This window comes from Paraburkholderia sp. 22099 (assembly GCF_052045835.1).
GTDB classification, from domain to species: domain Bacteria; phylum Pseudomonadota; class Gammaproteobacteria; order Burkholderiales; family Burkholderiaceae; genus Paraburkholderia; species Paraburkholderia terricola.
On record NZ_JBQEPU010000038.1, the window covers coordinates 1 to 57,671 of the forward strand.

General features: G+C 65.0%; 45 protein-coding genes, 2 pseudogenes and 2 riboswitches (1 of these 49 running past the window's edge). Of the genes and pseudogenes, 22 read left to right on the forward strand and 25 right to left on the reverse strand.

The window, feature by feature from the left end:
- Nucleotides 1-117 precede the first annotated feature (117 nt).
- From ACTJLC_RS27400 to ACTJLC_RS27430, 7 genes and pseudogenes are all read left to right on the forward strand, one after another.
- Nucleotides 118-1,350 (forward strand): annotated as a pseudogene (locus tag ACTJLC_RS27400) (DUF2345 domain-containing protein); the annotation flags it as partial.
- Nucleotides 1,351-1,352: 2 nt separating this feature from the next.
- A complete protein-coding gene (locus ACTJLC_RS27405; protein WP_310132726.1) occupies nt 1,353-2,234 on the forward strand; it encodes a hypothetical protein in 882 nt (293 codons plus the stop codon).
- Between the two features lie 79 nt (nt 2,235-2,313).
- A complete protein-coding gene (locus tag ACTJLC_RS27410) occupies nt 2,314-3,483 on the forward strand; it encodes a WD40/YVTN/BNR-like repeat-containing protein (protein WP_310132723.1) in 1,170 nt (389 codons plus the stop codon).
- Between the two features lie 103 nt (nt 3,484-3,586).
- Nucleotides 3,587-3,754: a hypothetical protein gene (locus ACTJLC_RS27415; protein ID WP_310132722.1), complete on the forward strand. Its 168-nt coding sequence runs from the start codon at nt 3,587-3,589 to the stop codon at nt 3,752-3,754.
- A 222-nt stretch (nt 3,755-3,976) separates the two neighbouring features.
- Nucleotides 3,977-5,086 (forward strand): hypothetical protein, encoded by a 1,110-nt coding sequence (locus ACTJLC_RS27420; RefSeq protein WP_310132719.1) that lies wholly within the window; start codon nt 3,977-3,979, stop codon nt 5,084-5,086.
- The gene (locus ACTJLC_RS27425; protein WP_440845807.1) at nt 5,076-6,281 is read left to right on the forward strand and encodes a hypothetical protein; all 1,206 of its coding nucleotides are present in this window, start codon (nt 5,076-5,078) and stop codon (nt 6,279-6,281) included. The genes ACTJLC_RS27420 and ACTJLC_RS27425 overlap by 11 nt, the downstream gene beginning before the upstream one ends.
- Before the next feature lie 267 nt (nt 6,282-6,548).
- On the forward strand, nt 6,549-7,136 hold the full coding sequence (locus tag ACTJLC_RS27430; RefSeq protein ID WP_310132713.1) for a hypothetical protein: 588 nt from the start codon (nt 6,549-6,551) through the stop codon (nt 7,134-7,136).
- 172 nt (nt 7,137-7,308) lie between these two features.
- On the opposite strand, the gene ACTJLC_RS27435 is transcribed toward ACTJLC_RS27430, so the two are convergent.
- Nucleotides 7,309-8,220 carry an NmrA family NAD(P)-binding protein gene (locus ACTJLC_RS27435; protein WP_310132710.1) on the reverse strand — a complete coding sequence of 304 codons (912 nt, stop codon included), beginning with the start codon at nt 8,218-8,220 and terminating at the stop codon, nt 7,309-7,311.
- Nucleotides 8,221-8,427: 207 nt separating this feature from the next.
- On the opposite strand from ACTJLC_RS27435, the gene ACTJLC_RS27440 reads away from it, so the two are divergent.
- Nucleotides 8,428-9,354, forward strand: a complete 927-nt coding sequence (locus tag ACTJLC_RS27440) for an AraC family transcriptional regulator (RefSeq protein ID WP_310132708.1) — start codon at nt 8,428-8,430, stop codon at nt 9,352-9,354.
- Between the two features lie 3 nt (nt 9,355-9,357).
- On the opposite strand, the gene ACTJLC_RS27445 is transcribed toward ACTJLC_RS27440, so the two are convergent.
- From ACTJLC_RS27445 to ACTJLC_RS27455, 3 genes are all read right to left on the reverse strand, one after another.
- Complete coding sequence (locus tag ACTJLC_RS27445) at nt 9,358-10,179, reverse strand: anti-sigma factor family protein (RefSeq protein ID WP_073432591.1); 822 nt, start codon at nt 10,177-10,179, stop codon at nt 9,358-9,360.
- A complete protein-coding gene (locus tag ACTJLC_RS27450) occupies nt 10,176-10,694 on the reverse strand; it encodes a sigma-70 family RNA polymerase sigma factor (protein WP_073432592.1) in 519 nt (172 codons plus the stop codon). The genes ACTJLC_RS27445 and ACTJLC_RS27450 overlap by 4 nt, the downstream gene beginning before the upstream one ends.
- Nucleotides 10,695-10,848: 154 nt before the next feature.
- A complete protein-coding gene (locus ACTJLC_RS27455) occupies nt 10,849-11,574 on the reverse strand; it encodes an anti-sigma factor family protein (protein WP_310132705.1) in 726 nt (241 codons plus the stop codon).
- Between the two features lie 308 nt (nt 11,575-11,882).
- On the opposite strand from ACTJLC_RS27455, the gene ACTJLC_RS27460 reads away from it, so the two are divergent.
- The 6 genes from ACTJLC_RS27460 (at nt 11,883) to ACTJLC_RS27485 (ending at nt 22,213) form a co-directional block, all read left to right on the forward strand.
- Nucleotides 11,883-12,149, forward strand: a complete 267-nt coding sequence (locus ACTJLC_RS27460; RefSeq protein ID WP_154873570.1) for a DUF4148 domain-containing protein — start codon at nt 11,883-11,885, stop codon at nt 12,147-12,149.
- Nucleotides 12,150-12,321: 172 nt separating this feature from the next.
- Nucleotides 12,322-15,798, forward strand: coding sequence for a DEAD/DEAH box helicase (locus ACTJLC_RS27465; protein WP_310132703.1), 3,477 nt, complete (start codon nt 12,322-12,324; stop codon nt 15,796-15,798).
- A 961-nt stretch (nt 15,799-16,759) separates the two neighbouring features.
- Nucleotides 16,760-17,497 (forward strand): response regulator transcription factor, encoded by a 738-nt coding sequence (locus tag ACTJLC_RS27470; RefSeq protein WP_073432596.1) that lies wholly within the window; start codon nt 16,760-16,762, stop codon nt 17,495-17,497.
- Entirely contained in the window at nt 17,494-18,945 is a 1,452-nt protein-coding gene (locus tag ACTJLC_RS27475) for a FecR domain-containing protein (RefSeq protein WP_310132701.1), read from the forward strand. Before ACTJLC_RS27470 ends, ACTJLC_RS27475 begins: the two co-directional genes overlap by 4 nt.
- 60 nt (nt 18,946-19,005) lie before the next feature.
- Nucleotides 19,006-21,531 carry a CHASE2 domain-containing protein gene (locus tag ACTJLC_RS27480; protein WP_310132699.1) on the forward strand — a complete coding sequence of 842 codons (2,526 nt, stop codon included), beginning with the start codon at nt 19,006-19,008 and terminating at the stop codon, nt 21,529-21,531.
- A 61-nt stretch (nt 21,532-21,592) separates the two neighbouring features.
- Nucleotides 21,593-22,213 (forward strand): DUF4136 domain-containing protein, encoded by a 621-nt coding sequence (locus ACTJLC_RS27485; RefSeq protein WP_154873573.1) that lies wholly within the window; start codon nt 21,593-21,595, stop codon nt 22,211-22,213.
- Between the two features lie 61 nt (nt 22,214-22,274).
- On the opposite strand, the gene ACTJLC_RS27490 is transcribed toward ACTJLC_RS27485, so the two are convergent.
- The 6 genes and pseudogenes from ACTJLC_RS27490 to cobA form a co-directional block, all read right to left on the reverse strand.
- Nucleotides 22,275-23,447, reverse strand: a complete 1,173-nt coding sequence (locus ACTJLC_RS27490; RefSeq protein WP_073432599.1) for a Fic family protein — start codon at nt 23,445-23,447, stop codon at nt 22,275-22,277.
- A 155-nt stretch (nt 23,448-23,602) separates the two neighbouring features.
- Nucleotides 23,603-24,274, reverse strand: a complete 672-nt coding sequence (gene bluB / locus ACTJLC_RS27495) for a 5,6-dimethylbenzimidazole synthase (protein WP_073432600.1) — start codon at nt 24,272-24,274, stop codon at nt 23,603-23,605.
- The gene (locus tag ACTJLC_RS27500; protein WP_114164638.1) at nt 24,258-25,664 is read right to left on the reverse strand and encodes a cobyrinate a,c-diamide synthase; all 1,407 of its coding nucleotides are present in this window, start codon (nt 25,662-25,664) and stop codon (nt 24,258-24,260) included. Before ACTJLC_RS27500 ends, bluB begins: the two co-directional genes overlap by 17 nt.
- Nucleotides 25,665-25,667: 3 nt before the next feature.
- Nucleotides 25,668-26,270, reverse strand: coding sequence for a cob(I)yrinic acid a,c-diamide adenosyltransferase (cobO, locus tag ACTJLC_RS27505; protein ID WP_073432601.1), 603 nt, complete (start codon nt 26,268-26,270; stop codon nt 25,668-25,670).
- Nucleotides 26,267-26,842, reverse strand: a complete 576-nt coding sequence (locus tag ACTJLC_RS27510; RefSeq protein WP_440845824.1) for a cobalamin biosynthesis protein — start codon at nt 26,840-26,842, stop codon at nt 26,267-26,269. The genes cobO and ACTJLC_RS27510 overlap by 4 nt, the downstream gene beginning before the upstream one ends.
- Before the next feature lie 18 nt (nt 26,843-26,860).
- Nucleotides 26,861-27,568, reverse strand: a pseudogene (cobA, locus tag ACTJLC_RS27515) (uroporphyrinogen-III C-methyltransferase); the annotation flags it as partial.
- A gap of 221 nt (nt 27,569-27,789) precedes the next feature.
- Nucleotides 27,790-28,028: riboswitch (cobalamin riboswitch) on the reverse strand.
- Between the two features lie 68 nt (nt 28,029-28,096).
- Nucleotides 28,097-28,365, forward strand: a riboswitch (cobalamin riboswitch).
- 90 nt (nt 28,366-28,455) lie between these two features.
- Between cobA and cobW the strand changes: the two are divergent.
- From cobW to ACTJLC_RS27535, 4 genes are all read left to right on the forward strand, one after another.
- Nucleotides 28,456-29,556, forward strand: coding sequence for a cobalamin biosynthesis protein CobW (gene cobW, locus ACTJLC_RS27520; protein WP_310134211.1), 1,101 nt, complete (start codon nt 28,456-28,458; stop codon nt 29,554-29,556).
- 6 nt (nt 29,557-29,562) lie between these two features.
- Nucleotides 29,563-33,363 carry a cobaltochelatase subunit CobN gene (gene cobN / locus ACTJLC_RS27525; protein ID WP_310134208.1) on the forward strand — a complete coding sequence of 1,267 codons (3,801 nt, stop codon included), beginning with the start codon at nt 29,563-29,565 and terminating at the stop codon, nt 33,361-33,363.
- A 10-nt stretch (nt 33,364-33,373) separates the two neighbouring features.
- The gene (locus tag ACTJLC_RS27530; RefSeq protein WP_310134205.1) at nt 33,374-34,405 is read left to right on the forward strand and encodes an ATP-binding protein; all 1,032 of its coding nucleotides are present in this window, start codon (nt 33,374-33,376) and stop codon (nt 34,403-34,405) included.
- Nucleotides 34,406-34,536: 131 nt separating this feature from the next.
- On the forward strand, nt 34,537-35,076 hold the full coding sequence (locus ACTJLC_RS27535) for a vWA domain-containing protein (protein WP_374709876.1): 540 nt from the start codon (nt 34,537-34,539) through the stop codon (nt 35,074-35,076).
- Nucleotides 35,077-35,117: 41 nt separating this feature from the next.
- On the opposite strand, the gene ACTJLC_RS27540 is transcribed toward ACTJLC_RS27535, so the two are convergent.
- From ACTJLC_RS27540 to ACTJLC_RS27550, 3 genes are read right to left on the reverse strand one after another with little or no spacing between them, the layout of a single operon-like run.
- On the reverse strand, nt 35,118-36,212 hold the full coding sequence (locus tag ACTJLC_RS27540) for a lipocalin-like domain-containing protein (RefSeq protein ID WP_310134202.1): 1,095 nt from the start codon (nt 36,210-36,212) through the stop codon (nt 35,118-35,120).
- Complete coding sequence (locus ACTJLC_RS27545; protein WP_310134201.1) at nt 36,212-38,785, reverse strand: ABC transporter permease; 2,574 nt, start codon at nt 38,783-38,785, stop codon at nt 36,212-36,214. Before ACTJLC_RS27545 ends, ACTJLC_RS27540 begins: the two co-directional genes overlap by 1 nt.
- On the reverse strand, nt 38,772-39,482 hold the full coding sequence (locus ACTJLC_RS27550) for an ABC transporter ATP-binding protein (RefSeq protein ID WP_310134199.1): 711 nt from the start codon (nt 39,480-39,482) through the stop codon (nt 38,772-38,774). Before ACTJLC_RS27550 ends, ACTJLC_RS27545 begins: the two co-directional genes overlap by 14 nt.
- Before the next feature lie 262 nt (nt 39,483-39,744).
- On the opposite strand from ACTJLC_RS27550, the gene phaP reads away from it, so the two are divergent.
- Together phaP and ACTJLC_RS27560 are read left to right on the forward strand one after the other, a co-directional pair.
- On the forward strand, nt 39,745-40,263 hold the full coding sequence (gene phaP / locus ACTJLC_RS27555) for a TIGR01841 family phasin (protein WP_310134196.1): 519 nt from the start codon (nt 39,745-39,747) through the stop codon (nt 40,261-40,263).
- A 426-nt stretch (nt 40,264-40,689) separates the two neighbouring features.
- On the forward strand, nt 40,690-42,240 hold the full coding sequence (locus ACTJLC_RS27560; protein ID WP_310134193.1) for a complex I subunit 4 family protein: 1,551 nt from the start codon (nt 40,690-40,692) through the stop codon (nt 42,238-42,240).
- Nucleotides 42,241-42,353: 113 nt separating this feature from the next.
- Here the strand turns inward: ACTJLC_RS27560 and ACTJLC_RS27565 are convergent, their stop codons facing one another.
- Complete coding sequence (locus ACTJLC_RS27565) at nt 42,354-42,563, reverse strand: hypothetical protein (protein WP_310134190.1); 210 nt, start codon at nt 42,561-42,563, stop codon at nt 42,354-42,356.
- A 171-nt stretch (nt 42,564-42,734) separates the two neighbouring features.
- Here ACTJLC_RS27565 and cysS point away from each other — a divergent pair, with 171 nt between their 5' ends.
- Both cysS and ACTJLC_RS27575 read left to right on the forward strand, forming a co-directional pair.
- Nucleotides 42,735-44,120 carry a cysteine--tRNA ligase gene (gene cysS, locus ACTJLC_RS27570; protein ID WP_073431150.1) on the forward strand — a complete coding sequence of 462 codons (1,386 nt, stop codon included), beginning with the start codon at nt 42,735-42,737 and terminating at the stop codon, nt 44,118-44,120.
- A 129-nt stretch (nt 44,121-44,249) separates the two neighbouring features.
- A complete protein-coding gene (locus tag ACTJLC_RS27575) occupies nt 44,250-44,642 on the forward strand; it encodes a carboxymuconolactone decarboxylase family protein (RefSeq protein ID WP_073431149.1) in 393 nt (130 codons plus the stop codon).
- Nucleotides 44,643-44,677: 35 nt separating this feature from the next.
- Here ACTJLC_RS27575 and ACTJLC_RS27580 read toward each other — a convergent pair whose 3' ends face one another.
- The 11 genes from ACTJLC_RS27580 to ACTJLC_RS27630 all read right to left on the reverse strand — a co-directional run.
- Nucleotides 44,678-45,364, reverse strand: a complete 687-nt coding sequence (locus ACTJLC_RS27580; RefSeq protein WP_310134187.1) for an HAD family hydrolase — start codon at nt 45,362-45,364, stop codon at nt 44,678-44,680.
- 107 nt (nt 45,365-45,471) lie between these two features.
- Complete coding sequence (locus ACTJLC_RS27585; RefSeq protein ID WP_310134184.1) at nt 45,472-46,923, reverse strand: cytochrome-c peroxidase; 1,452 nt, start codon at nt 46,921-46,923, stop codon at nt 45,472-45,474.
- A 186-nt stretch (nt 46,924-47,109) separates the two neighbouring features.
- Nucleotides 47,110-48,888 (reverse strand): phospholipase C, encoded by a 1,779-nt coding sequence (locus ACTJLC_RS27590; protein ID WP_310134181.1) that lies wholly within the window; start codon nt 48,886-48,888, stop codon nt 47,110-47,112.
- A 192-nt stretch (nt 48,889-49,080) separates the two neighbouring features.
- Nucleotides 49,081-50,079, reverse strand: coding sequence for a UDP-glucuronic acid decarboxylase family protein (locus tag ACTJLC_RS27595; RefSeq protein ID WP_310134178.1), 999 nt, complete (start codon nt 50,077-50,079; stop codon nt 49,081-49,083).
- A 47-nt stretch (nt 50,080-50,126) separates the two neighbouring features.
- A complete protein-coding gene (locus ACTJLC_RS27600) occupies nt 50,127-51,083 on the reverse strand; it encodes a glycosyltransferase family 4 protein (protein ID WP_083085624.1) in 957 nt (318 codons plus the stop codon).
- Complete coding sequence (locus ACTJLC_RS27605; protein ID WP_310134174.1) at nt 51,073-52,212, reverse strand: glycosyltransferase family 9 protein; 1,140 nt, start codon at nt 52,210-52,212, stop codon at nt 51,073-51,075. Before ACTJLC_RS27605 ends, ACTJLC_RS27600 begins: the two co-directional genes overlap by 11 nt.
- On the reverse strand, nt 52,209-53,285 hold the full coding sequence (locus tag ACTJLC_RS27610; protein ID WP_310134171.1) for a glycosyltransferase family 2 protein: 1,077 nt from the start codon (nt 53,283-53,285) through the stop codon (nt 52,209-52,211). Before ACTJLC_RS27610 ends, ACTJLC_RS27605 begins: the two co-directional genes overlap by 4 nt.
- Nucleotides 53,282-55,027 (reverse strand): carbamoyltransferase family protein, encoded by a 1,746-nt coding sequence (locus ACTJLC_RS27615; RefSeq protein WP_073431143.1) that lies wholly within the window; start codon nt 55,025-55,027, stop codon nt 53,282-53,284. Before ACTJLC_RS27615 ends, ACTJLC_RS27610 begins: the two co-directional genes overlap by 4 nt.
- A gap of 24 nt (nt 55,028-55,051) precedes the next feature.
- Nucleotides 55,052-56,293, reverse strand: a complete 1,242-nt coding sequence (locus ACTJLC_RS27620) for a glycosyltransferase family 9 protein (RefSeq protein ID WP_310134221.1) — start codon at nt 56,291-56,293, stop codon at nt 55,052-55,054.
- Nucleotides 56,294-56,331: 38 nt separating this feature from the next.
- The gene (locus tag ACTJLC_RS27625) at nt 56,332-56,934 is read right to left on the reverse strand and encodes a D-glycero-alpha-D-manno-heptose-1,7-bisphosphate 7-phosphatase (RefSeq protein ID WP_310134168.1); all 603 of its coding nucleotides are present in this window, start codon (nt 56,932-56,934) and stop codon (nt 56,332-56,334) included.
- Between the two features lie 86 nt (nt 56,935-57,020).
- A protein-coding gene (locus ACTJLC_RS27630; RefSeq protein ID WP_083085640.1) for a glycosyltransferase family 4 protein crosses the window boundary here: on the reverse strand, nt 57,021-57,671 show its 3' portion. It continues 645 nt past the right edge of the window; the window shows 651 of its 1,296 coding nt (coding positions 646-1,296); its start codon lies off the right edge, out of view; it ends in the stop codon at nt 57,021-57,023.

A 57,671-nucleotide genomic window follows, 5' to 3' on the forward strand; every position in this document is an offset into this window, starting at 1 on the left:
CCCACGATCGCCGATCGTGGACACGATCTCACTTGATCTACACTGACTCCGACACAACCATCACCACCATGCCTCACGCGCGCGCGAACGGGGAAACGGTCGGGCCGAGTCGCTTACGGCGAAAGCGTGCCGCTGCGCCTCGCGAAGCCCTTCGCGGGCAAGCTGCAGACGGGCATGCACTTCGTCGCGCTGGATAACGACGAAGCCGTGATCTCCTTCCGCGACGGCGATCCCGACAAGCCCGAGATCACCGCGTTCCATCATCACAGCGAAGCGCGCGATCTGGTGACGAACGACCGGCGCTGGCTCTCGCGCAACATGATCCGCACGCAGAAAAACAACAAGCTGCGCATGGAGGACTGGGCGGGCCAGGAAGGGATCAAGCTGAGTACGGAACACTCGGGCAAGTCGCAGCTGAATCTCGGCTATCTGGTGAACCAGAAGATCGAGTACCGGGGTGAAGGCTATGAGCTCAGGACCTCGGGATGGGGCGTGATCCGCGCCGGCAGGGGCGTGATGATCACGACGTACGACCGCCCCGGCGCGGGCGGCAGTCAGCTTGACATGCAGGAGACTGTCGCGCAACTGGAAAGCGCGCTGGAGCTCGCCAAAGCGCTTGAACGCTGCGCAACCAGCGCGAAGGCCGGGCCCGCTGATACCGATGCGCAGCAGCAGATGAAGGACGGTTTCGACCAGTTGAAAAAGCCAGGACTGCTCATGAGCACCCCGGCATCGGCGGGACTCGTGGCCGGCGGCGGCATCCAGCTTTCGGCACAGGACAGCGTCAGCGCTGTCGCCGGGAGGAACGTGGACTTCAGTGTGCTCAAACGGTTCACGGCATCGGTGGGCGAAACGATTTCGCTGTTTGCGCAAAAGTCCGGAATCAGTCTTTTCGCGGCGAAAGGCCCGGTTCAGTTCCAGGCACAGCGTGGCCCGATGTCACTCGCCGCGGACCGGGACGTCGACATGGCCAGCGTCAACCGCAGGTTGAACCTCTCCGCAGCCAGGGAAGTCATCTTCGAGTGCGGTGGCGCGTTTGCCCAGTTCAAGGACGGCAACATCACGCTTGGCGGTCCGGGTGACCTGTTCTTCAAGGTCATCACGATCCAGAAGAAAGGCGCGGCAGCGCTTTCCGACGCGATCCCGGCGTTACCCGATTCCCAGGGGGACTATAACGAAGCGTTCGTAGTGCACTGGGCGGGAACCGATATTCCTGTGGCAAATGCGAAATACCGGATGCTCTCTGACGGCAAGGTCATTGCTGAAGGCGTCACCAGTGAAAAAGGTGAGACGTCGCTCGCGCAAAGCCATGTTCCGCAGGGCGTCACGATCGAACTGAAAGGGAGCTGAATATGGCAGGCGATGAAAAGACCGTTGGTTATGGCAAGTCATACCTGACGCCAAAGTCGTACACGCAACGGGCAAGGGTTGAGCGCACCGCATGCGAACTTGATGTGCCGCCCGCTGCGGATTCGCTCCTTGGAAACTGCGAGTATTACTACAGGCCGCTGCACTGCGAATACACCGATACGGTGACCAAGGTCACGGCGGCCAGTGCATGGACCACCATCAAGGCATTTGCCACCTCCTGGGATCCCTGGACCGACAAGGAGGTGACGGCACGTCTGCTGCACGAACGGCAGACCCTGCTCCAGCCGGAATGCACCTCCTCTGACTGGTCCCGGCACAGCAATTTCATGATGCGTCACATCGGCTGCGGGCATAAGCCCCCCAGCTACTACCTCAGCTATGGCTACTACTACTGTTCGAACTACGGCGCGAAACTGTATCCAACGCTGAGTCCCGCTGGACAGGCGTGGCTCCGCAGTGCGAGATGGTACCTGCAGAAGAATATGGAGAGGGGGCTCCAGCAAAATATGAAAGGGGACACGATCCAGATGCGCAGCTTCAAGCCAGGAAATGGGAGCTTCACAATGCCAGTCCCACGCTATAAGCTCGAAATGGATGACGAACAGTTCAAGACGTTCGCCTTCAAGACCCATCCGCTAGCCTATCTCGACGGCGGCCTGGCAGATCTGCAGCTTCCGGATATGTTGAAAATTTCGGGCGGACCCGCGATGGAGGAATGGGCCGATGGCCGGACCTGGGGACAGGTCTGGGATAGCGGGAAAGTGGTTGCCAGCGACACCATCAGCGATGCGTGGAATGAAACAAAAAGTGGTATCGACGATGCGGTAAGCAGGGTCCTTGGGCGCCTGATGGATGCGAAGTGACATGCGCATGCCCAGACGCAGAACAATGATCGTGGGTGGCCTTCTTCTGGCCGCGCTTGCAACTTACGGATATCACAGCATGACCACACCAGCATGGCAGACCATTTCCACGACCTTCATGAAGAACGACAAACCGTATGGTGGAGGCGATACAAGGATCAATGGGAATGAAGTCATCAGTCTCAAGATTGCGGACCCGGTAATCACCTTCAAGCCTGCGTCGGAACTCAAAAACCCTCAGGTCGCGGAACCTACTGAGGCATGGATGAGCAATACCGCAGAGACCCTTAACCGGAATACCGTCAATTTTTTTCGCGGCACCATTGATGGCGGACTGAAGCGTTCCTTCCTGCAATCCGGACAGAACGCGGCCTGGTGGTATTCGAAGGACTGGAGCACACAGTACATCAGTACGGAGTGGATGGATTACAAGGCGCCCGAGCCCGCGAACCGCCTGTCTCCACAGATCACGAAGCTCTGGCGCTCACAGGACGGCGGCAGGAACTGGACGCAACTCAGGTGGCCGGAGGACCAGAATATCGGCCAACTGCTTTTCCTCGATTCCGAACGGGGCTATGCAGTGGGATGGGGACCGCGCGTCTGGCGCACCGTGAATGGCGGCAACACCTGGAAGGAAATTGGCGTTCCCCTGCTGGCGACTGAGCCGGGAGAGCCGCGCAAAACGTTCAACGGCGTGGATCTCGGTTCGGACGGTACGTTGCGTGTTGCCTACTACCTGGACGCGATAGGCAAGACTCCAGCCGAAAGCGTTGTCGACCGTCTGAAGTGGGACAGCGACGCCTTTGAGCGCGAGGTCGTGTTGCCGGACCAGGTCATTGCCTATCTCCAGTCGGAGCAGGTCGAGCCGGATGCCCGGTATTCCGTCTATGCACTTTCCCGCCTTGGCCTGCCACGCGACTTCATTAATCATCCGGAGGACAACGGGCATCGAACGGGTGCGATCTCGACCTGGCCGAACCACAAGCAGCCTGCTGTCGAGCAGAAACATACGTTCGATGAGCGCCTGATGCTCGATGGCTTCAGCGTCGGCAGGCGCGGGGTACTGCTCGTCTACGCGACGGACGCGACAGGCAATGGCGCGCCTCGCGACTTCACGCTTGTCAGTCGCGACTACGGCAAGTCGTGGGACGAAACCGATGATGGCATCACCCAGGGCGTCTATTTCGACCCGGCGACCAATACCCAGTATGGGCTTTACGGCTATACGCTTAAAAAACGCACCTGGTAGGCAGTATCAGAACGCACAGGGCTAATGACATGACCTGCCCGTTCCGGAATCATGGCTTTTCGCGGCGAGGGGCCCGGTTCAGTTCCAGGCCCAGCGTGGCCCGATGTCACTCGCCGCGGACCGGGGCGTGAACATTGCCAGCATCAACGGCAACATTACATTTGGTGGTCCGGGTAACCTGTTCTTCAAGTCATCACGATCCAGAAAAAACAGTCCGCGCAGATGCATCTCGCCATGGCACCGTTCATGGCTCGAACCGTGCCATTCGTGACGAACTGCGAGGCGTGGCGCCAAACCCCTATTGTTGCAAGCACGACTCCGCCGGCGTCGAGCAATTCACCGCCGACGGCATTGAGTGCTCAAACGAGCTAGGCGGTGCTTGCCGCTTCCGTCGCGAGGCCGCACGGTTCGACAGATGCAAATCAGGAGGCCCAGCCAGCAACGACGCCAACTGCCCAGGCGAGCCCGTCCAATGCAAACCGAGACTCCGCACATGAACCGCGGAAGCCGCTCGCTGGCAAAGCAAGCACACCGCTCAAGTTTGCCCAGGGCGGATTACTCTGACTGGTACCGACCGTCATTCACCGAGGAATGCACGGACACGACCGAAACCGGATCGTATTTCGGCTGGATCGATCAAGACACGCCGTGGCCGCCTCCTGACATGCGCGGAAAGTGGGTACTAAGTGGTAGTCAGTTTGACACGGCATTCGAACTGTCATACGACGATCCGACCAAGACACTGTGTGCGACAGTACGGATCAAGCTCGTGCCCGTCGACCTTCTTCCATGCGATCCGTCCGGCAAGCCATTGCTCGGGACAGATGGGAGGCCACTGTCCGCCCCCTATGACCACAATCTGCATTGGGCGATCGCAGGAAACGGCATCAATAATCCATTGAACGGTTTCGTGATCAAGTACCGCGATGGTACGGGCCCGGGCTTCGAGGTTGAGGCAAAGAAACAGCAGGTAGAAGCCATATTGAACGGGCACAGAAGCAAGCTCATTCTGAATGGTTGTTCCAAGGACGCAGCTTGCGGCTGTCGCGTGTCTGTCGTCTTCAGGGTGGAACTGCTAGTGAGCATCAATAGCGCGTCAGTAGGTGACGGGAAAAAGATCCACCAGACAATCAAACTGTTTCCAAGGACCCGGCGCGCCGACGGAGGCTCGTGGGGCGAGATAAACATGTATCCCGACACACAACCGGGCGAAGGGTTCGTCTGGAAAGATATGCCATATGACACAAATGTGATCGCGCATGAATGCGGGCATCTATTCAATTATCCGGATGAATACTGGTCATATGGCGGCTGGGTACATAAGCAGTACATCAAGGATCAGCAACTCGATTTCATGTTGGGTGAAACGAATAGGGACCAGGAAACGTGGCAGATTCTTTCACAAAGCAACCTGATGGGTTATGGAGCCAACAAGCAAGTGCCGAAAGATATCAAGGCTTCACCCAGTGCAACCGTCCATCCCTACTATCTGGAATATATCAGGCGACACTTCTGCAAACTGACCGGTGAGCACGCACAATATCTGAATAACGACAAGTCTAAGCCTGTGTGGCAAAGATGGAGAATCGGATATGAAGCATAATCAGGCCAGACACAATGCCTGTTCTTTCCTGTTCAGCATGTTTTTTTTGCTTTGTATCTTTTGTGGGGTATTCGCCATGTCGAAAAATGCGTTAGCGGATGATAAAGACGCCAATAACGATTCATTCGCGATCACTGGATTAGGCGACCACCAGTACGGAACTAATGGTATCGGAGTATGGCCGTCTACAGGTCAAATCCGCCTCGGGTTATCGAACACGTTGTCGGACATATTGGGCAAAAAATTCGATGGCGTTGGCCTCCTGAATGCCCAACTATCATCGGACGATGTGAACCGGGCGAAGGAACTTCATGATCGGCTATGCCGTGCTGCAGTGGAAAAACCGCCCACTGATATTCAGGTGAACCCGATGATGACCTATTCGATAAGCTGCGTTCGGGACGGAAAATCGACAGATTACCAAGGCCGTGTCGGTGAATTGCCGAAAGGCGTGGCATTCCTTGCTGATGATTTTTTCAAGGCTTCAATAAAGAAGTACTCGCCGGCTGGCCACGCTATAGTCAAATTCGATGTGACAGTTTCCGACGTTCAGCGGAAAAAAGACAAATTTCTCGTCGAAGTAACGTTTTCTAACAGTGGACGTTTTCCCATCAGGATGAGGACGCCCGATCAGTGGGTCAAGCTTGGCGGCGACCGACTTGATATAAGTGGATTTCGTACGGACGGAAATGGGGAATGGCGTGCTGATCTGGCAGGCCTCCCGGTACTAAACAAGGGCGACTATCCGGTCGAAACCATCGCACAGCCGACGGGTGAATCGGGCACATTTATCACCATATCTTCGGGTGGCTCGGTAATATATAAATTTCTCGCCCTGCCGACGCACAAGGTGCCAGAAGGGACCTATGAATTTGGTGCACTCATTTTTGCGAATATTGCGGTCAAGGGGGTGTTCGGTGTGGGAGGTCGGGTCAATTTCCTTTCCGATCGGACCAGACCGGCGCGCGCCATATTCAACACCGGCTATCCGTCAACACCCGAAGAATGGCGAGACTACGAAGCGCGCCAGCGCGAAATAATGTCATCAGAGCCGGTCTACCCGGGCGCGATCATCGCCGAAGCCGGTTACTACAGGAAGATATCTTCAAGCGGCGAGCGCAGCCAGTTCGTAACGGATTTGAGGAAGGGCGCGAGCGCTCCGGGACTTGAACACCCATTTGACCACTGGCAATAGGAAGCTGATCTGACGCACTCGACACGATGCATGGCCGGCGAGCCCTGCCCCCGCGAAGGTCTTTGGGTTGCTCGCACCATGACGATGGGCTCATCCGGAGGGGACATCACCCATCCCGAATTCCGGCGCCGTCTGCTCGCAGGTCAGTTGACCCCGGAACTTAGCGCCCTGGGCGGTATTGTGCCGTACCACTACTGGGAATGGCATGGCGTATGACCGCGGCGACGATCACTCATGCCATCACTTTGCCAGCCGTGGTGAATAGTTATGCCAAAACGCAAGGCAATGATCGTGGGCGGCCTTCTGGTGGCCGCACTAGCGATCTATGGATATCACAGCATGACCACACCAGCATGGCAGACCATTTCCACGACCTTCATGAAGAACGACAAACCGTATGGTGGAGGCGATAGCCGGTTCCGCGGGAATGAAGTCATGTCTCTGAAACTAGCTGGGCCTGAGCTACGTTTTCGCGCTGTCGATCTGGACAAAGGTTACAACGAGGCAAAAGCCGTTCCCGAAGAAGCATGGATGAATAATTCCAGTGAACGGCTCAACCGGAATACCGTATCCAATGCAAACCGCGACTCCGCACATGAACCGCGGAAGCCGCTCGCTGGCAAAGCAAGCACACCGCTCAAGCTTGCCAGGGCGGATTACTGTGATTGGTACCGACCGTCATTCACCGAGGAATGCACGGACACGACCGAAACCGGATCGTATTTCGGCTGGATCGATCAAGACACGCCGTGGCGTGGAAAGCGGGAACGCCCCCTCGGCGAATCAGAACAAACCGAAATCGTCGTTGCTGTCGGGAATCGCGTTGAGCACGTCCCGCAGCGCCCGCCAGCCTAGCCATCCCACGAAACTTGCCGCCAACGCCAGCCAATAGCGCGCGTTGGCGCTCGACCGTGCCCGCGTTGGCGCGGTTGGAGCGAAACGACCGTCCGCGATCTTTCGCGCTTGCGCCGATGCGCGCAGCAAGGGGCACATGTCCATGCTGTCTCTCCTGTGAAGGGCAACGTCGTTACGGTGCAGCCGAAGCCGAAGCCGAAGCAGCGACCCGCGCCACTATTTCCGCCAGCACCTCCGCCAGCGCGGTCGCGCCAAAGCGCCGCTCGCTGACTTCCGCTTCCACGTCGATACGGCCCGCGTTGTGCGCGTCGTACAGATCCGTGATGAGGCGCGCGTGCTGTTCGCCGAGTCCCGCCGCATGGAGCGTGGCAGCCCATTCGCCACGCGGCACCTCGTGCGCGACCACCGTGCGATGCGCCAATTCACCGACGACCCGTGCCACGTCGAATGCACTCACACGCTCCCTGGCTTCGATGCTCACCACGCGCGGCGAGGTCTTTGCCGGCTGTTCGTCCAGCAGCAGTTCGGCGGCCAGCAGCCCGACGTCCCGCGCCGCCACCGTGGGAAACAGCTTGTCCAACGGATGATGCAGACTCGGCAAGACGCCTTTGGAAAGCGCGATCGGCAACACCCGAGCCCAGTTGTGCATGTGTTCGGCGGCGCGCAGAAACGTCAGTTGCGAGGCAACGGCTTGCAACTGCGTTTCGAGGTAGTGGAACAGCGTCGTGATGCCCGTGCCGCTCGCATGTTCCGCGCCGTAGTCGGAGAGCGCGAGTACGCGTTGCGGCGGATCGGCGCGCAAGGCGTCGGCGGCGACCTCGATCATGCGCCGCATGTCGGATGCGGGATCGGCGCGCGCCCGGGGCACCGGACAGAGTATCTGCACCGCATGGGCGCCCTTGATTGCACGCGCGACCGTCGATGCGTCGAGCAGATCGGCGATCATTATTTCGCAGCCGATTTCCGCCAGCGGCGCGCCTTGCGTTTCGTCGCGGACCACTGCGCGCACCGGTCGTCCGGCCCGGCGCAATGCCGCGGCGCTCGTTCCGCCAACATTGCCTGCTGCTCCGAAAATCACGAACACGTTGCGCTCCTTCGCCAATGGACACGGCCATCATAGGGAGGCGCGAAGCGGAAAACGCGCGCACAAGGATCGCGATGCGCAGATTCGGATGATTGTTTCGCTTGCGACGTCACCCCGGCGGCAGGGTGGAATAACAAGCGTCAAGCGAAGCGGCGAAAAACGCAGCACAATGCAAGCCACGTTACCCGCCATCCACGAGAGGACGCGATGAATGCCGTGACACCCCTACCGCAACCGCATAGCGGTTCCCGCATTGCTGTACGGTCCAGCAAGACGCTGGGCTGGCAGGGCTTCGGCGCGGAACTCGTCAACGTGTCGGCGGGCTCGCATCGGATTCCCCCGCTCAAGCATCACCGTGTGGGCGTGCATGTGGGCGCGCCGGTCAGGGCGCGCTGCGTATGCCAGGAGCGCCGCTATTCGCGCATTCAGTCGCATGGCGACGCGGATGTGATCCCGGCCGGACTCGACGGGCAATGGAGCGATGAGTCCGCATGCACGATCTTCAGCGTATGGATCGGCGTGGAGTTCGCACAAAGGACGGTCGAGCAACTGGAATTGAAGTCGAGCGAGGCGCGGCTTCGTCCGCGGATGCAGATGCGCGATCCGCGCTTTCAGCATCTCGCGTGGGCGTTACATGCCGAACTGGAGGCGGACGACGCATCCGATCCGCTTTACGCCGAGAGCCTTTGCACCGCGATGGTGGTGCGGCTGATCGGCGGCGCGCCGACGCTCGACGACAAGCGGCGCACGCTCGCACCGAAAACCGCCGCGCGCGTGATCGAGTTTATCGAGGCGCATCTCGACCAGCGTCTCACGCTAACCGAGTTGGCCGCGCTCGCCGATCTGAGCGTGCCGCATTTCAAGGTGCTGTTTCGCGAGACGCTCGGTGTGCCGGTGCATCAGTACGTGGTGCGGCGGCGAGTCGAGCGGGCGAGAACGCTATTGCTCGAAGGCCGCCTGAGCGCAAGCCGGATCGCGCTGGATACGGGCTTCGCGCATCAGAGTCACATGGCGCATTGGATGGGCAGGTTGCTGGGCGTCACGCCACGCGAGTTGATCAGATCGAGCTCGCATTCGGGCAGCATGATCGAACTCGATACGCTGAATACCCGCCGCATTGCGACGCCGCGATAAGCGTCAACCCGGCGCGGCCCCCGTCAACTGCGAGTACACGTCGTGCGACAGTTGCAGCAGCGCCTGGCGATCGATCCCGCCCGACACCGCATAGCCAAAGTCGCCGTCGACCCAATAGAACACGTTCACCGGCCCGTCCTGATACAGCTTGAACGCGGTCGTGTTCGAGTTCACCTGGCGGCGCGAAATGCACAGCGTCACGCGCTCGCCGTTCGGTCCGCGATACATGAACTGCGCGGTGGGGCCGTCGGCGCCCGGCAGCAGGCGGCCGCCCGAGAGGTTGAAGCCGCTCTTCGAGAGCATCGGCGGATGAACATTCGTGCCGAGCCGGTTGGACAGCCATTGCACGAAATCCTGTTCGTGATCCGCGGTCATATCGGCCGGACGGTCGACGGCCGGCATATAGACCACGTGCGCCAGCGCCGCCTGCCGCGCGAATACTTCGGAACCGTCCGCGCTGACAGTCCGCGTGTCCGCGCGGCCGACGACCGGCGCCACGACGTCGCGCCCCATGTGCGTGCCCACGCCGATACCCACGCCCAGCACCAGCGCCGCGGCCATGCCGGCGAACTGCGGCCAGTTGGCCGCGATGCGCCAGCGGCGCGGCGCGGGCGCCTGCAAGCGTTTGGGCACGGGCTCGTTCAGCACGCGGTCATAGCGCTCGTGGAACATGTTGTTCAGCGAGAAATAATCGCTGATGCGCGCGGCCAGCTCGGGGTTCTGTTCGAGCGCGCGCTCCACCTCGGCACGCCGTTCGTCGGACAGCGTGCCGTCCACGTACGCATGCAGTTCTTCTTCGCCGATCGGCGTCTGTTGGTCGCTCATCGCACCACCTGTAATCTTGCGCCGGGCTGTGTGCCCGCCATCAATGCCCGAAGCCGCTCGCGCCCGCGCGAAAGCCGCGACATCACCGTGCCGATCGGAATGTTCAGCGCAAGCGCCACGTCGGCATAGCTCATTTCCTCGAGGCCCACCAGCAGCACGACTTCGCGCTGTTCCATCGGCAGGCGCTGCAACGCGTAGTCGAGGTCGCGCATTTCCAGCGAGCGGATCTGATCGGAGGGCACGGCGAATTCGCTTTCATGGACGCTTTCGTCGTCGACCGCCACATGGACGGCGCGCGCCGACGCCTTGCGCGCCTGATTCGCGAAAACGTTGTGCATGATCGTGAACAGCCATGCGCGCAGGTCGGTGCCTTGCTGGAACATGCCGGTGCGGCCGAGCGCGCGTTCGAGCGTGTCCTGCACCAGATCGTCGGCGAGATCGCGATTGTTGATCAGCGCTCGCGCATAGCGCCGCAAGCGCGGCACATGCTCCATCAACTCGTCACGGACATCCATTTTTCATCCCAGTCGTGGGGCCTTTCGTGAGCACGGCAGCGGCGGCCGTCGCTCGGGCCGCCTGGAAGGGCAATTGATGCGGTTGAGAGGCGAACACGCTTGGGCGCATTCTATTCCGTTCGCGTGACATCGGATCGTCAGGTTGCGCCAAAGCTCAGTGCGTCGTCATCGCGTCGGCGGCGCGCATCAGGCCGTGGGTGCGGGCTTCGCCGGCCACCACGAAACGCTGCCGCCGCGCCGTCCACGTCAGCAGACGGACCGCGCCGATGCGGCGCGCGCTCCATTGCGGCTGCGCCGGCGCGAGCAGCGCCAGGCTCGACATCACCACCACCGGCCGGTTGTCCCCGTTCAGATAGACGAATTCGCTGGCGCGCTGAAACGGGCCGAGCGACAGGGACCGCCGATCCACCAGCCGCAGTCCGATCGCCGTCAGATCCGGCGCCCAGGCGTCGGTTCGGGTCCGCGACGCGGCGGAAAAACCCGCGGCGTCGGTTTCGGCCAACGCCATGACGGCGGCATTGTCGAGCGCCTCGGCGGATACCTGGGTGGCGGCAAGCCAGCCGCTCGCGGTCACCGCCGCGAGCACGAGCGCCATCAGCGTGTTGAGCAGCCTGCTTCGACGCCGCGCCGCATTCAGGCGTTCGAGCGCGCGGCGCCAGGGCGCGACACGACTCGTCACCGGTTCGTCGGTGGTCTGAAAGGCCTGCTGGATCTGCGCGTTGAGCTTGCCGTAGAAGGCCACCCGGCGCGCTTCCGCCGGGTCCTTGCCGAGATAGTCCCGCAGGAAGGCGGCGCGTTCCGGCGTCAGCGTGCCGTCGGCGTAGGCCTGGATGTCGGCTTCTGAAAGCGGCGGGTCGGATCGGGCGTCGGTCGGGTTCATGGTGTCGGCGGCGGTTGTCGGCGGTTGTCGAGTATCAGCCATGTGGGAGCGAACACACCCGGACGGGGGTTTATTCCATACGTTCGATGCGCGTTGTTCGCAGCGTCCGTCCGGACGCTATCCGGCGGCCGGTTTTGGCAGCCCATGTGCTGGCGTCGCCGCGCCTCGGAACGCGTGCAAACCGCTTCGCCGGCCGCTTTATTCCCGCTTCGAAGTTTGTTTTTTCGGAACCGTTGCCGCAGGAATAAAAGCCGCGAACGCGTGGTTTTCCCTCATGCAAACCCGCACAACACCCCTTGGAGTTCATCATGAAGAAGATCGCTTTCGCCGCATTGTCCGTTGTCGTTCTGGCCGCTTCGTCGAGCGCTTTTGCACAAGGCAAGACCCGCGCCGAGGTGTACCAGGAACTGATCGAAGCGCAGGCGAACGGCCTGAACTACGTGACCGATGCATCGTATCCCGACGTGAGCCCTGTATTCGCGCAGCAGGTCGAGCAGCACAAGCAGGCACTCGCCGCGCAAGCGGCCGCCAACCGCGTCGCGAGCGGCAGCATGCCGGCGGACAGCGCCGATTGAGCGGCGCGCGGCGTACTGCCGCCACAGCCAATTCCATCCGACGCGTAAAATGGCCGGTTACCACGGGCATTCGATGCCGGACGCAATCGCGCCGGCAGGCGCCGCCGAGCGCCTGCCGCGCCGCGTCTGTCCGCGCACGATGCCTTCGCCGGCTCGAATAGGATGGACCCTGATGTCGTCAGTTTTCTTTGATCGGGAACGGATCGCGGAATGGCTGGGTGACCATACCGTCGCCAAGGCGCGCCTGGTGGGCGCCGTCACTAACATGCAATGGCGCGGCGCGACGCTGAGCGGGGACGTACAGGGCACGCAACCCAGTCCGTACAGAACGCGGGTGCGTTTCCGTAACGGCGGCGGATTGCCCTGGGCGCAGAGCGACTGCACTTGCCCCGTTGGCCGCAACTGCAAGCACGTGGCCGCGCTGCTGCTCGCCGCGCTCGAGTTTCAGGACGAGATGGACCACGTCATCTACGTCGATGACGATGCCGACGACCGCGACGCTCAGCGCGGCGGTTACCGCCAGGCCCGATCCGCGGCGAAAGCGGAGCCCGCGGCGGGCGTGCGCCCTGAACTGGTGAGCTGGCTGGAACGGTTTCGCGCGCGCGCCGAAGCCGCCGATGCGCTCGCTCAAAAGGGCGGCGCCGCGCGCACCCAGACGCTCGCGTATCTGTTGAACTGGTCGAACTTCCACATGCGCCACGAAGTCGTGCTGTACCGCGCGCGCTGCGATGCCGACGGCACCATCTTCGAAGTCGACGAGCCCTGGAGCAATGTGGAGTCGGCGCTGCTCAAGCAACCGAAGTTTGTCTCCGACGAGGATCTGTCGATCCTGCGCGGCCTGTGGCTCGGCCGCTCGCGCGAGGATTTCGGCCAGTTCATTCTGCGCGGCACGAGCGGCGCGGAAATGCTGCAGAAGCTGATCGCGACGGGGCGTCTGTTCTTCGAGTTCGATCCCGAGCCCGGTCGGGAAGGACCGACGCCGTTGTCGCGCGGCGCCGACCGGCCCGGCCGGATCGAGTGGGAGCCGCTCGCGGACGAGCGTCTGCGGCCGGTGCTGTGCACCGAGCCGCGCGCGAGCATGGTCCTGCCGACCGAGCCGGTCTGGTATGTGGACGGCGCGGCGCATGAAGCCGGCATCGTGCAATCGTCGCTGCCGTTCCAGCAGTTGCCCGACTACCTGGCGATGCCGCCGATCTCGCTCGCCGAAGCGCCGCTGGTCGCCTCGGTGCTGCGCGAGATCGCGCCCGAACTGCCGCTGCCGCCGGCGCACGACGCGTCCGCGATTCGCGTGATCGACGTCGATCCGGTGCCGGTGCTCACGCTCAACAGCCATGCGTTGCCGTCGGCGGGCCGAGCCGCGCAGCGCAAGCCCGAAGCGGTCGAACTCGCCGGCGTGAGTTTCGATTACGACGGCGTCAGCATCAACGTCGACAGCAGCGTCACGCTCGTGCCGATGCCGGGCGGCGACGTCATCCATATCCGCCGCCGCTACGAGGCCGAGAAAAAACGCCTGCTCGAGCTGCGCAAGACGGGCTTGCAGAAAGTGCCCACGAGCCGCGTGTACGGCGCGCGGCTGTTGCCCGACACGATGCTCGGCCTGCCCGATGCCGACGCCTGGTCCGCGTTCGTCAACCACGCGGTGCCGGATCTCGTGAGCAAGGGCTGGCGCGTGACGATGGCGCCCGAGTTCCGCTACAACGTCATCGAGATCGACGCGATCGACGGCACCGCGCACCAGGCGGGCGACGGCTGGTTCGATCTGGAGATGGGCATCCGCATCGGCGAGCGCAACGTGCGGCTCGAACCGCTGCTCGCCGATCTGTTCCGGCGCGACCGGCGCTGGCTCGGCGGCGCGCTCGACAGCATCGCCGACGAAGAGCCGATCGAACTCAAGACCGAAGAAAACAAGCGTCTGCGCTTGCGCGCCGATCGTCTGAAGCCGGTGGTGCGCGTGCTGGTCGACCTGTTCGACGCGCTCGGCGGTTCACTCGCCGACGGCGCGCCGCTGCGCGTGCCCTCCGTCGATGCGGGCCGGCTCGAAGCGTTGAACAGCACCGGCCGCTGGCAATTCCGCGGCGACGATTCGATCCGTCTACTGGCGCAGCGTCTGCAAGCCGGTCCGGGCTTGCATGAGGTGCCCGTGCCGCGCGGCTTGCGCGCGGAACTGCGCGCGTATCAGCAGCAGGGCCTGAACTGGATGCAGTTTCTGCGCGCACAGGATCTGGCCGGCGTGCTCGCCGACGACATGGGCCTGGGCAAGACCGTGCAGACGCTCGCGCACATCCTCGCGGAAAAAGAGGCGGGGCGGCTGAACCGCCCCGCGCTGATCGTGGTGCCCACCACGCTCGTGCACAACTGGCGCGAGGAAGCACGCCGCTTCGCGCCCGAACTGAAGGTGCTGGTGCTGAACGGCCCGCAGCGCAAGGAGCGCTTCGAGCAGATCGGCGAACACGAACTGATCCTGACGACTTACGCGCTGCTGTGGCGCGATCAGAAGGTGCTCGCCGAACACGACTATCACTTGCTGATTCTCGACGAAGCGCAGTACGTGAAGAACGCCACCACCAAGGCCGCGCAGGCGATCCGCGGATTGCGCGCGCGGCATCGGCTGTGCTTGACCGGCACGCCGCTGGAGAATCACCTGGGCGAGTTGTGGTCGCAATTCGATTTTCTGCTGCCGGGTTTTCTCGGCAGCCAGAAAGACTTCACCCGGCGCTGGCGCAATCCGATCGAGAAGAACGGCGATGGCGTGCGCCGCGCGCTGCTGGCGCGCCGTATCCGGCCGTTCATGCTGCGCCGTCGCAAGGACGAGGTCGCGAAGGAGTTGCCGGCCAAGACCACGATTGTCTGCTCGGTCGATCTGGAAGGCGCGCAGCGCGATCTCTACGAAACCGTGCGCACGGCGATGCAGGAGAAGGTGCGCGCGGCGGTCAGCGCGCAAGGTCTCGCGCGCAGCCACATCATCGTGCTCGATGCGTTGCTGAAGCTGCGCCAGGTGTGCTGCGATCCGCGTCTCGTGAAAACGATCAAGATCGCCGACGAGGTCGACGCGCACGGCGAGAGGCGTGAGCGCGCAGAAAAGAACGAAAAGGCCGAAAAGGGCGCGCGCGCGATGCGTTCGGCGAAGCTCGATCTGCTGTTGTCGATGCTGCCCGAACTGATCGAGGAAGGGCGCCGCGTGCTGCTGTTCTCGCAGTTCACCGGCATGCTCGCGTTGATCGCGCAAGCGCTCGAAGACGCCGCGATCCCGTATGTGATCCTGACCGGCGACACGGCGGATCGCATCACGCCGGTCGAGCGTTTTCAGCAAGGCGAGGTGCCGTTGTTCCTGATCAGCCTGAAGGCGGGCGGCGTGGGGCTGAACCTCACCGCCGCCGACACGGTGATTCACTACGATCCGTGGTGGAACCCGGCCGCCGAGAATCAGGCCACCGACCGCGCGCATCGGCTGGGGCAGGACAAGCCCGTGTTCGTCTACAAGCTGATCGCCGCCGGCAGCATCGAGGAGAAAATCGTGGAGTTGCAGGAGCAGAAGGCGGGCCTCGCGGACAGCATTCTCTCCGACGACGCCGCGGGCGCGGCCAAATTCTCCGACGACGACCTCGACGCGCTGTTCGCGCCGATGCCGGAAATCGAGGGCGGAAGATGAGGCGGCGCGGCCTCATGCTCTGTTGCACTGGGCGCGTTAGCGTGCGAAGAACGCGTCGCTAGCCGGAGGCGTGGGTGGCGCTGTAACAAAACGTCTGCATCTGTAAATGGAGAGCCGCGCACCGCTTCAGGTCATACGATTTTTGCGGCAAGCCGCACGTCGATGGACGCGTGCCGCCCATGACCTCCACGTAAGAGCTACCGGCCCGCCCGTTACAAATGAAGTTCTTTCATCTTGAACTGGATTTCTGTACCGGCTAATTTCATCTCACTCGTGTGGCTAGACCCCCGCGAGCGTGTGGTGTTTTTAAGCGGCGTCGGGCTCGAGCGAGGCGACGCCGCATTTTTATCTCATCGCGTGAATCCCCAATCCCGATCTTCATTACGCACGCTGCGCCGTGCCGCCCCATCGAGCCGAAACGCGCTTAACAATCCTTAAACGATTTATTTTGAGACTGTTTCTATACTGACTCGCAAATTGTCAAATCGCTGTTTCGCGAGAACGGCAGCGGCGAGACAGGACAAACGCAGACGGGGCGAATCACCGCGCGAGTGAGACCAACAATTCAAAGAGCGGCCGATTAGCGGTCGATAAAAAACCGGCGAAGAACCGGCGAAGCCTGAGAGCGCACGGGGGACGTGCAGGGAGCGGCTCCAATCGCAGAGCCGGCCGGATTGCCGATTAACGGCAACCCGGAAAAGCCGCGACAGTTTTCGATTATCATGACCTGCCCCACGAATAACCGCGCGATAAAGCCATAAGAGCGAGGCGTTCGCGGCGATTTCAGGATAGTCGGGTTGCATAGCCGAACGGGGGCGCGGGGCGCAGGACCATTAATCGAAAAATGTGCGGCGGGAGATGAAATCGCAAGCCGGATCGTCGGTGCAAGCGCCGTCATCCCGGTTATCCGCCGGTTTGCCGGCCACCAGTTACGAATGACGATGTCGCGTTGCGGGGTTTTATGAGAATAGCTGTCCTGGATGACGATTCGGCTCAGGCCGATCTGGTTTGTCAAACGCTGGCTACGGCCGGCCATGTCTGCCACGCCTTTGGCGCCGGCCGCGAACTCGTGCGGCAACTGCGGCGACAGACGTTCGATCTGCTGGTGCTGGACTGGAACGTCCCCGACATGTCGGGCGAAGAGGTGCTGCGCTGGGTGCGCGAAAGCCTGTCCGAGCGCTTGCCGGTGTTGTTCATGACGAGTCGCGGCCGCGAGACCGACATCACGTCGATCCTCAACACCGGCGCGGACGATTACGTCGTCAAACCCGTCTCCGGCGCGGTGCTGCTGGCGCGCGTCGGCTCGCTGCTGCGCCGCGCGTATCACCTGAAGCCCGCCGCCGCAAAAGAAATTTTCGGCGACTTCGAATTCGATCTGAGCGCGAAGCACGTGGTGGTCCGCGGCGCGACAGTGGCGGTCACGCAAAAGGAGTTCGAGCTCGCGCTGCTGCTGTTCCAGCACCTGAGCCGGCCGCTGTCGCGCGCGCACATTCTCGACGTGATCTGGAAGCAGGCGACCGACATCCCGTCGCGCACGATGGACACCCACGTATCGATGCTGCGCAGCAAGCTCGGCTTGCGTCCCGAACACGGCTACCGTCTGACGCCGATCTACGGCTACGGCTACCGGCTGGAGCGGCTCGAATCCGGCCCGCAGCCCGCGCCGGGCCACGAACGCCCGCAGGCGGGGGAGGCATGACGGTTTCGGCCGTCGTGCCTCCGCGCCACCGCGCGGGTTTATCCGTTCGCCGCGGCGGCGCATGGTTCGCGGCGGTAAGCGTGTTGGCGATGACCTGCCTCGCGCAGGTGTCGGCGCATGCGCAATCGCCGCGCGCGCCGCAGCCGCGCATCAAGACGCCGGCGCCCGCCTACGTCTCCTACCTGACCCGCGAAGGCGACACGTTATACGACATCGCCGGCCACTATCTGCGGGCGCCGGGCGATTGGGCGGTGTTGAGCCGCCTCAACGACATGCCCGCGCCGCGCCGCATGCCGGCCGGCATCGCCTTGCGCCTGCCGGCGGACCGGCTCAAACAGGATCCCGAATCGGCCCGCGTGATCGCGACGAGCGGCCCGGTCGAGCATGCGTTCGGCAAGAACCCCTATCTGCCGGTCAAGCCCGGAACGACGCTCGGCGAAGGCGACCGCATCCGCACCGGCCCGGATGGTTTCGTCACGTTGGAATTGCCGGACGGCTCGCATGTCACGATCGCGCAGGAAGGCGAGCTGGACATCGGCAGGCTGCGCCGCACCACGTTGACGGGCGCCGCCGACCGCGTTCTCGAACTGCGCCGCGGCGCGGTCGAGAGCCAGGTCACGCGTGCGACGAAAAAAGACGACCGCTTCCAGATCCGCTCGCCGTCGGTGGTGGCGGGCGTGCGCGGCACGCGCTTCAAGGTGGCCTATGACGGCGACGCGCAAACCACCGCCGTCGAGGTGCTGGACGGCGCGGTCGGCGTCGATCCCGGCGTCGCCGCCCACCGCGCCGGACCGCCGCCCGGCGTGCCGCTGCAGGCGTCGGTGCAACTCGTGAAGGCGCGCTTCGGCAGCATCACGCGCGCGGGCGAGGCGATCGGCGAGCCCGTCGAGTTGCTGCCCGCGCCCGCGCTCACGCAGCCCGCCAAGGTGCAGGACGGCGAGACCGTCGCGTTCGACCTCGTGCCGGCCGAGCGCGCCGTGGCCTACCGCGTGCAGATCGCGCGCGACGCCGACCAGCTCGACCTGATCCGCGAGTTGCGCGTGAGCGCGCCGCACGCGGACTTCGGCAATCTGGCCGACGGCACCTATTTCGTTCGCATCGCGGCCATCGACGGACACGGTCTCGAAGGCATGCCCCAGGTGTACGGCTTCGAGCGGCGCCGGCTCGGGCTGGCCGCATCGGCGGCGCAGCGCGCCGGCAGCCGCGACTACGAATTCCGCTGGTTCGTCAGCCGCGCCGCGGGCGAGACGCGCTTTCGCTTCGTGCTGGCCGCGAGCGCCGATCTGCGCCATCCGATCGTGGACCGCACCGATCTGAGCGGCGGGCAATTCGTCGTGAGCGATCTGCCGGCCGGCGTCTACTATTGGACGATCATCGCCGAGCAGTTCGAGAACGGCCGCTTCTACGAGACGAGCAGCAGCATCCGCTCGTTTACGCTGGCGCGCTGACGCTGGTAGATTCACGGGGCCGGCGACCCAGCCGGCCCTTTTCATCAACCACGCGACGCTTTGCCAACTACACCTACACGCCTGAGCCTCGATCCGCGCGCCCGTCTCGGACGGCGCGCCGGCCGCCGCTTCCTGTTCGAATGGGTGGGGATCGGCTGTCTCGGCCTCGTCGTGATTCTGCTCGCCTCGCTCGGGCGGCTGACCGCGAGCGTCGACAATCTCGTCTACGACGGCTTTCTAAGCCTGCGCGCACCGCCGTTGTTGCCGAATATCGTGGTGGTCGAGATCGACAACGCCAGCATCGCGCAACTCGGCCGCTGGCCGTGGCCGCGCGGCACCCACGCCAAACTGCTCGAACAGATCGCGAAGGCCGAGCCCGCCGCGGTGATCTACGACGTGCTGTTCACCGAGGCCAATCCCGAGGACGCCGAGCTGGCCCGCGCGATCGCGCTGACTCCGACCTACCTGCCGGTGCTGCTCACGCCGCCCGACAGCGCGGGGCGGCGCGTCGTCGTCGAACCGGTGGCGCCGCTCGCGCACGCGGCGGCCGGGCTCGGCCATATCAACCTCGAAGTGGACAGCGACGGCATCGTGCGCAGCGTCGCGCAGTTCGAGGGCGACGCAACGTCACGCTGGCCGCAATTGATGGTGCCGGTGGCGCAAGCCGTCGAACACGGCGCGATTCAGTTGAACGAGCGGCTGCCGCGCCGGCGGTCGTTCAGCGAGGCGGCGGCGATCCGTTCATCGAACACTGCCGAAGGCGAAGGCCGCTTCCTGATCCCGTTCGGCCCGAACGCGCAGAACTACGCGAAAGTCAGTTTCGCGAGCGTGCTCGCCGGCGAGGTGAACGCGGACCAGTTGCGCGGGCGTATCGTGCTGATCGGCGTGACCGCGTCCGGCTTGTACGACCGGTTCGCGACGCCGGTGTCCGGCGAATTGGGTCCGCTGCCGGGCGTCTACATCCACGCGAACGTGCTCGACACGCTGCTGAGCGGCCGCGAGATCGAACCGGTCGGGCGCTGGGCGCTGTTCCTGGCCTCGCTCGCGCCGCTCGCCGCGTTGCTGGCCGGTTTTCTGGTGTTGTCGCCGCGCCGCTCGCTGCTGCTGACCGGCGCGCTCTGCGCGCTCGCCGCCGCGGGCAGCGCCGTGCTGCTGTACGGCTTGCGGCTATGGATGTCGCCGGTGCCGGCGATCGCCGGCGTAGTCGTCGTGTATCCGATCTGGAACTGGCGGCGCCTCGAAATGACGATGGCCTATCTGCGCGAAGAGTTGCAGCGCCTCGCCGACGAACCGCACCTGCTGCCCGAAACGCCCAAGCGCCGCCGCGAGTTCGGCGGCGACGTGCTGGAGCAGCACATGGCGTTGATGGCGCAGGCCGCGCAGCGCGTGCAGGACATGAAGCGCTTCGTGTGGGACAGCCTCGACAGCATGCCCGAGCCGATTCTGGTCAGCGACCTGCACGGCGTCGTGCTGATCGCGAACCATGCCGCGAGAGCGCATTTCGCTCGCCTCGGCGCGCCGCCGCCGGAAGGCCGGCCGATGCAGGCGGTGCTCGGCGGGCTGAGCTTCGTCAAGACCATCGACCGGGGCGCCGCGTCGGGTGCGTCCGATGATGCGTCCGACGCCGACAACAATCTGCTCGCCCACGCTCACTGGCCCGCGCCGCTCGACCCGGCGCGGCATGAATTTGCCGCGCTGATGGCGCAGGGCGTCGAGGTGCGCGACGCGCACGAGCGCGACCATCTGCTGCGCTACGCGAACTGCACCAATGCGCATGGCGAGACGACCGGGTGGATCGCGGGTCTCGTCGACGTGTCGGCCCTGCATGCGGCCGAGCGTCAACGGGAAGACGCGTTGCGGCTGCTGTCGCACGATATGCGCTCGCCGCAGGCGTCGATTCTGGCGCTGGTGGAAATCGAGCGCGCCCGCAGCGAACCGGTGCTCGCGCGCGGCTTGCTGGAGCGCATCGAACGCTACGCGCAGCGCGCACTGACGCTTGCCGACGACTTCGTGCAACTGGCGCGCGCGGAATCGCAAACCTACCTGCTCGAACCGGTGAGCCTGACCGAGCTGATGATCGACGCCAGCGACGAAGTATGGCCGCAAGCGCACGCGAAGCGCATCACGCTGCAAACGGACGCGGGCGGCGCGGCCGAGCTCGACGAGGGCCACTGGATCTGCGCCGACCGTTCGCTGATGACGCGCGCGCTCGTCAACATTCTGAACAACGCGATCAAATACAGTCCGCCGGACACGCGGATTTCCTGCAGCCTCGACAATCTTCCTGGCGTGACGGCGACGCCTGGCGCCGCGCGGCGCGTGTCCTGCACGATCCGCGACGAAGGCTACGGCATTCCGAAGGAGCAGCAGGCGGATCTGTTCGAGCGCTTCCGGCGCTTTCACGAAACCGACCGGCCGGAAGTGGGCGGCGCGGGGCTCGGCATGGCGTTCGTCAAGACCGTCGTGACGCGTCACGGCGGCGAGGTTGCGGTGCTCAGCGCGCCGGGCGAGGGCACCGCTGTTACCCTCTGCCTGCCCGCGTTCGAGGACACGCAATCCGATGTCTCCGCGAGGCCGGGCGCATGACGCGCGCACACGTTCCTTATCGAGGCTGATGGAGCTTACCGAGGCTTACCGAAGCGAGAAGATGGTGAAAGCGATTTTGATCTGTGCCGCGCTGGCCGCGGCGAGTCTCAGCGGTTGCGCGGGTCCGAGCGCCGAGGTCCATACCGCCAGTTCCGCTGCCGCGCGGCAAGGCGAACGAACCTACGCGATTACGCGCATGCCGTCGCAGGCGGCGAGCGCGGATCAGCCGCGCTTCGAAGCCGCGGTGCGCGACGAGCTGGCGAAAAACGGCTTCGTCGAGATGACGGGCGAGCCCGCGCGCTACTTGCTGTCGATTGCTTATGACACGCGGCCGGCGACGATCGGCGTCGGCGTGAACGACATGAAGGATTGCGCGCCAAGCGGCTGCGGCCGGCAGAGCGAGCCGCCCTTCTCGCTGTTCGGCGGGCGCGCGTACCGGCATTCATTGACGCTGCGCCTGTTCGAGCGCGCGAGCGGACAGGAGGTCTATAAAGTCAGCGCGGTGATGAGCGATCGCGATGCCGATCCGCTGCATGCAATGCCCGCGCTCGCGAAAAGCGCGCTGGCAAAATTTCCGTTCGATGCGCCGCCCGACTGGCATGTGAAGCTACGCACCGATAAGGCGAGCGGCGCGCTGGACGTGGTGTCGGTGAAGCCGGTGCAGGCTCGGTCTCGGCCGTGAGGCGTCGCCGTCATGGCAAGCCTGCCGCCTGAGCGGCCGACGATTTAGCCATGACGGCAAGTCAGCCGTCGCGGGAGGGCGTATCGGCGATGGCCGTGTCCGCTGCCGCCCACCCTGGCATGTTCAGGTAATAGCGGGTCGAGCGGCCGGCGCCCACCCTGGACAGCAGCCCCATGTTCTCGAGTTCGATGAGTTCGCGCGACGCCGTGGCCCGCGAGGTGTTGCCGACGCTCTCGTACTTGCGGGTGTTCATGCCCCCTTCGAAGCCCTTGGGACCGGCATCGAGCAGAACGTTGACGACTTTGCGTTGCCGGGTCGTGAGCACCTTGTCCCGATGGTTCATCCAGAAAACGGCTTTATCGAGCGTGGCGTCCACGACGCCGGATGCTTCCTCGCAGGACACACGCACCTGTTCGACGAACCATAGAACCCATTCGGTCACGTCGAGCTCGCCATGCTGGGCGCGCTCGAGCTGCTCGTAATAGTCGCGGCGCTTGTCGAGCAGGCGCTGCGAGGTACGAATCAAGCGGCTGACCTCACCGCTGTCGCGCGCCAGCACAAGGTCGATGAGGACGCGACCGATGCGGCCATTGCCGTCCTCAAAAGGATGAATCGTCTCGAACCACAGGTGAGCGAGTGCTGCCTTGACCAGATGGTCGTGCTCGGTCGTTGCGTTGAACCAGTCCAGGAACTGCTGCATTTCCGCCGGGACCTGGGCCGAGGCCGGGGCCTCGTAGTGGACCCGTTCGCGTCCAACGCGGCCGCTGACGATCTGCATTGGCTCGGCATGCTCGCGATAGGCCCCGACAAGGATTTTGACCATGCCTGAGTAGCCGGTAGGAAAGAGAGCCGCCTGCCAGGCGCACAAGCGCTCGTGTGTGAGCGCCGCTTGCCTTTGCCGCACCGCGTCATCCATGATGTCGAGCAGGCCTTCGACGCTCCGCGGCGCGTTGGGGCCATCCTGATTCCCGACGCCGAGTCGCCGTGCCACGGACGAACGCACGGCGGTGAGGTCGATGCGTTCGCCTTCGATGGCTGCCGTCGCGACCGCATCCTGGCTCCAGGCCTCGGCGGCGAGTTCGAGGCGCTGTTCGAAGCCGAGACTCGCCAGTTTGCCTTCAACGATGCCCTGAGCCCGGTGCGCGCGGGCCAGTTCGCCGCCGACGCGAATAGCGTCGTAGTGCATGCCGGGCCACGTGGACGCTTGCCAGATGAGAGGGTGGGTGGATGTCATGACGCTCGGTGAATATTGAGGCGATTACGGGCTCTAATCGACTCATATCGTGAGTCGAATACCAGTATAGCCGACCGTGAGGCGATTGCGCGCCTAATCGCCTCAAATCATGAGTCGATTAGGCGCGCCTCGCGCATCCTGCGACTCGCTTGCCGCTAACCCAGCGTCTTTTTGCCTTCCGTTTCAACTTCCGGCCAGCGGTTTTCAAACACGCAATCGGCGAGCGCCATGCGGCTAGCCCAGCGTTCGGTTTCCAGCATCGGCTGGTTGTAAAACGCCTCGACGTGCCCGAGACACAGAATCGCCACCGGCCGCGCGCCCTCGGGCATATGCAGCAGCGTGCGCACCACGTCGACGTCGAATAGCGACACCCAGCCCATTCCCAAACCTTCCGCGCGTGCGGCGAGCCACATGTTCTGGATCGCGCACGCCACCGACGCGAGATCCATCTCGGGCAACGTGCGGCGCCCGAAGATGTGCCGCTCGCGGCCGTCCATCAACGCCATCACCAGCAGTTCGCCGCAGTCCCGCATGCCTTCCACTTTCAGTTTCATGAACGCCTCGCGCCGTTCGCCGAGGGCGTCGGCGGTGGCGAGCCGTTCGCTTTCGACGGCTGCGTGCAAGGCTTCGCGCAACACCGGATCGGTGATGCGCGCAATCCGCCACGGCTGCATATAACCGACGCTCGGCGCATGATGCGCGGCGTCGAGCAGGCGCTGCAACACGGCGGGGTCGACCGGATCGCGCACGAAGTGGCGCATGTCGCGCCGCTCGTGAATCGCGCGGTAGACCGCCTCGCGCTCGGCGTCGTTAAAAGGCTTCGCCATGGAACAGGGCGGCCGCGAAAGCCGGGTTGGAGGGCCAATAAGCATGCATGTACGTCGCGACGATCGAACCGACGCGGAACACGGCCTCGCCGGGTGCGTCACCCTGTGGCCGGGTGGCCGAACGCAGCGGCGTGAGCGGCGTCGTCAGCTTCGAATAGTGGAACGTGTGGCCGGTCATCGGGCCGTGCACGCTGTCGATCTGTTGCATGCCGAGCGCGGTGAAGCGCGTTTGCATCGTTGCGTGGCCGGGCAGCAGGCCGAGCATTTGCGTGCTCACGCCATGCGTATCGGTGAGCTGTTCGAGCAGATACAGCATGCCGCCGCATTCGGCGACGAGCGGCTTGCCCGCCGCCGCATGCGCGCGGATCGTCGCGCCGCTGCGCGTGTTGCTTGCGAGCGCGGCGGCGTGCAGTTCGGGATAGCCGCCGGGAAGATAGAGGGCGTCGGCATGGTCGGGCAACGGATCGTCCGCGAGCGGCGAGAAGTACACGACCTGTGCGCCGAGCGCTTCCAGCAGCGTGACGTTGGCCGGATAGACGAACGAGAACGCGGCATCGCGCGCGATCGCGATCCGCTTGCCTTCCAGAAGACGCGGCGGCACGTCCGGCGCAGGCTCGCCGAATTCGACCGGCGGCGGCAGTTCGGCCAGCGCGGTGTTCGCGAGCGCATCGGCGGCACGGTTCAGCCGCGCGTCCAGGTCGTCGATTTCCGCCGCCTGATGCAAGCCGAGATGGCGGTCGGGCAACTCGATCTCGTCGTTGCCGCTGACGTGTCCGCACCAGCGTATGTCCGGCGGCAGCGCTTCCTCGAGCGTCCGCGCGTGCCGCGCGGAGCCGACGCGATTGGCGAGCACGCCGTAAAACGGCAGCTCGGGCCTGAATCGCGCGAGCCCGAAGGCGACCGCGCCGAAGGTCTGCGCCATCGCCTTCGCTGAAATCACCGCGAGCACCGGCACGCCGAACACGGCGGCGAGGTCGGCGCTGCTCGGCGTGCCGTCGAATAGACCCATCACGCCTTCGATCAGGATCAGGTCCGCTTCGGCCGCCGCCTGCGCGAGCAGCGTGCGGCAAGCGGCTTCACCGACCATCCACAGATCGAGCGACAGCACGGGCGCGCCGCTCGCGCGCGCGAGAATCATCGGGTCGAGAAAATCCGGGCCGGTCTTGAACACGCGCACGCGCCGCCCCAGCCGCCGATGATGGCGCGCGAGACCCGCGGTAATCGTGGTCTTGCCTTGACCCGAAGCCGGCGCGCTGATGAACAGCGCGGGACATGCCGTCGAGGTCGTTCCGTTCGGGAACGCCCCTGAAGAACTGCCCTCGGCGGGCGCTCCGGACGAAGTGCCTTTCGGCTGCGCCTCCGAAGCGCTCTTATCGGGGCTCGCGCTCATCGCTCAGAACTCCACGCCGCGCTGCGCTTTCACGCCTTGCTCGCGGTACGGATGCTTGACGATGCGCATCTCGGTGACGAGATCGGCGGCCTCGATCAACGCATCCGGCGCGTGACGGCCGGTCACCACCACGTGCAGCATCGGCGGGCGAGCGTTGATCACGGACAGCACCTCGTCGAGCGGCAGGTATTCGTACTTCAGCACGGTGTTCAGCTCGTCGAGGATCACCATCTGGTAGTCGCCGCTCTCGATCATCCGGCGCGCTTCGTCCCAGCCCTTGCGGGCGGTGGCGATGTCGGCGTCGCGGTTCTGCGTGTTCCAGGTGTAGCCATCGCCCATCGTGACGAAATCGCAATTGGCGATCGCGCCGAGAAAATCGCGCTCCGACGTGTGCAATGCGCCCTTGATGAACTGCACGACGCCGAGGCGCATGCCGTGTCCGAGCACGCGCACGGCCATGCCGAACGCGGCCGTGGTCTTGCCCTTGCCGGTGCCGGTGTTGACGATCAGCAAGCCCTTTTCGACGGTGGCGTTGGCCTGTTTTTTCTCGTGGCCTTCGCGCCGGCGTTCGGTCATGCGTTGATGCGATTCGGGATCGGTTTTCATGGAAGGTCCTGTTTCTCGGTGTCGTGGGTTGTCGGTTCGTGTTCGGTCCGGGCGATGATCGAGGCAATCGCCACGGTCACGCCGGCATGCGCGGTCTTGCGGACGAGGAGTTGGGCGTTGGGTACAGCCGACGCAGCCGACGCAGCCGACGCAGCCGACGCAGCCGACGCAGCCGACGCAGCCGACGCAGCCGACGCAGCCGACGCAGCCGACGCAGCCGACGCAGCCGACGCAGCCGACGCAGCCGATGCAGCGGACCCGGCCGACACGTTAGCCGCGCCGAGCAGCGCGCACGGCTCGCAAACGCCGTCCACGCCGAGATGCTCGCGTGCAACCGCCGAAGGCTCGTCTACAGGTATCGCCGCGATCTGCTCGGGGCTGAAGAGTGCGATCGGCAACGCGTGGCGTGCGCAGAATTCGAGCAGGCCTGCTTCGTGGGTTTTGCTGTCGATCGAGGCGATCGTGCTGATTTCGTCGAACGTATGCGACCCGAGCGCGGCACGCACGGCCGTTTCGATCTGCACGGCCGAGGTGTGCAACCGGCAACCGACGCCGACGCTCAGCGTTTTCATGGGCGCGCGCCGCGCCAAAGCCAGCGACGCGACGCCGCCGATCACCACGATCGCCGGCGAGCCGAGCCCGGCGCGAGACACCGTATCGGCGAACTCCCCGAGCCGCGCCAGCGCATGCCGTTGCTCGGGCCGCGTGGCCGATTCGATCGCGGCGCACGGCGTATCAGCGTTCATGCCGGCCGCGAGCAACGCCGCGACGATATCGCTCAAGCGCCGCATGCCCATGTAGATCACCAGCGTCATGCGCGTGGCGACGAGCGCGGCCCAATCGGGCTCGCCGCTGCCGGCGCTATGTCCGGTGACGAATACCACGCCTTGCGCATGATCGCGATGCGTGACCGGAATGCCGATCGCCGCGGGCGCCGCGATGCCCGCCGTGATGCCGTTGATCACGTCCGCGTCGATGCCCGCTGCTTGCAGCGCCTGCAATTCCTCGCCGCCGCGCCCGAACACGAACGGATCGCCGCCTTTCAAACGCGCGACGCTGCGCCCGGCCCGCAGATGCGCGAGCATCTGTGCGACGATGCCGGCCTGCGGCGTGGACGGATGTCCGCCGCGCTTGCCGACGTAAATCACCAGCGCGTCGGCGCGCGCGAACTGCAATACGTCGGGATTCACCAGATCGTCGACCAGCACCACGTCGGCTTGCGCGAGCGCGCGGGTTGCCTTGAGCGTCATCAGTTCGACGTCGCCGGGGCCCGCGCCGATCAGCCACGCGCGGCTCATCGCGGCATGCATGGCGCGCGCCATGTCGTGACGGACGGGAAGGGCCGAAGCGCCAGGAGGGCGTGCGAGCCGGCGGAAAGGGAAGAACTCATGCGGTGCTACGGATATCAGGCATGACGTAATGCGCCGCTTCACCAAGATACATGCAAGCGGGGACCACGCCGTGCTTCAGCGCCATCACATCCGTCCCTCGCGGATTCCGGCGGCCGGCAGCGTGACGTTCGCTGCCTCCGCGTCTGGCCGGTATCCGGGCTGGCGGCCTCATGCGCTTTGCCTTCCCGTCCGCATTCGTCGGACAGTGGCATCGAAAACGCATGCGCGGCGCTATAAAACCCATCGAGCGCCGCAGGTCGCTTACCGTTGCGGGGACAGCACAGGTTGAGCGCGGCAAGCGCGGCCTGTTTCCCGTTTAACTGCACACGCGAATGCATGTGCGGGCACCAAACGCGCGCTTACGATAGCACATGACGCCCCATCCGATAAGCGCCTCCGTCCTCGCGTTTTCTTGACTGCGCCGGGTCGCGGGCCTACACTCGCACGCACTTTGGTGCTCGTGTGCGCGCTCCTGCGCATGCAGTTAAACGGGAAACAGGGCGCCCGCCTTCAAGGACCGGGTCAACCTGTGCTGCCCCCGCAACGGTAAGCGAAATGCGGTACGTCACGTACCGCGGAGCCGGCTTCGATGTCCACGCGCAAGGCCGCGTCGGCATACAACCACTGGGCGAGAAATCACTCGCACGGGAAGGGGAAGCGGCGCTTTCGCCAGCCCGGATACCGGCCAGAGCACGCAGGACGAACGCCGCGGGGATGCGGCATGCGTTCATGACCTCACCCCGCTTGCTGTCTTTCCCTGTTGCAGCAACGCCGTCGATCGAATGGACCTCACGATGCAAACTCAAATGCGCAAGATCCCCGTCACCATCGTCACGGGCTTTCTCGGCAGCGGCAAGACCACGCTGCTTCGGCACATTCTTCGGCATGCGGGCGGCAAGCGCATTGCGGTGATCGTCAACGAGTTCGGCGAGCTCGGCATCGACGGGGAAATCCTCAAGGGCTGCGGAATCGGTTGCGACGAAAACGGCGTCGAAACCGAAGGGCAACTGTATGAACTGGCGAACGGTTGCCTGTGCTGCACCGTGCAGGAAGAATTTTTTCCGGTGATGGAAAAACTCGTCGAGCGCCGCGAGCAGATCGATCACGTGCTGATCGAAACGTCGGGCCTCGCCTTGCCCAAGCCGCTGGTGCAGGCGTTCAACTGGCCGCAGATCAAGAACAGCTTCACCGTGGATGCGGTGGTCACCGTAGTGGACGGCCCCGCCGCCGCGAGCGGCCAGTTCGCCGACAACCCGGCCGCCGTGGATGCGCAACGCAAGGCCGATCCGAATCTCGATCACGAATCGCCGCTGCACGAACTGTTCGAGGATCAGTTGTCCGCGGCCGATCTGGTGATTCTGAACAAAACCGATTTGCTCGACGACGCGCGGCAAAGCGCCGTGGAAGCGCTCATTCGTGAAGAGATTCCGCCGCAAGTGAAGATCGTGCGCGCGCAGATGGGCCAACTCGATCTGCACACGTTGCTGGGTCTCGAGGCGGCTTCGGAAGAAACCATCCACTTGCGCCACGATCACCACGGTTCCGCCGACGACGCCGATCACCACCACGACGAATTCGACTCGGTGGTGGTGCAGGCGAGCGCGCCGTCGCGCGAAGCGGTGATCGCCGCGTTGCAAGGGCTGGTCGAAACGAACACGATTTACCGCGTCAAGGGTTTCGCGGCTTTGCCGGGCGCGCCGATGCGTCTGGTGATCCAGGGCGTGGGCCGGCGTTTCGATAGTTATTTCGATCGGCGCTGGCAGGCGCATGAAACCGATGCGGGACTGCAAAGCCGCTTCGTGCTGATCGGCGAGGACCTGGATCAGCACGCGCTGCAACGCGCATTCGACGCGGCGCTCGGCGTGGCGTCGAGCGCCGAAGCGCAACAGGCGTAAGCGCCCATGCATCTGCTGCGCACCACGCCGGGTGGTTTTGTCGACGACACGCAAGGCGTGATCCGTATCGATCAGCGGCCCGCCGATATCGTGGTGCTCAGTTCCGCCGACACCACGCTGTCGCTGCTCGCCAGCGTGTTTCCTCGTCTCGGAGACGGCTTCCCGAGCGTGAGGCTCGCGAACGTCACGTATCTGCGGCAGCCGGCCTCGGTCGATTTTTATGTCGAGGACGTGTTGCAGCATGCGCGCGTCGTGGTGGTCGATCATCTTGGCGGCGAAGCCTATTGGCCCTACGGCATCGAGCAGGTGGTCGCGCTCGCCGAGCGCAAGCAGCAGACGCTCGCGATGTTCTCCGGCGATCTCCAGGAAGACCCGAACCTGCTTGCGCGCAGCACCGCGAGCGCCGATCTCTGTCATCAGCTATGGCGTTATCTGCGTGAAGGCGGCCCGCAAAACGCCGAGGCGTTTCTGCGCTGCATCGCGTATCGCGGCTTCGGTTGGGGACGCGAGCCCGCGCCGCCGCGCGCGTTGCCGGCCGCGACGCTTTATCACCCCGAGCGCGATACGCCGACGATCGCCGACTGGCAGGCGCGCTGGCGGCAAGACGCGCCGGTGGCCGCGATTCTGTTCTACAAGGCGCATCTGCAAGCGGCCAATACGGCGGTGTTCGATGCGCTGATCGATGCGCTCGAGGCGCAAGGTCTGAATCCGTTGCCGATCGCGATCACGTCGCTGAAAGACGTGATGAGCCGCGAAGTCGTGCAGTCGCTCTGTGCGCAACATAACGTCGCGCTGGTGCTGAATACGACCGCATTCGCCGCGTCCGCGATCGACGACCCCGAGCCGCTCGCGCTCGCCGGCGACGCGCCGGTGTTGCAGGTGATCCTGAGCGGCGGCAACCGCGACGACTGGCTCAAGGACAATCAAGGTCTGAATTCGCGCGACATCGCCATGCATGTCGCGCTGCCGGAAGTGGACGGCCGCATCATCACGCGCGCGATCAGCTTCAAGGGGCTCGCGTATCGCTGTCCGCACACGGAAGTCGACGTGGTGCGGTATCAACCGGACCTCGAACGCGTGAGCTTTCTGGCGGAACTGAGCCGCCGCTGGTGCCGTCTGCGCACGCTCGACAACGCGGACAAGAAGCTCGCGCTGATCCTCGCCAACTATCCGATGAGCGAGGGGCGCATCGGCAATGGCGTGGGCCTCGATACGCCGGCCTCGGTGGTCGGCATTCTGTCGATGCTGCGCGATGAAGGCTACCGTCTCGCGGACTTGCCCGCGCACGGCGACGCGCTGTTGAAGAAGCTCACCGAAGGCGTGACCAACGATCCGGTCGTGCGTGATTTGCGGCCGGCATTGCAAAGCCTCGCGCTCGACGATTACCGCGTGTACTTTGACGCGTTGCCCGCCGAGGCACGCAATGCGTTGAACGCGCGCTGGGGGCCGCCCGAGCAGGACCCCACGTTGCGGCGCGGCCGTTTCATGATCGCCGGCTGGCGCTGCGGGCATGTGTTCGTCGGCATTCAGCCGTCGCGCTCGCGCGAGCAGGGCGATTACGCGAGCTATCACGACGCCGAACTCGTGCCGCCGCACGCGTATCTGGCGTTCTACTTCTGGCTGCGTCACCAGTTCGGCATCGACGCGGTCGTGCACGTCGGCAAGCATGGCAACCTCGAATGGCTGCCCGGCAAGAGCGTTGCATTGAGCGACGCGTGCTGGCCCGACCTGATTCTTGGACCGATGCCGCACCTGTATCCGTTTATCGTCAACGATCCGGGCGAGGGCAGCCAGGCGAAGCGGCGCGCGCAGGCCGTGATCGTCGATCACCTGATGCCGCCGCTCACGCGTGCCGAAAGCTACGGGCCGTTGCAGGATCTCGAACGCCAGGTCGACGAATACTATGAAGCGCTGATGGTCGATCCGCGCCGTTCCAGGCTGTTGCGGCGCACGATTCTCGCGACCATCGTCGAACATAGGCTGCATGAGGAACTGAGTTTCGCCGAGCCCGCTGGACAGGATGACGAGGACGCGCTGCTCACGCGCGTCGACGCGTGGCTGTGCGAGCTGAAGGAAGCGCAGATCCGCGACGGCTTGCACACCTTCGGGCAATCGCCCGAAGGTGTGCAGCGGCGCGATACGTTGCTGGCTTTGGGGCGCTTTCCGGTCGGCAACGGGCAAGGCGGCAACGCCGGTTTGATCGACGCGTTGGCGCGCGATCTGTGCATCGATCATCTGTTCGATCCTTTGTCGGTGGATTGGTCGGCGGTGTGGAACGGGCCGCGTCCCGACCTCTTGCAGCACGTGAGCGATGCGCCGTGGCGGCACGGCGGCGATACGCGCGAGCGTCTGGAGTTGCTGGCGGCGCAGATGTTGCGCGCTGTATGCGGCGATGATGCGCATGCCGTGGCGCCGGCGGCCGGAAGCTTGCCGCAAGCCGAACGGGTGATCGAGCGTCTGCGTCACGATGTACTGCCACGGCTCGACGCATGCGGTCCGCAGGAGATGCGGCATCTGAAGCGCGGCCTCGAAGGGCGCTTCGTGCCGCCGGGGCCGAGCGGTTCGCCGTCGCGTGGCAGGCCCGATGTGCTGCCCACCGGCCGCAACTTCTATTCGGTCGACACGCGCGCGATTCCCACGCAAGCCGCGTGGTCGCTCGGTTTGAAATCCGCGCAGCAGTTGATCGAGCGGCATCTGCAGGAACACGGCGACTATCCGCGCGCTATCGGCCTGTCGGTATGGGGCACCGCGACCATGCGCACGGGCGGCGACGATATCGCCCAGGGGCTCGCGTTGCTCGGCGTGCGGCCCAAGTGGGCGCCGGGCAGCCACCGCGTGACCGATTTCGAAATCATGCCGATCGAGGTATTCGACCGGCCGCGTATCGACGTCACCTTGCGCGTGTCCGGTTTTTTCCGCGACGCCTTCGCGAACGTGATGCATCTGTTCGACGCGGCCGTGCAGGCGGTGGCCGAACTCGACGAACCCGAACACCTGAATCCGATTCGCGCCCGCGTGCTGCGCGAACGCGACGCGTTGATCGCGCGCGGCATGGACGCCGCCGAGGCGCGCAAGCGCGCCGGCTGGCGTGTGTTCAGCGCGCGGCCCGGCGCGTATGGCGCGGGTCTGCAAGACATGATCGACTCGCGGCAATGGCAAACCGATGCCGATCTCGCGAACGCGTATCAGGCGTGGGGCGGTTACGCCTACACGCAAAAGAACGCGGGTGAGGAAGCGCGCGACACGTTCGGCGCACGCCTCGCCGCAATGGACGTGGTCTTGCAGAACCAGGACAACCGCGAGCACGATCTGCTCGACTCGAACGACTATTACCAGTTCCAGGGCGGCATGGTCGCGGCGGTGCGTCATCTGGCCGGCAATCAGCCGCACGTCTATCACGCCGACCACAGCAACCCGGCCGCGCCGCGCGTGCGCACGCTGCACGAGGAAATCGCGCGCGTGGTGCGCTCGCGCGTAGTCAATCCGAAATGGCTCGATGGCGTGAAGCGTCACGGTTACAAGGGCGCGGCGGAAATCGCCGCGACCGTCGATTATCTGTACGGTTACGATGCGACCGCGCGCGTGGTCGCGGATCATCAATACGCGCTCGTCACCGACGCTTATCTGAACGACGCCGATACGCGCGAGTTCTTGCAGCGCCACAACCCGCATGCACTGCATTCGATCTGCGAGCGCCTGCTCGAAGCCATGCAGCGCGGTTTGTGGCAGGCGCCCGGCGACTATCGCGCGCAAGTCGAACGGCATCTGCTCGCGAGCGAGCAGCAGATCGAAGGAAGGCAAACATGAAGGCAGCGACATGACGGCAGCAACCCAGCGACCCGCGTTTCCCTTTGCCGCGCTGATCGGCCAGGCGCCGTTGCAGCAGGCGCTGTTGCTGGCCGCGATCGATCCGGGGCTGGGCGGCGTGCTGGTGAGCGGACCGCGCGGCACGGCGAAGTCGACCGCCGCGCGCGCGCTTGCTGAGTTGCTGCCGGAAGGGCAACTGGTGAATTTGCCGCTCGGCGCGAGCGAGGATCGTCTGATCGGCACGCTCGATATCGAAACCGTGCTGCGCGATGGTTCGGTGCGCTTTTCGCCGGGCCTGCTCGCCAGGGCGCATCGCGGCGTGCTGTATGTCGATGAAGTCAATCTGCTGCCGGATGCGCTCGTCGATGCCTTGCTCGACGCCGCGGCAAGCGGCGTGAATACCGTCGAACGCGACGGCGTGTCGCACAGTCACGATGCGAGCTTCGTGCTGATCGGCACGATGAATCCCGAGGAAGGCGAGTTGCGTCCGCAGTTGATCGACCGCTTTGGTTTGATGGTCGAGTTGCAGAACTGTTATGAGCCGCGTGTGCGTCACGAAATCGTGAAAGCGCGGCTGGCGTTCGATCTCGATCCTGGCGGTTTTCGCGCGCGTCATGAGCAAGCGCAGCAGCGCTATGTTCAGCGGATTCGCGCGGCGCGCGAAGCGCTGCCGCAACTCGCGTTCGACGATACGGTGCACGCGCGCGTCAGCGCGCTGTGCATCGGCGCGGCCGTGGATGGTTTGCGCGCCGATCTCGTGATGTTGCGCGCGGCGCGGGCGTTGGCGGCGCTGGAACAGGCGGCGGCGATTAGCGCCGAGCATGTCGATCGGGTCGCCGAGGCTGTGCTGGTTCATCGGCGGCATCAGCGTGACCCTCAGCAGGGCGATGACGCGCGCGAGAGCGGTTCAAAGGACTCGTCCCCGACTGCACACGATGCGGCCGCAGCCAGTAGCGAAAGCGATTGGGGCTACCTGCCGCCCGAGCGTTCCGCCATCACTCAGGTCAAAGGCGTCATTCCACTTAGCGCAAAAAAACGCTGAGCCATCGGAAGGGCGCCGCCGCTGACTCGCGCAGCGGTTTTCGATGGCGGCAAGGCGCGGGCGTGAATTCGCGCAACCGCTTGCGCGGCACGCCGGGCAAGCGGATCGCGTGGCCGCCGACGCTCGCCGCGATGCGCCAGGAGACGCTGCGCGCCGAGCATCTGCGCTTCGTGCGCGAGGCGCCGCGCGGCGGTGTGCTGCATTGCTTCGTCCTCGATTGCTCCGGGTCCATGCTGGCCGGGCAGCGCCTCGCGCTCGCCAAGGGGCTGCTGATTGCCTTGTTCGACCGCGCGAGCGCCGCGCGCGCCGAAGCGGCGCTGATCTGCTTCGGCGGCAATGGGGCGGACGTGCGTTTCGGTCCCGCCGTGCCGCGCTGGTGGAATGAACGGTGGCTGCGTCCCGTGGGCGGCGGCGGCGGCACGCCGCTCGCGTCCGGCGTTCGCGAGGCGGCACGCTTGCTGGAACGCAGCGCGCGCCGTCGTCCGGCGCAGCAACGCTGGCTGTGGATCCTGACCGACGGCCGCAGCAGCGATCAGCCGACTCGCCCGCTCGACGCCGATGAAATAGTATTCGTCGATTTCGAACGTGAGGCGATACGGCTGGGCCGCTGCGAAGCGCTGGTCGACGCGTGGGACGCGCGGCGTTTTACGCCGGAAGAACTGATCGGTTAGCGCGCGTCGCAGTGCGCGAACATCCCGCTGGTCTTTCGCCTTCAATCCCTGCCGATTCGCAGCGCGTCCGCATAGCCGGTGAGTTCCAGATACGCCCGTCCGACGTCCGCGCCATCGCGACTCACCCGCACCGCACCTTCCCAATACACCGCACCGGTCGATTGCCTGGAATCGAGTTCCTGGTCGTCCATCAAGGGATCGAGCCGCCATGTCAGCGCGCCGGTCTTGACCGTCATCGAAACCGGATAGGGCGTATTCGTGCGCGGCGAGCGCCACGTGCGTACCGGCGTGAAGTCGACCTGATCGCGGCCGAAGGTCGTCACTTCGCCGGCGCGATTTCTCAATGCCGCATGCGCCCACATCGCGCGCCCATCGCGACCGCGAATTCTGAACGCCATCAACGCCGAGCCGTCCGTTAGATTGGCGCCGAGCCAGTCCCAGCCGAGCGCATTCGCGTCGAGCAGCGTGCTCGACCATTCATGATCGAGCCACGCGGCGCCCGTGACGACCGTGCCGTCCTTCGATCTGCCGCCCGCCGCGGCTGGTCGAACGACAGTGCCGGTTACGCGCAAGTGCGGCTCGCTGTAGTAATAGCTCGCCTGTTCAGGCCGCGGACCTTTGCGCGAATAGCCGCGCTCGCCCTGGAGCAAGGGCGCTTGCGTTGGCGTCAGCGCGAGATGCAGCGAGAAGCCGTCCGCGTCGACCGTGACCTCGTAGTGGCCGTCCGCGGCGCGAACGATTTTCCATGCATCGAGCTTGACGTCGGTGTTGTCCGGCTTCGCATAAGCGAGTCCGAAACCCTGGCGGGCAATGCGCTGATCGTGCGCAAGATGCCCCAACGCCGGATCGCTCAACGCGGCATGCGCGATGATCAATTGCGACGGCGCGAACGCGCTCGGATCGGCCGGATCATGACCCGTTGCCGAGCGAAAGAACGTGATCTGAAAACCGAGCGGCTGTTTGTCGGGCGTATCAAGCCAGCCGGTTGCGTACCACCACTCGGTGCGAAAACCGTCATGCGCGCCGCTGTCTTGCGCCAGCGAGATCGAATGGCCCGGCGTTACCGCTGCAAACTCCGGCGTCGCGGCGAACACCGACGAAGCCAGCAAAACGCCCGCGCAAAGTAGCGCCCGCATCACCAATCCTCCTTCACCGCGCGCACCGCATCCACCGACACCGCGCCGCGTCCCGCGATCACCGCCGTCGAGCACGACGAAGCCAGCATCACCAGCGCGACCGTGCCCAGCACGGTCCACGGAACGTGCAGCGACATGCTCCAATGAAACGATTGCGGATTGACGACGAACACCAGAATCAGACTGATCGCGAAGCCGAGCGCGAAGCCCATCGCAATGCCGCAAGCGGTAAGCATGCCGCCTTCGAGCGCGAGAATCGCGAGAATCTGCGAGCGCGTCACGCCCACGTGCCGCAGCATGCCGAACTCGCGAGCCCGCGCGAGCGTCTGCGCGGAAAACGTCGCGGCCACGCCGAACAGGCCGATCACGATCGCCACCGCCTCCAGCAGATAAGTGACCGCGAAGCTCCGGTCGAAGATGACGAGCGTGCGCGCGCGAATCTCGCCGGGTAGCGACAGATCCAGCGATGCGCCGAAGGGCAGCGCGCGCAATCCCGCGATCACGCGTTCGACGCTCGTTCCCGGCTGCACGGTCACGGCCACATCGGTCGCGCTCGTGTCGGCGGTCAGGCGGCGATAGTCGGCGAGCCGTATCTGGATCGCGCCCGTCTGCCGCACGTAATCGCGCCACACGCCGGCCACGACGAACACGTGGCCGCGCTCGCCAAGCGGCAATTGCACGCGCCGGCCAAGCTGGTACCCATACAGATCGATCATGGCTTCGGATACCCAGATGGGTGTTTCGCCTTCGTGAAGCTCGGACGGACTCAGTATCGCGCCGGTCATTTGCAGGTTCGCGCCGGGATCGGCGGCGTCGATTTCACGCGCGAGCACGGCGATGCCCGGGCGCGCGGGATCGAGCGTGAGATGCGACGTGCGGGCGAACGCGGCCCTGCGGATGCCGGGCACGGCTGCGAGCAGCGTCTGTTCAGCGGGACGCAAGCCGCCGGTATCGCCGTTCGGTGCTGCGCGCACGTACAGATCGGCCGACAGCAGATGACCCAGCCAGTCCTCGACGGAAACACGGAAGCTGGCCACCATGATCGCCATCGCGACGATCAGCGCGAAGCTCGACAACACGCCGCCCATCGCGATCGACGCGTGGCCCGGCGCATTCGCGAGACGCGCCAGCGCGAGTGTGCCCGCCGCGCCCACGCGACGCCGCGCACCGAACGCACGGCTCGCCGCGCCGAAGATGAGCGCGGTCACGCGCGGCATCAACGCGATCCCGCCGAGCAACAACAGCGCGACGGCGAGATAGCCGGCAATCGGCGCATCGAACAAAGGCGGCAATCGCGTGAGAACGGCGGCGGCGAGCAGGCACAGTAGAGCGGGCCACGGCGTGGCGAGCCGCGCCAACGCGCCTTCCTCGGCGCCCGCCTTGAGCGCGGCCGCGGGCCTCGCGCGGGCCGCTTCCAGCGCCGGGGCGAGACTGCCGAATACCGACACCGCGATTCCCAACGTCAGAAACAGCGCGCTGGCGAGCGGTTCGAAGCCGACTTGCGGCTCTACGCCGGGAAAGTAGCCGCCGCCAAGATCGCTGCCGAAAAAACGCAGCGCGCCGCTGGCCATCGCATAGCCGAGCGCGAGACCGGAGAGCGAGCCGAGCAGCCCGAGCAACGCGCCTTCCATCAGGATCTGGCGCAGCAACTGGCCGCGTGTCAGTCCGAGTACGCGCAGCATCGCGAACTGCGCACGCCGCCGCACGACGCTCAGCGCCTGCGTCGAAAACACGAGGAACGCGCCGGTGAAAAGCGCGACCAGCGCAAGCACGTTCATGTTGATTCGATAAGCGCGCGACAGACGATCGGTGCGGCTCTCGGCATCGCGTGTTTCGGCGATCACCCACTGGTTGCCCAGGCGTGTCTGCAGTTCACGCCTGAAGCGCTCGCGATCCACACCGCGTTTGAGCAGCAAGTCGACGCGCGAGAGCTTGCCGGCATTGCCGAACTTCCATTGGGCGGCGGCGATGTCCATCACCGCGAGCCGCTGACCCGGACGCGTTCTCACCAGGCCGCCGGCCACGCGCAAATGCACGATGGACGTGCCGCTTCGCAGCGCGATGCGGTCGCCGGTTGTCACCTTCAACCATTGCTGCGCCGCCGTGGAGAGAAACACCGTGTCGCTCGCGAGCGTATCGAACGGCCGGTCCGGCGACGGCACGCCGGTCAGATCGGGCGCAATGCGGCTCGCCTTGAAGACGTCGATGCCGAGCACCGGCAGCGCGGCGCTTTGATTCGGCACGGTGACGTCGAGCGCGAGCACGGGACTCGCCAGCGCGACGCCGGGCTCGGTTGCGAGGCGCGGATAAACGGACTCGTCGAATGAAGCGTGCGCGCCGCGCACCTGAAGATCCGCGACGCCCGAGAGACTGCGGGCCGCCGCGGAGAATTCAATGAAGGCCGCGCTATTGATCAATTGCACCGCGTAACCGAGCGCCACGCCGAGCGCGATGGTGGAGATCGCGACCAGCGCGCGTCCGCGATGACTGCGCCATTCGGCGCCGAGCAGCCAGCGCGCGAGCAGGCGGTGTCCGGGCGTGCGCGGCAGTGAACGTGGCTCAGTGCGCGTCATCGTCGGATCGCGCGGTGTGCCCGGACGATGCGTGCAAACCGCGATCGCTCAGAATCAGAATGCGGTCGGCGATTGCGGCGGCGGCTTGCGAGTGCGTAACCATGATCGTGGCCGCGCCCGTCGCCTTGCTTTGCGCGCGAAACAGGGCGAGCACGTCGTGCGCGGTATCGGGATCGAGATTGCCGGTGGGTTCGTCGGCGAGAATCAGTTTGGGATGATGCACGAGCGCGCGCGCGATCGCGACGCGCTGCAACTCGCCGCCGGAGAGTTGGCGCGGAAAATCGTCGCCGCGGCCGCTCAAGCCGACCGCCGCGAGCATGTCGAGCGCACTGGCCGTGGACAGATTGTTCAGCAACAGTGGCAGCGCAACGTTTTGCGCGAGCGTGAGATGCGGCAGCACGTGGAATGCCTGAAACACGAAGCCGAGTTTTTGCCGGCGCAGACGCGTGGCCGCATTGTCGTCGAGACGCGCAACGGCGCTTCCGTCGATGACCACCTCGCCGCTATCCGCGCTGTCGAGACCGGCGATCAGATTGAGCAGCGTCGACTTGCCGACGCCCGAGTCGCCCATGATCGCGACGAATTCTCCCTGCTCCAGCGTGAAATCGAGTTGCGCCAGCACGATGCGGCCGGCGCCATAGCTTTTGCTCAGCCCGCGGCACTCGAGCGCGGGAACGGCAGTGTCCTCACCAGGCATGCGGTATCCGGTCAGTCAGGCAGAAGAGGGCGGCGTGGCGGCGGCCGATGAATGTGCGCGCCGCGCATGCGTGTTGTTTGTGAACCGGCGCAGTATAAGCGGCTTGCCGGCGTGGCGCAGGGCTCGCCGCGCGCGCTCCGGGACGCGCTTCATTATCGTTCGCCGCCGTACCCCGATGGAACAGCGCTTGCTGCGACCCAGCGGCGGTCGACGACTGCTCGCCAGCCTCAGCGCGGCGAAAACGTCCTTTCCGGAGTGCACCATGACCAGCCAGATCTCACAGCAACTTATCGACACACAGAGCGCCGGCATCGCCGCTTTTGGCGACTTCGCGCAACGTGCGTTCGAGGGTTTCGAAAAAGTGACGCAGTTGAATGTGCAGGCGATCAAAACGAGTCTCGCGGAACGTCAGGCGATTGTGTCCGAAGCGCTGTCGCCTGCCTCGCCATTCGACCTGTTCTTTTTGCAGACGCAACTGACCGAAGCCGCCGCGACCAAGGCGAAAGCCTACGTGACGCATCTCGGCGAAATCGTCGCGCAGAATCAGCTTGAATTGATCGCCACGGCGCGGCAGGGCTTCGCGAACTACGCGCGCGAATTCGAGGCGTGGATCAGCGCCGCCGGCGACGACGCGCAGCAAACGGGTGCGGACGCGGCGTACCCGATGCTTCCCTCGGCAACCGCGATCAGCGAGACGGAGCAACAGACCGACGTCGCGATCCTCGACAGTACCGGCAACGTGGTGTCGGGGCGCGGCTCGCGCCGGCGCTCAACGAATTAGGCGCGAACGTAATAGGGCGATGAGAAGAACCTGCTCCCGTCACCGAATACTTTCAAAAACATAACATCGCGCAGTTCAGTCGCGCGTTCCTCTTCTCCTCATGCCTCGCTTTGGGGCATGCAGCCCTTCGTCTTCCTCGTTTGACGAGTGACGGAATGTGCGTCTGCACATTCCGTCTTTTCGTTCAAGAGCGTTCCTGGCAATGGCGCATTTCGCCTAGTACTTTTTTTCATTGATGCGCTGCAAAATCTTTTATATAAGGGTAATCTCCTACTCCTTGCTGATTTGCCTCAAAGAAACGTCGTTTAGCGCCGCCCGACTTCCTCAGCGAACCAAAGCCTTCAAATCCGTTTCAATGCTTTCTCATTTGAAAGTATTGGAGGGGTGTTTTGCACTCGTTTTCGCACACCAAGTATCCAAGAACACATGCCATTGCCTCCGCTTCTCAGTCTGCTCATCTGGATCCCCATTGTTGCCGGCCTGGTCGTGCTGCGCGCCGGATCGGACAAGGCCCGCGGCCGCACCCGCATGCTCGCTCTCGCCGGTGCGGTGGCGGGCTTCCTGCCGGTCATTCCGCTGGTCGCGAATTTCCGCAACGACGTCACGTCGATGCAGTTCGTCGAGAACGTCCGCTGGTCGCCCACCTTCGATATCGCGTGGCATGTGGGGGTGGACGGGATTTCGTTGTGGCTCGTCGCGCTGACCGCGCTCACGACGATCATCATCGTGGTGGCTTCGTGGGAGTCGATCACCGAGCGCACCGCGCAGTACTTCGGCGCGTTCCTGATGTTGTCCGGTTTCATGCAAGGCGTGTTCACGTCGCTCGACGGCATGTTGTTCTTCATCTCGTTCGAAGCGACGCTGATTCCGCTCTATCTGCTGATCGGCACGTGGGGGCATTCGAACCGCTCCTACGCCGCGGTGAAGTTCTTCTTCGTCTCGTTCCTCGGCTCGCTGATGATGCTGATGTCGATGCTGTATCTGTATAGTCAGACGCACAGCTTCGACCTCGCGCTATGGCGTGAAACGCGCCTCGGCACCATGCCGCAAGTTCTGATCTTCCTGGGCTTTCTCGCCGCCTTCGGCGTGAAGGTGCCGATGTGGCCGCTGCATAGCTGGCTGCCGGACGTTCACCTCGACGGTCCGACCGGCGCCGCCGTGATGATCGGCATGCTGAAGCTGGGCGGTTATGGCCTGCTGCGTTTCGCGTTGCCGATCGCGCCGCAGGCAAGCCACTTCTTCGCGCCGATGATGATCACGCTGTCGCTCGTCGCGGTGATCTATGCGAGCCTGCTGGCGCTCGTGCAAACCGACATGCGCCGTTTGCTCGCCTATTCGACGGTCGCGCACATGGGGCTCGTCACGCTCGGTCTGTTCGTCTTCAACCGCATCGGCCAGGCCGGCGCGATCGTGCAGATGCTGTCATACGGCGTGGTGTCCGGCGCGATGCTGTTGTGTACGGGCATGCTGTACGACCGCACGAAAACCGCGTCGATCGCCGAATACGGCGGCGTCGCCAATACGATGCCGCGCTTCGCCGCATTCGTGATGCTGTTCTCGATGGCCAATATCGGCCTGCCGGGCACCTCGGGTTTCGTCGGCGAGTTCATGGTGCTGATGGGCGCGATCCGCTTCAACTTCTGGATCGGCTCGATCGCGGCTTCCACGCTGATCCTGAGCGCGGCCTACACGCTGTGGATGTACAAGCGCGTGATCTTCGGCGCGATTGCCAATGCACGCGTCGCGAAGCTTCGGGATCTGGGCAAGCGCGAGTTTGCGTTGCTCGGCGCAATGGCGTTGCTCGTGCTCGCCATCGGCCTCGATCCGAAGCCGTTTACCGATGCGATCGATCCTTCGGTCGGCACGCTGCTGGCGCAATCGGAGCGGTCGGTACGTCCCGCGGAGTCGGCGCCGGACGGCGGCGATCATTTGCAGGCAGCGGTTCCCGCCGCAGCGGCGGTCCGCACGCCGGGCTGATGCGGCGGGGTGCATTGCGGGTGCGGCATGTGCGGCGCGGATGCTGCGTCAAAAACAGTTCTGCGCGCTTCGATACAAGCCTCTTGAATCACGCTCTTGCATGACGCGGTGGTTCAGATTCTCGTGCAGGTCGTCGTGCATCCGGTTTTCTTCCCGCACATGAAGACCTCTGGTTTGGAAGCGTGCTCGTTCACAGCGCTGACCGCGCTCATGTGATCGGCGCGTCTTGAAGGGTTTTTTGTGCCGACAGGCATATGGCGCGCCGTGGGCTCGACGGCTTTCAGATTGACCCGCCCACCAACACCAGTTAGCATCGTTTCCATGATCGCTTCTATTCTTTCCCGTCCGCATTCTTTGCGCGCATGCTGTCACAGCCTGCCGAGGGGAGCTTGCGTCTAGCGAGTCGAGCTGAACACGTCCGTATCCCTGAGGCCACTCGTCACACGACCGGTGGCTTTTTTCATTCATGAAGCACTCAGCGCGAAAGAATCAAAATGCCGCTCACCCTGTACGACACGTGGTCGCGCGCCTTGCGCGCTTTCAAGCCGATTCGCGCGAATCACGTTGGCCTCTACTGCTGCGGCCCCACCGTGTACGACCACGCGCATATCGGCAATCTTCGAACGTATGTGTTCGAAGACGTACTGCGGCGCGTGCTGACGCTGAACGGCTACATCGTGCGGCACGTCGTCAACATTACCGACGTCGGCCATCTCGTCTCCGATGCGGACGAAGGCGAAGACAAGATGGAAAAGGGCAGCCGGCGCACCGGCGAATCCGCATGGGCGATTGCCGAACGGTACACGTCGGCGTTCATGGACGACTGGCGCGCGCTCAATTTGCTGGAGCCCGCCGTCTGGTGCCGCGCGACCGATCACATTGCCGAGCAGATCGACTTTATCGACGGGCTCGAGCGCAATGGCTACACGTACACGACGACGGACGGTGTCTACTTCGACACGAGCAGGCAGGACGATTACGGCTATTTGGCGCGTCTCGACGCAGCGGGCCTGCATGCCGGCAAGCGGATTGCGCTTGGGGAAAAGCGGCATGCGACGGACTTCGCGCTGTGGAAATTCAGCCCGCCCGGCGCCACGCGTCAAATGGAATGGGACAGTCCGTGGGGACGCGGTTTTCCAGGCTGGCATATCGAGTGCTCGGCGATGTCGGCGAAATATCTCGGACCGTGGTTCGATATTCATTGCGGCGGTGAAGATCACATTGCCGTGCATCACAGCAATGAAATCGCGCAGACTCAGGCGCGCCACGGCACGCGACTCGCAAATTTCTGGATGCACGGCCATTTCCTCACGCTGGACACCGGCAAGATGTCGAAGTCGGGAGGTGACTTTGTGCGCCTGAGGACGTTGAGCGAGCGCGGCATCGATCCGCTTGCCTACCGTTATTTGTGCCTGAGCGCCCATTATCGGAGCAGTTTACGTTTTAACGATGCCGCGCTGAATGCGGCGCAAGCCGCGTTGGAACGCTTGCGCCGCACTTACGCACAGTGGCCGGAGGGCGGCACGCCGGACGCGAATTGCATGGCCCGCTTCAAGGCCGAGGTCGATCTGGATCTGAACCTGCCGCGCGCACTGGCGGTGTTGTGGGACGTGGTGAGGAGCGAATTGCCTGCCGCGACGCGAAGAGCGACCGTCGATCGCCTGGATGCGGTACTCGGTCTCGGTCTCGCTGACTGGCGAGACGACACCGCCACGATTCCCGCGGAAGTCGCGCTACTGGCGCAAGAGCGCGTAAAGGCCCGCGAGGCCAGGCGTTGGAGCGAAGCCGACCGTCTGCGTGATGCGTTGCGAGCGGCGGGCTGGCATGTGGAAGACAGCTTGAGCGGGCAAGTGCTGCGGCCGCTCGATAAACCGCGATAGTGCGGCGCTGGATCGCGGCGCCGACCGTCCGCGCGCACCGCTCGCAAGATTGTGGGCACAATTGACAAAGGCGCGAGCCGCGCCGCCCATCACCAACCCAGCACCAACCCAGCACCAAAAGGAGCCCCCATGAGCCAGCTTCAACCCATCGACTATTCCACCGCATCCCCGCAAGTCAAAGCGGTCTACGACGACATCAAGCAGACCCGCCAGGTGGACGACGTCAACAACTTCTGGAAATTCATCGCCAACCATCCGCCGACACTCGCGCGCACGTGGGACAGCCTGAAAGACGTCATGGCGCCGGGCGCGCTCGATCCGCTGATCAAGGAACTGCTTTACGTCGCGGTGAGCGTGACCAACAATTGCGGCTATTGCGTGGCGAGCCACACGGCCGCGGCGCGGCGCGCCGGCATGACCGACGAGATGTTCGGCGAACTGCTGGCGGTGGTCGGCATGGCGAACGAGACCAACCGTCTCGCCGTGGGCTATCGCGTACCGATCGACCCCGCGTTCGAATAGCCGAACGCGGCGTTAGCGTTAAACGCAACGCGCCTTTAACGCGCGCTCCATTCCGCGAGCAGGCGAGGCAACCCGGCCATGTCCCGAAAGATCTGCACCGCGCCCGCGCCATGCAAGGCGGTGGCGCTGCTGTGGCCCAACTCGCTCGGGCAATAGCCGAACACGGTGGCGCCGGCGGCCACGCCCGCCGTTGCGCCCGTCACCGTATCCTCCACCACCGCGCAACGGCGCGGGTCCACGCCCAATGCGGCGGCGGCCGCCAGATAAACGTCGGGATACGGCTTGCTGCGAGGCGTTTCGTGACCGCTGAAAATCCGCCCTTCGAAGCACTCGAGAATCCCCGCCTTGGCGAGTTGCAATTCCACCTTGACGCGGTCCGCGCCCGACGCCACCGCAATGCGTCCGTTCAGCGCCGAATGAAGCGCGCGCACCGCGGCCGCCGCGCCCGGAATCGCCACCAGTTCCCGATCGAGCGCCGCATTGCGGCGCGCGCGAAACTGCATGAGCCAGTCCGCCGTGATCGCGTAGCCGGTGCGCGCCTCGATCAACGCCGCTTCGTCTTTCACGGCCTTGCCGACAAAAATGCGCATCGTCTCTTCGACGCTCAAATGCCAGCCCAACTCGCCGAGCATGTCGGTGAGCACGCGGTTGGTGATGGGTTCTGAATCGACGAGCACGCCGTCGCAGTCGAAGAGTACGGCGTCGAAGGGAAAATCGGCCATCTGGCGGGTACGGATAAAAGTTCGTGGAGCCGGCAAGGATACCTCACCGGCTCTCACGACGCCGCGCAGCGCGGCGGCAGCGCGAGGCATCCATACGCCGTCACGCTTCAGGACTTGCCGTCCTGATACCCGTCGCTCAACGTTTTCATGAACGCGATGATGTCCTGTATGTCCTGATCGTTCATCGCGGGCTGATCGCCGAACTTGCGATCGAACGGCGCGTCGCCGACATCGACGTTGGCGTGATACTGCGCCGGCAGATCGTCGTACTTCCGCACCTTGCCGGCCGCGTCGCGCGGATAGATCTTTTCCGGCGCGGTATTGCGCAGGTTATAGAAGTCCATCACCTGCTTCAGATCGTGATACACGCCGTTATGAAAAAACACCTTGCGGTGCGCCGCATTGCGCAAGGTCGGCGTCAGGAACATCCCGCAGTACTGCGTCTGTTGTGCGAGATCATGGCGAAACGGCCCGCATACGCCCATGTCGAAGAAGGTCGGGTCCTTGTTGGCCGGAATCGCCGGATTGCGCGGCACGCCCAGCGCTTCATACTGCGTGTCGGTGAAGAGCGGCGGCAAGCCGTCCTTGCTCGGCTGGCTCAAGTGGCAGCCCGCGCAGTTGGCCTTGTCTTTATCGTTGAATAGCTGCAAGCCATGCAGTTCGGCACGCGTGAGACGCGCCTTGCCTTCGAGCCAGTCGTCGTACTTGCTGCTGAACGCATGAAACGACCGGTCCTCGATCTGATACCGACCCACGGCGAACATCGCCTCGGAAATCAACAGGCTCGGGTTGCCGACGATAGCGGGGCCGAACAGTTGCCTGAACTGATCCACGTACCGGGTTTGCAGCAGCTTGCGCGCGACATCCTCCGGCGTGGCATTGGCCATTTCCACCGGATTCGTCAGCGGCCCAAGCGCCTGGTCCTGCAACGTATCGGCGCGGCCGTCCCAGAACAAGCCGCCTTGCGGCACCATCGCCGGAGCGGCGGGCGCGGCGAGCGCGGTCTTTTGCGCGCGCTGCATGCCCGCGGCCTGCGACGCGAGTTGCGTCATGTCCACCGGCGCGTCGGTGTCGCCCTGATCCGGGCCGATGCTGAACGGCGCCTGCCGGTACAGGTACGTCAGCGAAGGCGGCGGCCGGTAGCCCGCCTGATTCAGATGCGCGCCGCCGAACTGCACGGGGAACGCGTTATCCGGCCCATACGAATGCTGCGGCGAGTGGCACGACGCGCACGATTGCGTGCCGGAAGCCGACAGGCTCGTGTCGAAGAAAATCTGTTTGCCGAGCAGCGCGACCGCGCTCAGCGGTGCGTTTTGCGGACGCAGCAAATGAACCGGATGCGGATTCGCGCCGGTGAGCTCCTCGACGATCGCGCCCACCGCGGGCGGCATGCGCTCGGGGTAGAGCAGCGCATACGCGCAATAGGCGACGAAGGCGAGCGCGATGCCCGCCGCGCTCCATGCAAGCCGTTTGCGCCGCGAGCGGCGGGCGATCGCCGGACCCGGCTCGCCGCCCGCGGGCAAAGGCGATGGCAAGGTGGCGTCTGAAGAATGGTTCATGGCGTTGGTGACAAGTAACTCGATTGGTGCGATCAAAACGCGAATCGAGCCAGCACCTTTGCACTGGCTCGACGCCTGATTACATCTCGCGGTCTTTCACGCTGAATTTGAAACCTTGCTTGCGGGCGCGATGCACGAACACGGCTGTGTGGATCGCGCCACGCACGGCATGAGGCATGAGCGCGCTCAAATAGCCGGCGGCGCAGAGAGCTTCGTGCCCAGGTTCGGATCGAGATACAGCGGCGGCGTCTTGCCCGCGCCCGCGAAGTCGAACAGGTTCATGATGCTGCCCGCGCTCGCGTCGAACGAACCGCCGCCGAGGCGTTGGCCGCCCAGCCAGTTGTCCTCGATGAAGCGCACCACGGAGGCCTGCGTGATCGGCGTGTCGTCGACGAAATTGACCTTGGCCCACGGCGACACCACGATAAACGGCGTGCGCGTACCCGGACCGCAACGGCCGTTCACCGCGCCGCCGTTCACGCCTTGCGGCTGCACCGCGCCCGCCGCCGTGCACTGACCCGCGCCGGAGAGGTTGTCGCTGCCGGCCACCGTCTTGCCGCCGGCCGATTGCACGGTGGTCGAGTCGAACGACGAACTCGTCGGCGCCTTGAAGCGATGGTCGTACCAGCCGTCCGAATCGTCGTAGGCGACGATCACGGCGGTGTTCTTCCAGTCAGGCTGCTGTTCCAGGAAGTCGACCACCTTCGTGACGAAGGCCTGCTCGTCGATCGGATCGGAGTTGCCCGGATGGCCGTCTTCCACGGCGGGCGCTTTCAGGAAGCTCACCGACGGATAGTTGCCCGCCTTCACCGCGGCGAAGAAGTCGTCCGTGTCGTACTGGTGGTGAACCGGCGTGGCGGTGTTGTCGAGCGGATCGGTCGAGCCGATCAGCGCCGTCGACGACGGACGCGTATGCGCGAGGTTGGCCGTGCTCGCGTAATACTGGAACCACGCATGATGCTGCACGTAGTCGGTCTTGGTCGCGTTCAGCACTTGCGAGAACGTGGAGCGCGCGCAGCCGGTGGTGCCGTTCGCATTGACCGTCTGCAGGTTGAAGCCGCCCATGAAGCCGCCCCACGTGAGGCCCTTCGCGTTGAGCAGGTCGCCGATGTTCCTGTTCTGCGACGACATCGTGCCCGTCACGGTGCTGTGCGCCGCGATCGTGCAGACGTCGCCGGTCGGGTCGAGATCGCCGACCATCGTGAAGCCGCCCGTCGAATCGGGAATCGCGTTGGCGGAAGTGCCGCCCGACACGATCACGCCGTTGTTCTGCCCCGACACGACGGCGAGCGCGCCCGGCGTCGACGGACCGTAGGTATCGGTGTACGCGTTCTGGTTCATCGCGAAGTTCTGCGCGTAGTTCCACAAGGCGGTGACGGTATTGCCGTCGAAGTAGCCGAGCACCTGGCCCTTCGTCGCAAACGCGCCGGTGCTGCCGGCAATCGTCGAACCCGCCGCCGTGAAGAGCGGGAACGAGTCCATCGCGCCGTTGTTGTAGGCGAGCTGTTCCGCGGCATACGCGTGATTCTGGCTCGCCGTGTTGGCCTGCGAGCGGTCCAGACGGAACGGCAGCAGATCGGCTGCCGGCAGACCGAGGCCGAGAATCGTCACGAGGCCGACCGTGCGGCCCGCCGTATTCGGCGAGGTGGGCAGCGCGTTCGGGTTCGTCGCGATGAGGTTGTTGCTGCTGAGGTTGTTGACCGCCGGCGTGCCGGCCGCCGCCGTGAATTGCGGCTCGCCGACCGGGTTGGCGGCTTGCGGGTAGGTCGCGAAGTAATGATCGAACGACACGTTCTCGCCGAAGATCACGACCACGTGCTTGATCGGCGTGGCCGTTGCAACGGCGTCCTGCGCCGACACCATCGCGGCGGGCGCGGACGCGCTCGGGCTCACGGTATCGTTGCCGCACGCGGCGAGCGCGAGCAGCGCCGCAAGCGGAATGGGTAAGAGGGTTCTACGGAACATGTGACGGGCTCCAGATTCGACTTCGCCGTTCAGCGTTTCCATCGACGTGCGTGTGGAAATGAGCTGGGGATATTGTTAGAAAGGGTGCTGATGGTCTTGCCGCAAGAAACTGCGCGCATTGAAACACCCGCTGATTAAGATTTCGGGGCGTGGACATTACGTCACCTCTCGATCGCCATTCGTTTGCATAACTCAGGCTGTCGTTCCGCTGACATGCGGCGGCCGGGCAGCCGCCGCGCCTGCCTCGATTCGCGCGCGGAAGTATTGCGCGGTCGCCTTCAACCCTTCGTCGAGTCCGGTTCGCGGCTCCCAGCCGAACAACTCGCGCGCGCGCGAAATATCCGGCCGGCGATGCCACGGATCGTCGGTCGGCAAGGGCCGCAGTTCGAAGCGCGATGAAGAACCGGTCAACTGGACGATGCGCCCGGCGATCTCCAGCATGCTCACTTCATGCGGATTGCCGAGATTGACCGGGCCGCCCGGATCGTCCGCCGTGTTCATCAAGCCGATGAACGCGTCGATCATGTCGTCCACATAGCAGAACGAGCGGGTTTGCGAACCGTCGCCGTAGAGGGTGATGGGCTCGCTGTGCAAGGCCTGCATCATGAAGTTCGAGACCACGCGGCCATCGGCGGGATGCATGCGCGGCCCATACGTATTGAAGATGCGCGCGATACGGATCGACAGCCCGTGCTGGCGCCGGTAGTCCATGAACAGCGTTTCGGCGCAGCGCTTGCCTTCGTCGTAGCACGAACGCGGGCCGATCGGATTCACATGGCCCCAGTAGTCCTCTTTCTGCGGATGCACGAGCGCGTCGCCGTACACCTCGCTCGTCGACGCCTGGAAGATTTTCGCCTTCACGCGCTTCGCGAGTCCCAGCATGTTGATCGCGCCGTGCACGCTGGTCTTGGTGGTCTGCACCGGATCGTGCTGATAGTGGACCGGCGAGGCCGGGCAGGCGAGGTTGTAGATCTCGTCCACTTCCACGTAGAGCGGAAAGGTCACGTCGTGCCGCATCAATTCGAAGTTGGGGCAATCGAGCAGATGCGCGATGTTGTCCTTCGTGCCGGTGTAGAAGTTATCCACGCACAGCACGTCGTGCCCTTGCATGACGAGCCGTTCGCACAAATGCGAGCCGAGAAAACCGGCGCCGCCGGTGACGAGAATCCGCTTGCGGGTGAGTTCTTTCATGATGTGTTCTCGATAGTGGAGCGCGTCGGTTTCGCGGGCCGGCCGGCTCAGGCGGTGACTTGCAGCAGCGCGTCGTGCCAGTCCTGCGCGAAGCGGTCGATGTGAAAGCGCTCCAGCGCCGTGCGCCGCGCGCCTTCGCCGAGACGCCGCGCTTCGTCCGGATCGCGCAGCAGGTCGTTCATTGCGTCGACGAGCGCATCCACGTCGGTATGCACGAAGCCGTTTTCGCCGTTGCGGATCACGGTGGCGAGTTCGGTGGTGGCGAGGCCGACGATCGGCATGCCGATCGTCATCGCCTCCACGATCGCGAGGCCGAGACTGGTCCAGCGAATCGGATTGAAGAAGAAGCGATAGCGCGCGCTGAACCCGGCGAGATCGAGATTGCCGACTTCGCCGAGCCCGCCCAGCCGCTCGGCGTCCATGCCGACCAGATCGAGCGGCACGCGCGTGCGCACCTCGCTGAACACGTCCGCGCCGAGCCGGCGTCCGCGCTGCGCCAGATGGTTCACCACCACGATGCCGCGCCCCAGTTCGCCGGTGTAGCGCACGCGCTCGGGCACCACCACGCCATGCTCGATGACGCGGGTGGGCGTGACGCCGCAATCCCACATCAGGCGGTTGAAATGCGTGACGTGTACCAGCAGCGTGTCGGGATCGTCGACCCAATGCCATTGCTGAAACGGATTGTCCTGCGGCGGATCGTGCTCGACATAGACGCGCGGCAAGCGCCGTTGCGCTTCGCTCAGCACATGCTCGCGGTCGTGTTCCCAATGCGTCTTGTGCTGATACAGGATGACGTCGAATTCCTGGTTGCGCACGTCCTCCGCGTCGACCTCGTGAACGTTGTCGCCCCACGGCAGCACGCCGACCTTGCCCGCATAACCGGGCGGATGGCCGGGCCGCGTGACGAGATAAAAATCGTGCGGCGCCTGGGTGAGGTAGTACAGATAGTTGCCGTGCACGTGCCAGGTCAGCACCCGCAGGCGGCGGCAGTCACGCAGCATGATGCGGCTCCTGAAAACCGGGGTTGCCGGATGACGCGTGCAGCGCGTACGGCTGCGCCGGGCGCGCGTCGCCAACTCGCGCAAGCTGCGCGCGCGCCGTCTCCACCACGCGTTCGACGCCGATGTTCAACGCGCACGGATGACCATACGGACAGTCGCGGAACATGCACGGCCGGCACGCCGGATAGTCGGCCAGCACGCGATGCCGTTCGTGGTCGAGTGGCGCCCAGCGCCGCGTGTCGCTGCCCGAGGCGATCACGACCGAGGCGGTGTCCATCGCCGCCGCGATATGCGACATGCCGGTGTCGTTGCACACCACCAGCCGCGCGTGGTCGACCAGCGCGGCGAGTCCGCCCAGCGAGGTCGCGCCGCCCAGGTGCAGCGCGGGCGCGGTCATCGCGCCGAGCGCCGCGCCGGTGACCGGCGCTTCCGCCGCGGTGCCGGTGATCGCGATCTGCCAGCCGTCGGCGGCGAGTTGGTCCGCGACCTGCGCGAAGCGCTCGGCGGGCCAGCGGCGCGACGGCAACTGCGCGCCCGGATGAATCAGCACCAGCCGATGCGCTTCGATGCCATGCCCGGCGACGAGCGACGCGTATTCGGCCGCGTCCTGCTCGGTTAGCGGAAACGACAGACGGGGCGCGATGACCGGCGCGCCGAGCGCGCTCATCAACGCGAGATAGCGCTCGGATTCCGGCAGGTGCTCGGGCCAGGCAATGAAGCCGCCCTCGCGGTGCGGCTCGTTCGCCTGCACGAAGCCCGCATAGGCGCGGGCGCGGAATTCGAACAGCAGATCGTTCGCCACGCCGCCGCTGCCGTGCAGTTGAATGGCGAGATCGAAGTGGCGGGCGCGCATCGCTTCATGAAACGCGGGCAAGCCCGCATCCGTTTCCGGCTGCTCGGGAAAACCCGTCGCGCCGGGAAACACCACGAGTTCATCGACCAGATCGGTATAGCGATCGACGAACGCCTGCGCCCACGGCAAGCCGATCAGCGTGATATGCGCGTGCGGCGCGGCGAGCCGCAACGCGCGCAGCGCGGGCACCGCGCACAGCATGTCGCCGAGTTGCAGCGCGCGAAAAATGGCGATGCGGCGCGGCGCGAGCGCCGCGAAAAACGTGGGTGGAGTCATAGAAAGAACACCTTGAAACGGACAGCGCCGTAGAGCCGCCAGAAGATCGAGAGAAACGGAATCGGGATCGAGGTCCACGCCATTTCGGCGACGTGACGCCAGCCGAGGTCGCGTCCGCGCAAACGGCGCACGCAGAAGTAGCCGGTCAACGCGATCCATACGGTGAAGCCGGTGGAGGCGGCGGCAACGTCGCCCGCGAGGCCGCCGATCAGCGCGAGCAACGCCGCGCCGAGAATCGCGTAGTAGAGCAGCGGCGGCGTCGCGCGAATCCGCGTCCTGAAGAGTGCAGGGTGCTTCTTGAACAGCAGCGCGTCGAACTGGCTCTTCTTCTGCTGCGCGAGGCTCACGCCCCAACGCGCGGGCCGCACGGGGTGCACGACCACCGCATCGTCGGCGCGCACGATCTTGCCGCCCGCGTGCAGCAGCCTGAATTGCAGATCGGAGTCCTCGCGCCACGCCGACGTGAAACGTTCGTCGAAGCCGCCCGTCATCGTGAGGAAGCTGCGCACCACGAACGCGTTCGCGGTGGCGAACTCGGCGCGTTCCAGGCCGCTCGCGTCGGCTTCGTAATCGGTCGGCAAGGCGGGCAGCGGCACGACGATGCGGCCCGCGGCGGCGGCCGCGCCGTGCGCGAGCGCCGCGACGCCGTTGGCGAGCCATTGCCGGTTGGGCAGCGTGTCGTCGTCGGTGAAGGCGATCATCGGCGAACGGGCCACGCGCCAGCCGGCATTGCGCGCGCCCGCCGGTCCCTGGGTGCGCGTGACCGGCACATAGCGCAGCACGGGGCCGCGTGCCGCCTGGGCGTCGCGAAACCGTTCGACGCAGGCGCGCGTGCTGTCGTCGGGACCGTCGTCGCACACGATGATCTCGTAGCGCTCGGGCGCGAAGTCCTGGGCGATCAGCGCGTGCAGGCAGGCGGCGAGCATCGCCGGGCGCCGGTAGGTCGGCACGACCACCGAGACGTCCAGATGCGCAAGCAGCGCGCCGGGATAGCCGGCCGCGATCGGCTCCGCCGCGTGCTCCGGCATGTCGATCGAACCCAGCTCGATCGGTCCGCCCGCGGATGAACTCATGCGCCGGCTCCCGCTTTGCGCACGAGGAACGGGCCGATCACCAACGCGTCGAGCGGCGAGGTCCAGAACGATTCGACCGCGTCGCGCGGCGAATTCACCATCGGCTCGCCGCGCGTGTTGAACGACGTGTTCACCAGAATCGGCACGCCGGTGCGCTGCCTGAACGCGTCCAGCAGATCGTAATAGAGCGGATGCTGCGCGCGGTTCACGGTCTGCACGCGCGCGGTGCCGTCCACGTGACGCACGGCCGGAATGCGCGCGGCCTTGTCGGCGCGCACGTCGAAAATGAACAGCATGAAGGGCGCGACCTGGCCGTCGACGAACCACTCGCTCGCATGCTCTTCCATCACGACCGGCGCGACCGGGCGGAAGTCCTCGCGGTCCTTGATCTCGTTGAGCTTCGCCTGCATGCGTGGATCGATCGGCGAGGCGAGAATCGAGCGCGCGCCGAGCGCGCGCGGCCCGAATTCCGTGCGCCCCTGATACCAGCCGATCACCTGGCCTTCGGCAAGCAGGTCGGCGGTTTCCCCGGCGATGTCGATGAGCTGGCGATAGGGGACTTTGGACCAGCGCAGGAATTGCTCGATTTCCTCGTCGCTGTACTCGGGGCCGAGATAGGCGTGATCCATTCGCCAGCGGCGCGTGCGGTCGCCGAGCTTGCCGCGTTCCTGATAGTCGATCCACAGCGCCGCGCCGAGCGCGGTGCCCGCGTCGCCCGCGGCGGGTTGCACCCACACCGTGTCGAACGGGCCCGCGTCGCGCAGTTTCGAATTCATCACGCAGTTCAGCGCGACGCCGCCCGCCATCGTCAGCTTGCTCAAGCCGGTCTGTTCATGCAGCCAGTTGCCGAGTTGCAGCACCGTTTCTTCCAGCACGCGTTGCAGCGAATTGGCGATGTCGAAGTGACGCTGTTCGAGCGGGCCGCCACGTTCGCGCGGCGGGCCGAACCGTTCGACGAGGCGCGGCGCGTCCACCGTGTAGCTGCCGTCGCTGCGATAGCGCACGATCTCGCGGAACACGTCGACGTAGGCCGGCTTGCCGTATGACGCGAGCGCCATCACCTTGTACTCGTCGGATGAATGCAGGAAGCCGAGCCAATCCGTCACCGCCTCATAGAGCAAGCCGAGCGAATGCGGCAATTCCACCTGCTTGAGCCGCGTATAGTCGCCGCCGACGAATTGCCCCATGCTGGTCGTCACGCCTTCGCCGCGTCCGTCCATCGTGAGCACGGCGGTGTCGTCGAACGGCGCGGCGAGAAACGCGCTCGCCTCGTGCGCGAGGTGATGCTCGACGAAGTGCCACGTAAAGCCCTTGTCGCGGTCCACGCCCTGAAAACGCTTGCGCAGATGATGCGGCGCGCCGTCGAGCAATTGCCCCTTCGCATTGGCGATGTAGCTGAGAAAGAGCGGGTCCCACGGCGACGCGGACGGGTCCGTCAAGCGCGTGCTGGCCGGATCGAACGGCAGTTCGATGGTGGCGCCGGGGCGCCTGGGCATGCCGCCGAACAAGGCGGGATCGTATGAATAGGCGACGTGATCGACCTCGGCCAGCGTGATGCCGGCGGCTTTCAGGCAGTAGTCGATTGCGTCGAAGGGCAGTTGCCACGTCGAGAACGGTACGGGACGCTTGGCATGCTTGACGTGCGTGAAGCGCTCGTCTTCGGCGGCGGCGAGCACGACGCCGTCGCGCATAAGAGCCGCGGCGCTGTCATGGTAGACGGCATTGATTCCGAGTGTGTACATGAGCGTTCGCCATGAAGTGGGGTTTCAGGGGGCCACCGGTATGCCGGTGAATGGAGGCGGCGAGTCGGCGCGCGGGGCGTCTCCGGGCTCGTGCGCGGCCTGGGTGGCCGTTTCAGCCGCGCCGTCGACTGGTTGCCGATGCGCCTGCGCCTGTGCCCGCAAGTCCAGTGCCGCTCGCACGACCTCGCCGGGCGCGACGCCGAGCAGACACGCGTGATGCTGCTGCGGACACACGCTGCGATAGCACCAGCGGCATTCGACATCGCGAAACAGCACGCGATTCGGCGTTTGCCACGGCGTGTGCTGCGGATTGGTCAGCGCGTACAGATCGACCACCGGCGTCGCGAGCGCGGACGCGAGATGCACCGGACCGCTGTTATTGGAGATCAGCACGCTCGCGCGTTCGATCAACGCGGCGAGTTCGCCCAGCTTCAACGCGCCGCTCAAGTCGTGCAGTTGCTTGCGCACGCGCGGACCGGCCGTCTCGATCACGGCTTCGACCAGCGGCCGCTCGCTGGAACCGCCGGTAATCAGCACGGGCGCGCGGGTTTCGCGCGCGAGGCGCGCGGCCACCTTGCCGAAGCGTTCGGGCGGATAGCGCCGCGACGCGGCGGTCGCGCCGGGGTGCAGCACGATATAAGCGGCGTCGCCATCGATCCCGCGCGCCGCCAGTTGCGCTCGCAACGTCGCGCGGTCGTTCGCGTGGACGCTGAAGCGCATGCGCGTGTCCGCCGAGTGCGCACCGACCTGGCGCACCAGATCGAGCTGCCGTTCGACTTCATGGCGCGTGCGCTGCTGCGGCTCGGGTTCGCGCAACCAGTCGGTGAGCAGCGAGTAGGGGTTTTCGCGGCAATGCGCGAGACGGCGCGGAATGCCCGCGAGATAGCACAGCATCGCGGCGGGCAGCGGACTCTGGCTATACACCGTGAAGATCACGGCCGCGTCGAAGCCGCCGCGCCGCAAGCGCTCCTGCATCTGTTGATCGTCGGCGAGCGTGCGGGCGTTCGTATGCGGATTCGCGACCCAAGGCGCGTCGTATTCGATGACGTCGTCCACATCGTCGAGGAACGGCGCGAGCGCGACCCCGCTCTTCGAGCCGAGCAGCGTGAGATGACGGCCGGGCGCGCCCTCGCGCAATGCGTGCAGCGCCGGCGTGGTCATCAGCACGTCGCCGAGATTGTCGAGCCGCACGCACAGAATGCGCTTGACCTCGTCGCCCCAGCGCGTGACCGGTGACGTGTCCGGCACGCGGGCATGCGCCAGCATCGGCTGAACTAAAAGAAGCGGGGCGTTCGGCGCGTTCATTACACGGCTTCCTCGCCGGCCGGCGCGGCATGCGCCGCCGCGCCGCTGTCGCGCACGACGATTCGCGCCGCCTCGTACAGATCGACGGCGCGCGCGGTGGGCACGCGGCGCGGTCCTTCGAGCCATTCGGTTTCGTGACCGTTATCGAGCAGAATCGTGCGGCAGCCCGCGCGGTTGCCCGCTTCGACGTCGTCGAGAATGTCGCCGATGAACCAGCTTCGCGCGAGATCGAGCCGGTGCTCGCGCGCCGCGCGCAGCAGCATGCCGGGCGCGGGCTTGCGGCAATCGCAGAGTGTCGCGTACGGCGCCACGCTGCCGCGCGGATGATGCGGGCACCAATAGGCGCCGGCCAGCGTGGCGCCGCATTCGGCGAACATGCGGCGCAGTTGCGCTTCGACCTCGATCAACGCGGCACGCTCGAACTTGCCGAGCGCGACGCCCGACTGATTGCTGACCACGATCAGTTGGAACGGATGACCGGCCAGCAGCGCCAGCGCCTCGCGCGCGCCGGGCGCGAAACGCATCGACTGCGGGTCGATGTTGTACGGCACGTCGTCGAGCAACGTGCCGTCCTTGTCCAGGAAAACGGCGGTATCCAGCATGATGTGTCGCCTGCCCATAACGGATGCGAGTGGCCAGGCGCCGCGGCGCGCGGCGTGCCCTGGCGGATCGAAACGGCAACTGCCGGCTAGCGGAACGACGCGCCGGCCGCGGCGCGCAGCGGCACCTCCTCGCGCTCCTCGCGCGTGCGGGCGGGCGCAAGCCGCGCCGCGCGCCGATAGATTTGCGCAAGCGACTCGCCCACGCCGTGCCACGTGAATTCCGCGCGCGCCCGCGCGAGGCCCGCTTCGCCCATGCGGCGCGCGAGCGCCGGGTCGCGCCGCAATTGCTCCAGACGCGCGGCGAGCGCCGCCGGATCGCGCGGCGGCACGAGGAAACCGGTCACGCCGTCGGCCACCGAATAGCGGATGCCGCCGACATCCGCGCCGATCACCGGCGTGCCGCAGGCCATCGCCTCGACCGGCGTGATGCCGAACGGCTCGTACCAGGGCGTGGTCACGAACACGTCGGCGGCGCTATAGAAGTAACGCAGTTGCGCGCGCCCGCGCCGGCCGATGAAGGTGGTTTGCCCGGCCACGCCGCATTGCCCGGCGATGCCCCGCAGCCGCGCGATCTCGGGCGTGGCGAGCTCGTTGGGCGCGTCCGAGTTGCCGCCCACCACGTACAGTTGCGCGTGCGCGCCGAAGCTTTGCTTGAGCATGCCGACGCCGCGCACCACGTTGTCGATGCCCTTGCGCTGCACGAGCCGCCCCAGTTGCAGCACCGTAAATTCATCTTG

Bases quoted from the DNA above. Each gene is read 5' to 3' on its own strand.
- ACTJLC_RS27510 (WP_440845824.1), bottom strand. From the start codon at position 26,842: ATGAAAACGCTGAGCGTCGGCGTCGGTTGCCGGTTGCACACCTCGGCC.
- ACTJLC_RS27550 (WP_310134199.1), bottom strand. From the start codon at position 39,482: ATGCCTGGTGAGGACACTGCCGTTCCCGCGCTCGAGTGCCGCGGGCTG.
- ACTJLC_RS27460 (WP_154873570.1), top strand. From the start codon at position 11,883: ATGAAGAAGATCGCTTTCGCCGCATTGTCCGTTGTCGTTCTGGCCGCT.
- ACTJLC_RS27465 (WP_310132703.1), top strand. From the start codon at position 12,322: ATGTCGTCAGTTTTCTTTGATCGGGAACGGATCGCGGAATGGCTGGGT.
- ACTJLC_RS27500 (WP_114164638.1), bottom strand. From the start codon at position 25,664: ATGAGCGCGAGCCCCGATAAGAGCGCTTCGGAGGCGCAGCCGAAAGGC.
- ACTJLC_RS27415 (WP_310132722.1), top strand. From the start codon at position 3,587: ATGTCACTCGCCGCGGACCGGGGCGTGAACATTGCCAGCATCAACGGC.
- ACTJLC_RS27595 (WP_310134178.1), bottom strand. From the start codon at position 50,079: ATGAAAGAACTCACCCGCAAGCGGATTCTCGTCACCGGCGGCGCCGGT.
- cobW (WP_310134211.1), top strand. From the start codon at position 28,456: ATGCAAACTCAAATGCGCAAGATCCCCGTCACCATCGTCACGGGCTTT.
- ACTJLC_RS27410 (WP_310132723.1), top strand. From the start codon at position 2,314: ATGACCACACCAGCATGGCAGACCATTTCCACGACCTTCATGAAGAAC.
- ACTJLC_RS27575 (WP_073431149.1), top strand. From the start codon at position 44,250: ATGAGCCAGCTTCAACCCATCGACTATTCCACCGCATCCCCGCAAGTC.
- ACTJLC_RS27615 (WP_073431143.1), bottom strand. From the start codon at position 55,027: ATGTACACACTCGGAATCAATGCCGTCTACCATGACAGCGCCGCGGCT.
- cobN (WP_310134208.1), top strand. From the start codon at position 29,563: ATGCATCTGCTGCGCACCACGCCGGGTGGTTTTGTCGACGACACGCAA.
- ACTJLC_RS27440 (WP_310132708.1), top strand. From the start codon at position 8,428: ATGAATGCCGTGACACCCCTACCGCAACCGCATAGCGGTTCCCGCATT.
- ACTJLC_RS27430 (WP_310132713.1), top strand. From the start codon at position 6,549: ATGCCAAAACGCAAGGCAATGATCGTGGGCGGCCTTCTGGTGGCCGCA.
- ACTJLC_RS27425 (WP_440845807.1), top strand. From the start codon at position 5,076: ATGAAGCATAATCAGGCCAGACACAATGCCTGTTCTTTCCTGTTCAGC.
- ACTJLC_RS27485 (WP_154873573.1), top strand. From the start codon at position 21,593: ATGGTGAAAGCGATTTTGATCTGTGCCGCGCTGGCCGCGGCGAGTCTC.
- ACTJLC_RS27420 (WP_310132719.1), top strand. From the start codon at position 3,977: ATGAACCGCGGAAGCCGCTCGCTGGCAAAGCAAGCACACCGCTCAAGT.
- ACTJLC_RS27610 (WP_310134171.1), bottom strand. From the start codon at position 53,285: ATGAGTTCATCCGCGGGCGGACCGATCGAGCTGGGTTCGATCGACATG.
- ACTJLC_RS27445 (WP_073432591.1), bottom strand. From the start codon at position 10,179: ATGAGCGACCAACAGACGCCGATCGGCGAAGAAGAACTGCATGCGTAC.
- ACTJLC_RS27475 (WP_310132701.1), top strand. From the start codon at position 17,494: ATGACGGTTTCGGCCGTCGTGCCTCCGCGCCACCGCGCGGGTTTATCC.
- ACTJLC_RS27590 (WP_310134181.1), bottom strand. From the start codon at position 48,888: ATGTTCCGTAGAACCCTCTTACCCATTCCGCTTGCGGCGCTGCTCGCG.
- ACTJLC_RS27580 (WP_310134187.1), bottom strand. From the start codon at position 45,364: ATGGCCGATTTTCCCTTCGACGCCGTACTCTTCGACTGCGACGGCGTG.
- ACTJLC_RS27490 (WP_073432599.1), bottom strand. From the start codon at position 23,447: ATGACATCCACCCACCCTCTCATCTGGCAAGCGTCCACGTGGCCCGGC.
- ACTJLC_RS27450 (WP_073432592.1), bottom strand. From the start codon at position 10,694: ATGGATGTCCGTGACGAGTTGATGGAGCATGTGCCGCGCTTGCGGCGC.
- ACTJLC_RS27600 (WP_083085624.1), bottom strand. From the start codon at position 51,083: ATGCTGCGTGACTGCCGCCGCCTGCGGGTGCTGACCTGGCACGTGCAC.
- ACTJLC_RS27620 (WP_310134221.1), bottom strand. From the start codon at position 56,293: ATGCTGGCGCATGCCCGCGTGCCGGACACGTCACCGGTCACGCGCTGG.
- ACTJLC_RS27545 (WP_310134201.1), bottom strand. From the start codon at position 38,785: ATGACGCGCACTGAGCCACGTTCACTGCCGCGCACGCCCGGACACCGC.
- ACTJLC_RS27625 (WP_310134168.1), bottom strand. From the start codon at position 56,934: ATGCTGGATACCGCCGTTTTCCTGGACAAGGACGGCACGTTGCTCGAC.
- ACTJLC_RS27455 (WP_310132705.1), bottom strand. From the start codon at position 11,574: ATGAACCCGACCGACGCCCGATCCGACCCGCCGCTTTCAGAAGCCGAC.
- ACTJLC_RS27535 (WP_374709876.1), top strand. From the start codon at position 34,537: ATGCGCCAGGAGACGCTGCGCGCCGAGCATCTGCGCTTCGTGCGCGAG.
- ACTJLC_RS27540 (WP_310134202.1), bottom strand. From the start codon at position 36,212: ATGCGGGCGCTACTTTGCGCGGGCGTTTTGCTGGCTTCGTCGGTGTTC.
- ACTJLC_RS27405 (WP_310132726.1), top strand. From the start codon at position 1,353: ATGGCAGGCGATGAAAAGACCGTTGGTTATGGCAAGTCATACCTGACG.
- bluB (WP_073432600.1), bottom strand. From the start codon at position 24,274: ATGGCGAAGCCTTTTAACGACGCCGAGCGCGAGGCGGTCTACCGCGCG.
- ACTJLC_RS27605 (WP_310134174.1), bottom strand. From the start codon at position 52,212: ATGACTCCACCCACGTTTTTCGCGGCGCTCGCGCCGCGCCGCATCGCC.
- phaP (WP_310134196.1), top strand. From the start codon at position 39,745: ATGACCAGCCAGATCTCACAGCAACTTATCGACACACAGAGCGCCGGC.
- ACTJLC_RS27530 (WP_310134205.1), top strand. From the start codon at position 33,374: ATGACGGCAGCAACCCAGCGACCCGCGTTTCCCTTTGCCGCGCTGATC.
- cobO (WP_073432601.1), bottom strand. From the start codon at position 26,270: ATGAAAACCGATCCCGAATCGCATCAACGCATGACCGAACGCCGGCGC.
- ACTJLC_RS27585 (WP_310134184.1), bottom strand. From the start codon at position 46,923: ATGAACCATTCTTCAGACGCCACCTTGCCATCGCCTTTGCCCGCGGGC.
- ACTJLC_RS27560 (WP_310134193.1), top strand. From the start codon at position 40,690: ATGCCATTGCCTCCGCTTCTCAGTCTGCTCATCTGGATCCCCATTGTT.
- cysS (WP_073431150.1), top strand. From the start codon at position 42,735: ATGCCGCTCACCCTGTACGACACGTGGTCGCGCGCCTTGCGCGCTTTC.
- ACTJLC_RS27565 (WP_310134190.1), bottom strand. From the start codon at position 42,563: ATGGAAACGATGCTAACTGGTGTTGGTGGGCGGGTCAATCTGAAAGCC.
- ACTJLC_RS27470 (WP_073432596.1), top strand. From the start codon at position 16,760: ATGAGAATAGCTGTCCTGGATGACGATTCGGCTCAGGCCGATCTGGTT.